The 57671-nt window shown below is 41.7% G+C and carries 48 protein-coding genes and 1 pseudogene (1 of these 49 running past the window's edge); 2 read left to right on the top strand and 47 right to left on the bottom strand.

The window, feature by feature from the left end; translation table 11 throughout:
- From C1G49_RS03220 to C1G49_RS03170, 11 genes are all read right to left on the bottom strand, one after another.
- Positions 1 to 236, bottom strand: the 5' portion of a protein-coding gene (locus C1G49_RS03220) for an SDR family NAD(P)-dependent oxidoreductase (RefSeq protein WP_105124588.1). It extends 520 nt beyond the left edge of the window; only the first 236 of its 756 coding nucleotides appear in the window; the start codon lies at positions 234 to 236; its stop codon lies beyond the left edge, outside the window.
- Positions 237 to 321: 85 nt separating this feature from the next.
- The gene (locus C1G49_RS03215; protein ID WP_105124587.1) at positions 322 to 921 is read right to left on the bottom strand and encodes a lysozyme family protein; all 600 of its coding nucleotides are present in this window, start codon (positions 919 to 921) and stop codon (positions 322 to 324) included.
- Entirely contained in the window at positions 922 to 1896 is a 975-nt protein-coding gene (locus tag C1G49_RS03210) for a nucleoid-associated protein (RefSeq protein ID WP_105124586.1), read from the bottom strand.
- On the bottom strand, positions 1896 to 3155 hold the full coding sequence (gene glyA, locus C1G49_RS03205) for a serine hydroxymethyltransferase (protein WP_105124585.1): 1260 nt from the start codon (positions 3153 to 3155) through the stop codon (positions 1896 to 1898). The genes C1G49_RS03210 and glyA overlap by 1 nt, the downstream gene beginning before the upstream one ends.
- A gap of 23 nt (positions 3156 to 3178) precedes the next feature.
- The gene (locus tag C1G49_RS03200; RefSeq protein ID WP_105124584.1) at positions 3179 to 3610 is read right to left on the bottom strand and encodes a GNAT family N-acetyltransferase; all 432 of its coding nucleotides are present in this window, start codon (positions 3608 to 3610) and stop codon (positions 3179 to 3181) included.
- The gene (locus C1G49_RS03195; protein ID WP_161942071.1) at positions 3607 to 4215 is read right to left on the bottom strand and encodes an L-threonylcarbamoyladenylate synthase; all 609 of its coding nucleotides are present in this window, start codon (positions 4213 to 4215) and stop codon (positions 3607 to 3609) included. The genes C1G49_RS03200 and C1G49_RS03195 overlap by 4 nt, the downstream gene beginning before the upstream one ends.
- Entirely contained in the window at positions 4202 to 5035 is an 834-nt protein-coding gene (gene prmC / locus C1G49_RS03190) for a peptide chain release factor N(5)-glutamine methyltransferase (RefSeq protein WP_105124583.1), read from the bottom strand. The genes C1G49_RS03195 and prmC overlap by 14 nt, the downstream gene beginning before the upstream one ends.
- Positions 5035 to 6114: a peptide chain release factor 1 gene (gene prfA, locus C1G49_RS03185; protein WP_024400561.1), complete on the bottom strand. Its 1080-nt coding sequence runs from the start codon at positions 6112 to 6114 to the stop codon at positions 5035 to 5037. Before prfA ends, prmC begins: the two co-directional genes overlap by 1 nt.
- Positions 6115 to 6483: 369 nt before the next feature.
- Positions 6484 to 7059, bottom strand: a complete 576-nt coding sequence (locus C1G49_RS03180; RefSeq protein WP_105124582.1) for a thymidine kinase — start codon at positions 7057 to 7059, stop codon at positions 6484 to 6486.
- Positions 7060 to 7157: 98 nt separating this feature from the next.
- A complete protein-coding gene (locus tag C1G49_RS03175; protein ID WP_105124581.1) occupies positions 7158 to 7382 on the bottom strand; it encodes a hypothetical protein in 225 nt (74 codons plus the stop codon).
- A 61-nt stretch (positions 7383 to 7443) separates the two neighbouring features.
- Positions 7444 to 8766 (bottom strand): excalibur calcium-binding domain-containing protein, encoded by a 1323-nt coding sequence (locus C1G49_RS03170; RefSeq protein ID WP_105124580.1) that lies wholly within the window; start codon positions 8764 to 8766, stop codon positions 7444 to 7446.
- Between the two features lie 133 nt (positions 8767 to 8899).
- Here C1G49_RS03170 and C1G49_RS03165 point away from each other — a divergent pair, with 133 nt between their 5' ends.
- Positions 8900 to 9082, top strand: coding sequence for a 4-oxalocrotonate tautomerase (locus C1G49_RS03165; RefSeq protein ID WP_024413156.1), 183 nt, complete (start codon positions 8900 to 8902; stop codon positions 9080 to 9082).
- Between the two features lie 87 nt (positions 9083 to 9169).
- On the opposite strand, the gene C1G49_RS11440 is transcribed toward C1G49_RS03165, so the two are convergent.
- From C1G49_RS11440 to nth, 30 genes and pseudogenes are all read right to left on the bottom strand, one after another.
- On the bottom strand, positions 9170 to 9313 hold the full coding sequence (locus C1G49_RS11440; RefSeq protein WP_330847369.1) for an IS3 family transposase: 144 nt from the start codon (positions 9311 to 9313) through the stop codon (positions 9170 to 9172).
- 185 nt (positions 9314 to 9498) lie between these two features.
- Complete coding sequence (locus C1G49_RS03160; RefSeq protein WP_105124579.1) at positions 9499 to 9783, bottom strand: hypothetical protein; 285 nt, start codon at positions 9781 to 9783, stop codon at positions 9499 to 9501.
- A 53-nt stretch (positions 9784 to 9836) separates the two neighbouring features.
- Positions 9837 to 11669: a translation elongation factor 4 gene (gene lepA, locus C1G49_RS03155; RefSeq protein WP_105124578.1), complete on the bottom strand. Its 1833-nt coding sequence runs from the start codon at positions 11667 to 11669 to the stop codon at positions 9837 to 9839.
- A gap of 95 nt (positions 11670 to 11764) precedes the next feature.
- Positions 11765 to 12178, bottom strand: a complete 414-nt coding sequence (gene ndk, locus C1G49_RS03150) for a nucleoside-diphosphate kinase (protein WP_100881362.1) — start codon at positions 12176 to 12178, stop codon at positions 11765 to 11767.
- 9 nt (positions 12179 to 12187) lie between these two features.
- Positions 12188 to 12775: a ribosome biogenesis GTP-binding protein YihA/YsxC gene (gene yihA, locus C1G49_RS03145; protein ID WP_105124577.1), complete on the bottom strand. Its 588-nt coding sequence runs from the start codon at positions 12773 to 12775 to the stop codon at positions 12188 to 12190.
- Between the two features lie 60 nt (positions 12776 to 12835).
- The gene (gene clpX, locus C1G49_RS03140; RefSeq protein ID WP_105117048.1) at positions 12836 to 14062 is read right to left on the bottom strand and encodes an ATP-dependent Clp protease ATP-binding subunit ClpX; all 1227 of its coding nucleotides are present in this window, start codon (positions 14060 to 14062) and stop codon (positions 12836 to 12838) included.
- 197 nt (positions 14063 to 14259) lie between these two features.
- Complete coding sequence (locus tag C1G49_RS03130) at positions 14260 to 14772, bottom strand: dihydrofolate reductase (protein WP_105124576.1); 513 nt, start codon at positions 14770 to 14772, stop codon at positions 14260 to 14262.
- Positions 14773 to 15058: 286 nt separating this feature from the next.
- Positions 15059 to 15898 carry a thymidylate synthase gene (locus C1G49_RS03125; protein ID WP_105124575.1) on the bottom strand — a complete coding sequence of 280 codons (840 nt, stop codon included), beginning with the start codon at positions 15896 to 15898 and terminating at the stop codon, positions 15059 to 15061.
- A gap of 52 nt (positions 15899 to 15950) precedes the next feature.
- Positions 15951 to 16253 carry a hypothetical protein gene (locus C1G49_RS03120; protein ID WP_105124574.1) on the bottom strand — a complete coding sequence of 101 codons (303 nt, stop codon included), beginning with the start codon at positions 16251 to 16253 and terminating at the stop codon, positions 15951 to 15953.
- A gap of 12 nt (positions 16254 to 16265) precedes the next feature.
- Positions 16266 to 16544: a hypothetical protein gene (locus tag C1G49_RS03115; RefSeq protein ID WP_105124573.1), complete on the bottom strand. Its 279-nt coding sequence runs from the start codon at positions 16542 to 16544 to the stop codon at positions 16266 to 16268.
- Positions 16545 to 16664: 120 nt separating this feature from the next.
- Positions 16665 to 18053, bottom strand: a complete 1389-nt coding sequence (locus C1G49_RS03110) for a glycosyltransferase (RefSeq protein WP_153048216.1) — start codon at positions 18051 to 18053, stop codon at positions 16665 to 16667.
- Positions 18054 to 18076: 23 nt separating this feature from the next.
- Positions 18077 to 22687: a MucBP domain-containing protein gene (locus C1G49_RS03105; RefSeq protein WP_105124571.1), complete on the bottom strand. Its 4611-nt coding sequence runs from the start codon at positions 22685 to 22687 to the stop codon at positions 18077 to 18079.
- 247 nt (positions 22688 to 22934) lie between these two features.
- Positions 22935 to 23894 carry an ROK family glucokinase gene (locus tag C1G49_RS03100; RefSeq protein ID WP_105124570.1) on the bottom strand — a complete coding sequence of 320 codons (960 nt, stop codon included), beginning with the start codon at positions 23892 to 23894 and terminating at the stop codon, positions 22935 to 22937.
- Between the two features lie 95 nt (positions 23895 to 23989).
- Positions 23990 to 24325: a hypothetical protein gene (locus C1G49_RS03095; protein WP_105124569.1), complete on the bottom strand. Its 336-nt coding sequence runs from the start codon at positions 24323 to 24325 to the stop codon at positions 23990 to 23992.
- A complete protein-coding gene (locus C1G49_RS03090; RefSeq protein ID WP_105124568.1) occupies positions 24326 to 26194 on the bottom strand; it encodes an ABC-F family ATP-binding cassette domain-containing protein in 1869 nt (622 codons plus the stop codon).
- Positions 26187 to 27398 (bottom strand): CCA tRNA nucleotidyltransferase, encoded by a 1212-nt coding sequence (locus C1G49_RS03085; protein ID WP_105124567.1) that lies wholly within the window; start codon positions 27396 to 27398, stop codon positions 26187 to 26189. Before C1G49_RS03085 ends, C1G49_RS03090 begins: the two co-directional genes overlap by 8 nt.
- Entirely contained in the window at positions 27395 to 28162 is a 768-nt protein-coding gene (gene dapB / locus C1G49_RS03080; protein ID WP_105124566.1) for a 4-hydroxy-tetrahydrodipicolinate reductase, read from the bottom strand. Before dapB ends, C1G49_RS03085 begins: the two co-directional genes overlap by 4 nt.
- Positions 28163 to 28170: 8 nt before the next feature.
- Positions 28171 to 29013, bottom strand: a complete 843-nt coding sequence (locus tag C1G49_RS03075; protein WP_105124565.1) for a DegV family protein — start codon at positions 29011 to 29013, stop codon at positions 28171 to 28173.
- Position 29014: 1 nt separating this feature from the next.
- Positions 29015 to 29389, bottom strand: coding sequence for a DUF1149 family protein (locus C1G49_RS03070; RefSeq protein ID WP_105117059.1), 375 nt, complete (start codon positions 29387 to 29389; stop codon positions 29015 to 29017).
- Between the two features lie 134 nt (positions 29390 to 29523).
- Entirely contained in the window at positions 29524 to 36552 is a 7029-nt protein-coding gene (locus C1G49_RS03065; protein WP_105124564.1) for a ZmpA/ZmpB/ZmpC family metallo-endopeptidase, read from the bottom strand.
- A gap of 188 nt (positions 36553 to 36740) precedes the next feature.
- On the bottom strand, positions 36741 to 38696 hold the full coding sequence (locus C1G49_RS03060) for a PTS fructose transporter subunit IIABC (RefSeq protein ID WP_105124563.1): 1956 nt from the start codon (positions 38694 to 38696) through the stop codon (positions 36741 to 36743).
- Positions 38693 to 39604 (bottom strand): 1-phosphofructokinase, encoded by a 912-nt coding sequence (pfkB, locus tag C1G49_RS03055; RefSeq protein ID WP_105124562.1) that lies wholly within the window; start codon positions 39602 to 39604, stop codon positions 38693 to 38695. The genes C1G49_RS03060 and pfkB overlap by 4 nt, the downstream gene beginning before the upstream one ends.
- Positions 39601 to 40350 carry a DeoR/GlpR family DNA-binding transcription regulator gene (locus C1G49_RS03050; RefSeq protein WP_105124561.1) on the bottom strand — a complete coding sequence of 250 codons (750 nt, stop codon included), beginning with the start codon at positions 40348 to 40350 and terminating at the stop codon, positions 39601 to 39603. Before C1G49_RS03050 ends, pfkB begins: the two co-directional genes overlap by 4 nt.
- A 114-nt stretch (positions 40351 to 40464) precedes the next feature.
- Positions 40465 to 41531: pseudogene (locus C1G49_RS03045) on the bottom strand (pyridoxal phosphate-dependent aminotransferase).
- A gap of 30 nt (positions 41532 to 41561) precedes the next feature.
- On the bottom strand, positions 41562 to 42287 hold the full coding sequence (gene trmD / locus C1G49_RS03040; protein WP_105124560.1) for a tRNA (guanosine(37)-N1)-methyltransferase TrmD: 726 nt from the start codon (positions 42285 to 42287) through the stop codon (positions 41562 to 41564).
- Positions 42277 to 42795, bottom strand: a complete 519-nt coding sequence (rimM, locus tag C1G49_RS03035) for a ribosome maturation factor RimM (protein ID WP_023370422.1) — start codon at positions 42793 to 42795, stop codon at positions 42277 to 42279. The genes trmD and rimM overlap by 11 nt, the downstream gene beginning before the upstream one ends.
- 91 nt (positions 42796 to 42886) lie before the next feature.
- A complete protein-coding gene (locus C1G49_RS03030; protein ID WP_105124559.1) occupies positions 42887 to 43267 on the bottom strand; it encodes a DUF5301 domain-containing protein in 381 nt (126 codons plus the stop codon).
- Between the two features lie 69 nt (positions 43268 to 43336).
- Positions 43337 to 44674, bottom strand: coding sequence for an MATE family efflux transporter (locus tag C1G49_RS03025; protein WP_105124558.1), 1338 nt, complete (start codon positions 44672 to 44674; stop codon positions 43337 to 43339).
- A gap of 69 nt (positions 44675 to 44743) precedes the next feature.
- The gene (gene guaC, locus C1G49_RS03020; protein WP_105124557.1) at positions 44744 to 45727 is read right to left on the bottom strand and encodes a GMP reductase; all 984 of its coding nucleotides are present in this window, start codon (positions 45725 to 45727) and stop codon (positions 44744 to 44746) included.
- Between the two features lie 293 nt (positions 45728 to 46020).
- Positions 46021 to 46644, bottom strand: a complete 624-nt coding sequence (gene nth / locus C1G49_RS03015; RefSeq protein WP_105124556.1) for an endonuclease III — start codon at positions 46642 to 46644, stop codon at positions 46021 to 46023.
- Between the two features lie 99 nt (positions 46645 to 46743).
- On the opposite strand from nth, the gene C1G49_RS03010 reads away from it, so the two are divergent.
- Positions 46744 to 47586: an NAD(P)H-hydrate dehydratase gene (locus tag C1G49_RS03010; RefSeq protein WP_105124555.1), complete on the top strand. Its 843-nt coding sequence runs from the start codon at positions 46744 to 46746 to the stop codon at positions 47584 to 47586.
- Between the two features lie 36 nt (positions 47587 to 47622).
- On the opposite strand, the gene C1G49_RS03005 is transcribed toward C1G49_RS03010, so the two are convergent.
- The 6 genes from C1G49_RS03005 to murB form a co-directional block, all read right to left on the bottom strand.
- Positions 47623 to 52572 (bottom strand): S8 family serine peptidase, encoded by a 4950-nt coding sequence (locus C1G49_RS03005; protein ID WP_105124554.1) that lies wholly within the window; start codon positions 52570 to 52572, stop codon positions 47623 to 47625.
- A gap of 162 nt (positions 52573 to 52734) precedes the next feature.
- Positions 52735 to 53805 (bottom strand): ABC transporter substrate-binding protein, encoded by a 1071-nt coding sequence (locus C1G49_RS03000; RefSeq protein WP_105124553.1) that lies wholly within the window; start codon positions 53803 to 53805, stop codon positions 52735 to 52737.
- Complete coding sequence (locus C1G49_RS02995) at positions 53805 to 54575, bottom strand: ABC transporter permease (protein WP_105123670.1); 771 nt, start codon at positions 54573 to 54575, stop codon at positions 53805 to 53807. Before C1G49_RS02995 ends, C1G49_RS03000 begins: the two co-directional genes overlap by 1 nt.
- Positions 54575 to 55375, bottom strand: coding sequence for an ABC transporter permease (locus C1G49_RS02990; protein ID WP_105124552.1), 801 nt, complete (start codon positions 55373 to 55375; stop codon positions 54575 to 54577). The genes C1G49_RS02995 and C1G49_RS02990 overlap by 1 nt, the downstream gene beginning before the upstream one ends.
- On the bottom strand, positions 55359 to 56513 hold the full coding sequence (locus C1G49_RS02985; protein ID WP_105117890.1) for an ABC transporter ATP-binding protein: 1155 nt from the start codon (positions 56511 to 56513) through the stop codon (positions 55359 to 55361). The genes C1G49_RS02990 and C1G49_RS02985 overlap by 17 nt, the downstream gene beginning before the upstream one ends.
- A 37-nt stretch (positions 56514 to 56550) precedes the next feature.
- Positions 56551 to 57459, bottom strand: coding sequence for a UDP-N-acetylmuramate dehydrogenase (murB, locus tag C1G49_RS02980; RefSeq protein ID WP_105124551.1), 909 nt, complete (start codon positions 57457 to 57459; stop codon positions 56551 to 56553).
- Positions 57460 to 57671 lie beyond the last annotated feature (212 nt).

Below are 57671 nucleotides of genomic sequence, written 5' to 3'. Positions count from 1 at the left end.
TGTCCCACTTCTTGCAGTATCTTTTGACAAGAAGCAATAACTTGGTCGTTTTCTCTAACATCAAAAGAGTATACGTAAACCTGCACCCCGTATTTTTCTTCAAGATCACATTTGATGTCATCTAATTTATCTTTTCTGCGACCAGTAATAATGACATTATCACCGTTCTTAGCGAAAGCGTAGGCGATGGCTTTTCCAATGCCACTGGTTGCACCAGTAACCATACAATTTCTCATATCGATCATTCCTCATTCTGTCTATACAATCATTATATCATTTTTTAGCAGGAAAATAAAAACAACCAAGAAATTTTCTCGATTGTTAAAAGATGTTCATCAAACGCATCAGGTGCATATTAAAGCGAACCTGTCTGGCGTAGTAAATATTTCCACCATTTACATAGAGTTTGCCACCGTGGAGGAGGGCAATTGGATGATAATAGGTATAGGTTTCTCCACTTGTATTTCCAAGACTAGGAGCTACTACTGTTTTTGAATATTCTTCAGCTAGAGCTAGGGTATGCTCGCCGCCGTTTTCAGCCACAAAATCAATATAAGCAGGTCCGAAATTGTAGGCTTGGACAGCAGTCCAGACCTCAACTCCTTTTTCCTCTGCTAAGCGTAAATTTTCTGATAAATAGACTATTCCTTGGCGGATACTTTCCTTACTATCTGTAATGGTATTTGTATAGCCTGTTGCAGATTCACTGGACTGCATAACATCTGCTTCTCTCCCCTTGGTTTCTGTGTAAATCATTGCCAAGACAAGTTCTTCATTGGCCCTGGTATCGTTCTCTGCTAGAACTTCTTGAACCATAGCCTGATAGGTCATAACTTGCTTGACATCCTGATAGGTCTGGAAGGTTTTTACTAGTAGAAAAACAAGGGCGATAAGGCTAATCGCTCTTATTAGTTTTTTCATTTATTTGCTCTTTATGTCTTCGATATTTTTGATTAGAATGGAATAAGTTCCATTATCATTTTGGATAAACTCTACAGATTCAGCGTCTTGATAGACGGCATTAGGAACAATCAACTCAATGCCATTTGAAAGGGATAATTTTTGATTTTCAAACTTCTTCAGTTGACGACTGTTGTCAATCTCATCGAAGGAAATCTTATCTGGAATGACTTCTTTTAATTGATCAACAAAATTCAAACGGGCAGTTAGATTGTTATCAAAAAGTTGGTCTGCCAATTTTTCAGGAGAAAGTTCATTATCTTCTTCTAAATTGTTGAAAATAGCAGACTTGACCTTGGACTGAAATTGGAAATCTCCTTGGTGAAAATTGTCCGCAATCTTTTGTGCGGTCTGCTCAACTGCCTTGATGGATTTCTTGGCAGAAATGGCTGGCGTGACCTGCAAGAGATTATCTGAAAAGTAATGAAGAAAGGCACCGTTGTGCTTAATCCTCTTTTCAATCAAATAATACTTGCGTGTCTGTAGATTGATGATTAAGGCTTCATCTGGCGTAGAACCTGCTCCTGGCAGATTGTTTTGAGTGATTTTTAGCGGGCTATCGCTTTCTGAACCAACGTGAGCAAGGTTTTCACGCAAGGCGATCCTTAGAAAGGCGAAATGCTCCACACCATTTCGTTCAAACTCGATAAAGATTAAATCATTGGTCTTGAGATTTTCAGAAATGGAAAATTCTTCTTTCCAGAGACCAGCAATTTTGACAGAATTGGTCAGTAAATCTTCTTGTAAGTAATCAAGAAAAGGATTGTCTGGCTCAAACTGTCCAGTTTTTGCTTCATCAGAAAAAACACGCTCGATTTTCTTGCGCAAGTATTCTTCTATCTTTGGGCTGACAGTCAAAAGCTGGTCGGCAAGGACCAGCTCTGTATCATCAGGACTAAATTGATGTATAATAGCTTTTTTTACAAATATATCCATTATAAACCTTCATAAAGTGGGAAGCGTTCTGTCAAAGCGCGTACTTCTTGACGAACTTCTTCTAAAACTGCTTCATTTTCTGCATTTTCAAGGGCTTTGATTGTCAATTCAGCAACCTTACGCGCTTCTTCCACTCCAAAACCGCGGGCTGTGATAGCAGCCGCACCGATACGGATACCGCTTGTTTTGAATGGTGAGAGTTTTTCGTAAGGAATGGAGTTTTTATTAAGAGTGATATTGACTTCATCCAAGAGATGCTGTGCAACCTTACCGTTCTCAACAACTTTTGTTACATCAACCAAGAAGAGATGGTTGTCTGTGCCACCTGTGATGACCTTGAAATTCGGGTTGGCAAGGAAGACTTCTGCCATAGCCTTGCTGTTGTCAATAATCTTTTGAGCGTAATCTTTAAAGGCTGGGTCCAATACTTCCTTGAAGGAAACAGCTTTCGCAGCGATAACGTGCTCAAGTGGACCACCTTGGATACCAGGGAAGATGGCTGAATTGATTTTCTTGATGAGGGCCTCATCATTGGTCAAAATCAAACCACCACGAGGCCCACGAAGGGTTTTGTGGGTTGTTGTTGTTGTGATATGAGCGTGGGGAACTGGGTTTGGATGGAGACCAGCAGCTACAAGACCAGCAATATGGGCCATGTCCACCATCAATTTAGCACCAACTGCATCTGCGATTTCACGGAATTTTGCGAAATCAATGGTACGGGCATAAGCTGAAGCACCTGCGACAATCAATTTAGGCTGCACTTCTTTGGCTTGCTCTAAAATCGCATCGTAATCTAGCAAACCGGTCTCTTCATCTACATTGTAAGCAACGAAATTGTAGGTTTGTCCAGAGAAGCTAACTGCAGCACCGTGTGTCAAGTGACCACCAGCTGACAAGTCCATCCCCATCACTGTGTCGCCTGGTTCAATCAAGGCCATGTATGCAGCACAGTTGGCTTGGCTACCTGAGTGTGGCTGAACGTTGGCATACTGAGCACCAAAGATTTCCTTTGCACGTTCAATGGCAAGGCTTTCGATGACATCGACGCATTCCGTACCGCCATAGTAACGACGACCTGGGTAACCTTCAGCATATTTGTTGGTCAAAATAGAACCTTGAGCAGCCATAACTGCTTTAGAAACAACGTTTTCAGACGCGATCAACTCGATATTATTTTGTTGGCGTTTTTCTTCAGCTTGAATAGCTTGCCAAACTTCTTTGTCGAAATCTTTGTAATCAACTTTGTCAAAAATCATGTGCGGTACTCCTTTGTATTGGGCTAAATGTGCTTGATAAAACGCTTCTGCATTTTATCGGAGTGATAGCCATTCTTTTCGTAGAAAAGATGGGCTTGGAGACGACTTTCAGCAGAATTGAGGCGAATAAAATGGTAGCCCTCTTTCTGTGCAATTTGCTCAACGGCTTTCAGCAGGCTTGCTCCAATCCCTTGTCCTTGATGACTAGGCAAAACAGCTAGTCCGAGAATATTGAGGCCTGTATCTGAATAGAGACTTTCATAGACTTGTGCGTGAATGTAACCTTGCACTGCGCCACTTATGTCATCTATATAGACCAACAAGATATACCCCAATGTGCTCGTGCATCTAAAAAACTGTCGCTCAGTTTGTTCAAATGAACAATCATACCCTAAGGATTGAGCATTGATTTCTCGGATGACTACCAAGTCACCTTTCTCAATGGGGCGAATCATAAAACTACCTCAAATTCTATTTCAGGAATAGCTTTCTGAATCTCTTCGCGACTAATCGCTCCCTGGCGCAAAATCCGCGCTTTCTGTCCAGAAAGGTCCAAAATCGTTGAATCAATGCCTGTCAGAGCTTGGTCATCCTCAATGCCAGGCAAATCAACTGAAAATTGTGCCTGGATGTCCGAAAACTTCTTGCCGCTTTCGTTTCCTGAAATATTGGCGGACGGTCCAATGAGTGGGCCAGTCTCTGAAATCAAACGTAAGGTTTGTTCGTGATTGGGAAGACGAAATCCAACAGTATCCAGTCCAGAATTAACCCAAAAAGGAACTTTTTCGTTCGCTTTCAGGATAATCGTTAGTGGTCCTGGCATAAATCTATTATACAGTTTCTCCAGAAAAAAGGGTGGATTTTGACTGAAAAAATAGATATCGTTCAGATTTGAAACATTTAAGTTCATGGCCTTGTCCCTAGGACGTTGTTTCAACTGATAAACACGATTGACTGCATCTTCATTCAAGGCTTGGGCAAAGAGGCCATAGACAGTTTCAGTCGGCAAAACAACAGCCCCACCACTTTCGAGGATTGTTCGGAGTTTATCCATTGTCATCTGCCACAACCTTTCTATCCTGACCGAATTGGTCTTTTATAACGCGAACACGCTTTTCGGGAAAATACAGGGCCAGTAAGTCTGTTAAGGCCTGCCCTTGCTTGTAGCCAATTTCAAAGTAGAGTTTTCCATTTTCCTTCAAAAATGTCCCTGCCTGTTCCGCAATTTGTCGATAGATGGCCAGCCCATTTTCTTCTGCGAACAGGGCTAAATGTGGTTCCGATGCTAAAACATTGGCTCCAACTTCGTCCTTGTCGTCTGGTGAGATATAAGGTGGATTGGAAACAATGATATCAAATTGACCTGTCACAGCTTGCAAGACATCCGACTGTATGAATTGAACAGAAACCTGATTAGTTCTTGCATTTTCCTGAGCCACTGCCAAGGCATCTTCTGAGATATCTACTGCTACCACTTCCCAATCAGGTCTAGCTTTTGCAAGAGAGATCGCAATGGCACCGCTTCCTGTACCGATATCTAAGATACGCAAACCTGCTCTGCTATTTTCCTGCAAAATCAAATCGACCAATTCTTCCGTTTCTGGTCTTGGAATTAAAACCCGCTCGTCCACCGCAAACTCTAAGTCGTGAAAATCAGCCTTGCCGACAATGTACTGGGCAGGTCGGTGCTGGGAGAGTTGCTGAAAAATATGGTTCAGTAGCTCTTGGTCAGCTGTACTAACTTCCTGTCGGAGCAAGAGGAGAAATTCCGTAAAATTCAGTCCTTTTAAGCCTCGAAAGGTGAAGGACAGGGACTCTGCCTCTTCACCTATTGCTACTAATTCTTCTTCGTATGCTGCAAATAATTGAGCGTAATTCATTATTTGTTAAGCTCTTCCAGTTTTTGCGTTTGATCGTAGAGAACAAGGGCATCAACAACTTCGTCCATCTTACCCGACAAGATGGTATCGAGCTTCTGCAAGGTCAAGCCGATACGGTGGTCTGTCACACGGTTTTGTGGGAAGTTGTAAGTACGGATACGCTCTGAACGGTCACCAGTACCGATGGTAGATTTACGCTCTGCATCCTGCTCATCTTGGGCAATTTGTGCAAAGTGGTCAGCTACACGGGCACGGATAATCTTCATAGCTTTTTCACGGTTTTTCTGCTGGGTCCGTTCTTCCTGCATTTCCACCTTGATATTTGTTGGCAAGTGAACGATACGTACGGCAGTCGCAACCTTGTTGACGTTCTGTCCACCAGCACCAGATGCGTGGTAGATATCAACACGGAGGTCTTTTGGATCGATGTCATATTCCACTTCTTCGACTTCTGGCATGATGAGGACAGTCGCTGTTGAGGTGTGGACACGACCTTGGCTTTCTGTCACAGGGACACGTTGGACACGGTGAGCTCCTGATTCATACTTGAGTTTTGAATAAACGGATTGACCAGAGACCATGGCAACCACTTCCTTGATACCGCCGACACCATTGTAAGAAGCCTCCATGACTTCAAAACGCCAGCCTTGACCTTCTGCATATTTTTGGTACATGGTCAAAAGATCACCAGCAAAGAGGGCAGCCTCGTCACCACCTGCAGCACCACGGATTTCCAAGATGATGTTTTTGTCATCATTAGGGTCTTTTGGCAAGAGAAGGATTTTCAACTTTTCTTCATATGCTTCTTTGTCAGCTTTTGCTTGTTTAAGTTCTTCCTTAGCCATTTCCTCCAAGTCAGCATCGCCAGAAGATTCTTTAATCATTTCTTCTGCATCGACAATGTTTTGAAGTACATTCTTATATTCACGGTAGGCTGTTACTGTATCACGAGTTGCCGCTTCTTCTTTGGACAACTCCATAAAACGCTTGGTATCGCTGACTACATCAGGGTCAGACAACAATTCACCAAGTTCCTCGTAGCGATCTTCCACCGCCTGTAATTGATCGTAGATGTTCATAATTTTAAGATATTAAGGGCGTTAAACGAACAAAGCAAAAATAGGAGTTTTGACGAAGGACGAAAGCGTCCTAGGAAAAACTATCTTTTTTGCACAGTTCGTAGCCCGAATTCAGTTCCTTTCTAAAAATTTGGAAAGAACACACTTCAAGTTAGCTTGTAGGGCGTGTGCAGTTCTATTAAGATACAAAGCCCGTTAAGCAAGCACAGTCAAAATAGGAATTTCGACCAAGAGTTACAAACACTTGGAGAAATTATCTTTTTGACACAGCTTGTAGGGCGTGTTCAATTCATTTCTGTAATATATAGGTCATGAAACAGGCACAGTTTCTAGCACGTGTTCATTCTTTCGATAGATGGTTTACTTGCGCTACATCTCAATTTCCGGTGAAAAGTAATGTTTGCGGCAAACTGGGATGTAGGTTTCATTTCCACCGATTTGAATTTGAGCGCCTTCATAGGTTGGCTTACCATCTTGCGTTCGCAAAACCATAGTGGCTTTCTTGGAACAATATTGGCAGATTGTTTTAATTTCATCCAACTTATCGGCCAACAGCAACAAGTGTTGGGAACCTTCAAAGAGTTCATTTCGGAAATCATTTTTAAGACCGAAAGCCATAACGGGTACATCTAATTCATCCACCACTCGTGCCAAGTCATAGACATGGTGGCGTCGAAGGAATTGAGCTTCATCAATTAGAACACAATAAGGACGAGGTTCCATTTTCTGAATGTAACCAAAGATGTCCATCTCATCATCAATTGCTACTGCTTCACGTCGCATACCAATACGACTTGAAACAACACCAAAGGCATCGCGGGTATCCAAGGCAGAAGTCATAATGACGACAGGCTTACCCTGCTCTTCATAGTTATGGGCAACTTTAAGAATTTCAATGGTTTTGCCAGAATTCATCGTCCCATATTTATAGTATAATTGAGCCACTTTTCACTTTCCAATCTTAAAATTTCACTCCTTCCATTTTATCATAATTTGACCATTTAGGAAACAGAAAAACAAGCCCGATTTGAGCTTGTTTGATATTAGGACCAAGGTAATGATAAGAAATTTCCGACACACTCAAAAATAATTTTAGCAGCTTTTGGTTTCCACTTGTATAGCATGACACATCCATAGATTAAGCTGAAGAAGGAGAATGTGATCAATAACGGGCCTTGCCATATACTTTTGGCAAAAACAGTTGCCACTAGATACAAAAACAGACCGGCAAGCAGGAATGAAAACATCATACGATAAACATAGTTCATAAGCCAGCACCTCCTATGTACGTGTAGAATAGCACGAAATGTAAGCGATGTCAATACTTTCCTATTCACAACCAATCCCATCACCATCACGATCTAAGTGTGGTGCATATCCTGGATCACCAATCCGTACAGGGGCTGCTCCAGCATTTCGAGCGTCTGTACAATTTTTGTAATACACAGTTCCAGCCGATGTTCCTGCGAATTGTTGAATTTGAGTTTGATATTGTGTTTGGGACTGAGCTTGAGCTGCTTTTTGTGCTTCAGCAGCAAGTCTAGCCTCTTCTTCTTTACGTGCTTTCTCAACGATTGCCTTTTCGGCATTCCAATACTTAATGACAATGTCACTATCTTTTCTGATAACTTTATCATTTATTTCGTTAAAGTTCTTTCCATTAATTTCCACACTCTGAATTTGGCCATTCTTACCTATTTCATTGGTTTCAATTGAGGTCTCAGATACCTGATCAAAGCCATTGTTTGTAAATAGTTGCCTGGTATCTGCTACAGTGGTTGTCGTTAGAGAGACCGGTAATTCAGCAAAGCTAGAAAAATCTGAGTAAGTAACTTCGATAGGGATTTGTTTTTTAACGACAGTTTCGATATTTGAAAGATTTTCTATATTCTCACCATTTATTGTAATTTTATTTATTTTCTCATGCTTGGTTTTATCCTTATCAGCTACTGCAGTCCATTTTACATTTGAAAAACCTGCAGTGGTTAGCTGTTTTTCCAACTCCTTCCTATTTCCAGTTGTATCAAGAGTTGTTGGAAATTCAATATTATCTGGACTGACATCAAAATAAGTAATTGTAATTGGAAGTTTTTTAGAGTAAAAGTATCCACTTGTGTAGGTCGATGAACCGATCTCAATCTTATCTACTGTGTCTTTTTTATCAATATTGCCTTTCTCTACTAAAAGTATTGGACTCTTACTCACATTCTCGAATCCTGCATCATCCAATTTCTCCTCGATTTCCGAAAGTTTCTGTGAAGAAAATGCTAATTCTACTGCATCATCAGTAGCACCATGATAGGTGATTGTAACGGGAGTCGATTTCAAAACTCTTCCTTCTTTCCAATCCTCCCCATCAACAGATACAATCTTCACAAAAGTATCATCAATATTCTCGCCATATTCAATATTGCTTATTTTAATGGTTTCAACTTTTTCAAACCCAGCTTCTTCAAACTGTTTAAGGACTACCTCAATAGATTTATCATAAATCTGATCTTTCATAGGTAACTCAGCTGTCATTAACTGACCGCCAACAACTGTTGTAATTCCTAAACCTCCAATGGCAATTGCAGTCTTGCGATTCAAAATTTTTTTAATTCTCGGAATAGATTCCAAATGATTTGAGTGATTTGACCATCTATTAAACATATTCTCTAACCTCAAATATTTTTATGTGATTATTATAACATGTAGAAAATAGTCTTACAATAATTTCTAGAAAAATTCTTGGATATTGTAAAAAACTATGGTAAAATATACAAAAATTATTCGGAGGTTAGCTATGCCATTTGTACGTATTGATTTATTTGAAGGTCGCACAGAGGAGCAAAAAATCGCTCTTGCGCGTGAAGTGACTGAGGTGGTATCACGCAATACCAATGCTCCAAAAGAAGCCATTCATGTCTTTATCAACGATATGAAAGAAGGAACTTACTTCCCACACGGCGAAATGAAACGAAAATAAGCAGAAACCCACTCTTGCACAGTGATATACTCTCCCTATAGTGGACATTGAAATAATAAAAGATTAAACAATGGCCTTGTCCCTCGTTCAAAGAGGGGCAAGGCCATTGTTGTGTTCTTGAAAATGTTCATTATTGTAAAAATAGATGTAGCCATCAATATCTGAAACCAACTCCTCAAAGGTCCCTTTATAGTTTCTAGTGAAAATTTTTGTTTTTTCACTGTCCACTATAAGGGGAGTATATCAGGATAGTCGAGAGGTTTTTTGCATAAAAATAATGTTCATTTTCGAAAACTTTTTATATAGAATAGACAAATAACAGAAGACTAAAAAGAGTGGAAAGATTTTGCAAATCAAAAAAGGAAGCTCGTCCAAAATCAGTCGGTTGGAAGTGAGCGCTCCCTTCTCAAAACAGTTTATCTTTTCTTTAGCCGTCCAAATGCCAATTCATAGCTCAAATTTGATTTAGCTTCTTGATAAAGAAAGAGAAAACACGCTTCCTCACTATCAAAAGAACTAGTATGAGGATAACTGCTACGTTCTATGGTCTCATCAACTTTCCATACGCCTTCGTCTTGGTAAACACCCTTCATAAAATATCCGCAATCTCCACCTAATGGAGTTTGATGAATACTAAATCCTGGGCCCTCATATCGACGAAAACACTTCTCATAAATCCACCAAAACTCGTCTGCTTTCATTAGTTTCTACCTCCTAAGTGCAAGCTCATGATAAAAAGGTACACTGGACCTTTTTATTTCTTATCATCTTCATCCATGCTGAGTACGCTGAGGAAGGCTTCCTGAGGGACTTCGACGGATCCAATGGCTTTCATCCGTTTTTTACCGGCTTTTTGTTTTTCTAAGAGTTTGCGTTTACGGGAAACGTCACCGCCATAACACTTGGCCAAAACGTTCTTGCGAAGAGCCTTGATGTCGCTCCGAGCCACGATTTTTTGACCGATAGCTGCCTGGATTGGCACTTCAAACTGCTGACGAGGGATAATTTTCTTGAGCTTATCCACGATAATTTTCCCACGTTCATAGGCAAATTCCTTGTGGACGATAAAGCTGAGGGCATCGACCTTGTCACCATTAAGGAGAATGTCCATTTTCACCAACTTGGATGAACGGTATTCAGAAATCTCATAGTCAAAGCTTGCGTAGCCACGAGTTGAGGACTTGAGTTTGTCAAAGAAATCAAAGACAATCTCAGCCAGCGGAATTTGGTAGATGACATTGACACGGTTATCATCAATGTAATCCATGGTTACAAAGTCCCCACGCTTGCGTTGAGCCAATTCCATGACTGCACCGACATACTCCTGCGGTACCATGATTTGTGCTTTAACGTAAGGTTCTTCGATAGTAGCAATCTTGGTTGGGTCTGGGAATTCGGACGGGTTGGCTACATCAATCATTTCACCGTCCGTCATGTTAACATGGTAAACCACCGACGGTGCTGTCATGATGAGGTCAATGTTAAATTCCCGCTCAATCCGTTCTTGGATAACATCCATGTGCAAGAGACCCAAGAAGCCACAACGGAAACCAAATCCGAGTGCTTGTGACGTTTCTGGCTCAAACTGCAAGCTAGCATCGTTGAGTTGAAGTTTTTCCAAGGCTTCACGGAGGTCATTGTACTTGTTGGAATCGATTGGATAAATACCTGCAAAGACCATTGGGTTCATCTGCTTGTAGCCTGCAAGTGGCTCGCTGGCAGGATTTTCAGCCAAGGTCACTGTATCACCGACACGGGTATCAGCAACGGTCTTGATAGAGGCTGCGATGTAACCTACATCACCAGTCGCCAAGTAATCACGACCGATTGCTTTTGGTGTGAAGATACCGACTTCCGTCACATCAAAAGTCTTACCATTGCTCATCATCTGAATGGTATCGCCAGGTTTTACCACACCGTTGACGATACGAACTTGCAGGATAACCCCACGATAAGGGTCATAGACAGAGTCAAAAATCAAGGCTTGTAGCGGAGCAGCCACATCACCAGTCGGTGCTGGAACTTTCTCCACGATTTGCTCCAAGATTTCCTCGATACCAATACCAGCCTTGGCTGATGTCGGTACTGCTTCTGAAGCATCCAAACCAATCACATCTTCAATTTCCTGACGAACACGCTCAGGATCCGCTGCTGGCAGGTCAATTTTGTTGATGATTGGCAAGATTTCCAAATCATTGTCTAGGGCAAGATAAACGTTTGCCAATGTTTGAGCTTCAATTCCTTGAGCTGCATCCACCACCAAAATCGCACCTTCACAGGCAGCCAATGAACGCGAAACCTCATAGGTAAAGTCCACGTGTCCAGGTGTGTCAATCAAGTGAAAAATGTAGGTCTCACCATCTTTGGCCTTGTAATTGAGCTGAACAGCGTTCAACTTAATGGTAATCCCACGTTCACGCTCCAGGTCCATGCTATCCAGCAACTGGGCCTGCATTTCGCGACTAGAAACTGTTTCTGTCTTCTCAAGAATACGGTCAGCCAAGGTTGATTTTCCATGGTCAATATGGGCAATAATAGAGAAGTTCCGAATCTTCTCCTGTCGTTTTTTCAAATCTTCTAAGTTCATGTTTCTTCCTCTACAAGAGTATTACTCCTCATTATATCAGATTTAGTGATAATTTTCCATAAGAAAAACACCTAGAAAACTAGGTGTCCGCTCTGCTATTTTCCCAACCATAAGGCGATTTCACGGTGAGCAGCTTCTATGCTGTCAGATCCGTGAACAACATTTGCCACAATACCATCAATTGGTGCAGTGGCGAAATCTCCTCGAATGGTTCCAGGTAAGGCATTGACTGGATTGGTAGCCCCCATCATATCTCGCCAAGATTTGACGACTTCTGGTCCTTCTAAAATCCCAGCAATGACTGGTCCGCTGGTCATGTAGTCAACCAAGAGCGGAAAGAAAGGTTTGTCTGTTAAATGCTCATAATGTTGAGCGACCAAGTCCTCCGTCGCTGTCATCATATTTAGGTCACGAATGACAAATCCACGACGTTCCACTCTGCTGAGAATTTGCCCAACCAGCCCACGTTTGATAGCGTCAGGTTTGATAATGAAAAATGTTTGTTCCATAAAAACCTCCTAAATCTCACTCAGGATAGCATCCCAAGCCTGGTCATAACCATGGCGGGTTTCGGATGAAAAGACGACAAACTGGTCATTTTTATCGAAATCCAATTTCTTTTTGATAATGGATTCATGCTTGTTCCATTTACCACGTGGAATTTTATCTGCCTTGGTCGCAACGATGATGACTGGAATTTCATAGTATTTTAAAAACTCATACATTTGGACATCGTCAGCCGATGGTTCATGGCGCATATCAACCAAGCTAACGACCACACGCAGATTTTCACGACTTGTCAGATATTCCTCAATCATCTTGCCCCATTTTGCTCGCTCAGCCTTAGAAACCTTGGCATAGCCATAACCGGGCACATCGACAAAACGGATCTTGTCATCAATATTGTAAAAGTTTAACTGCTGAGTTTTACCAGGTTTACCTGAAGTACGAGCTAAATTTTTTCTTCCCAAAAGGGTATTGATAAAGGAAGATTTTCCAACGTTTGACCGACCAGCCAGGGCGATCTCCGGAATATCATCATCTGGATATTGGGCCTTTGAAACTGCACTTAGCAGAATCTCAGCATTATGTGTATTGATTTCCATTGTTTACCTTTCATAAATAAGGGGAGAAAGCCAGTAGCTCACACCCCTCCTTGTACTTCTTTAAGCTGTTTCAAGCAAAGGCTTTTCCTTACCATCTACTGCATCTTTTGTAACACGAACCCGTTTGACATCATCTTGACTTGGTACTTCAAACATAACATCCAACATGGTTTCTTCAATAATGGAACGAAGTCCACGCGCTCCTGTTTTCCGCTCAATCGCCTTCTCAGCAATGGCCAACAAGGCATCCTCGTCAAAATCCAACTCGACATCATCGTAAGACAAGAGGGTTTGGTATTGTTTAACCAGAGCATTCTTAGGTTCTGTCAAAATACGCACCAAATCCTCGGTTGTTAACTGGTCTAAAGCTGCAAATACAGGCAAGCGACCAATCAACTCAGGAATGATACCAAACTTTTGAATATCATCAGCAATGATGTGTTGCATGTAAGAATCTTTTTCATCAATAGCACGATTGTTTTGACCGAAACCGATGATTTTCTCACCTAGACGTTGCTTGACAATTTCCTCAATCCCGTCAAAAGCACCACCTACGATGAATAAAATGTTTTTGGTATCCACATGGATCATTTCTTGGTTAGGATGCTTGCGTCCGCCTTGTGGTGGCACGCTGGCAACAGTTCCCTCAATGATTTTCAAGAGAGCCTGTTGGACACCTTCACCCGAAACATCGCGGGTAATGGACACATTTTCACCTTTTTTGGCAATTTTATCAATTTCATCCACATAGATAATCCCTCGTTCTGCGCGGTCAATGTTAAAATCTGCTGCCTGCAAGAGTTTAAGGAGTATATTTTCCACGTCCTCACCGACATAACCCGCCTCTGTCAAGGCAGTTGCATCCGCAATGGCAAATGGAACATTCAGACTTTTGGCTAAGGTTTGAGCCAAGAAGGTCTTACCAGAACCAGTTGGACCAATCATAAGGATGTTTGATTTCTGCAAATCAACATCGCTTTCATCACGGTTATCTTGGAAATTTATCCGCTTGTAGTGGTTGTAGACTGCTACTGCCAAGGCGCGTTTAGCACGGTCCTGTCCGATAACATAATTGTTTAAAATATTGAGCAATTCCTGTGGCTTTGGAGTGTCAGCCAGGTCAGTCAATACTTCTTCTGCCAATTCTTCGCGAATAATTTCCTGAGCCAGCTCCACACATTCATTACAGATGAACACATTGTTTCCAGCGATAATTTTTTTTACTTCTTCTTGATTTTTCCCGCAAAATGAGCAATAAATTAACTCATGGTTATGCTTAACAGCCATTTATCTCCTCTTTCATATCTCTTATCTAAACAAAAATCCATATACAGCATGGATGCTATTGACTAAATTGGTAAAAGCGTTCAATAGAAACAAAATCGCTAAACCAAATCTTTTCTTTTTAAAGGCTTGAATTGCACAAAGAACACAGATTCCACATAGAAATGCTGTAAACAAACCGAATAAACTTCTCTCCATGCCTATTTCTCTCTTCTTTTATAGTTTTTAATGATGAAATCAACTGGATTGGCCTCATCTTTTGGACGAAATTGTTCACTTTGTAACTGGAAATCTCCCATTGGAAAAACTTCTGGAAAGAAAATATCACCGTCAAATTGCCCCTGAATATGTGTTACAATCAATTCTTCGATGTAGGGTGCAAAGGCAGTAAAAATTTGTCCTCCACCAATTACAAATAGAGTTCCTTCTTGTTGATGATACCAGTCTAGAACAGCTTCTACATTGTGTAAGACTGTGACTCGGTCATTCTCAACTTGATAGGTTTCATCACTTGTCAGTACTAAGGAATGACGATTTGGAAGAGCACGCTTACCCATGCCATCAAAAGTCACACGCCCCATTACCATAGTATGACCAGTGGTCGTTTCTTTAAAATGAGCCCAGTCTGCAGGTAAATACCATGGAAGTCTATCCCCTTTTCCAATCAATCCATTTTCATCTTGTGCCCAAATTGCAACTATCTTCTTTGTCATTTTCTCTCACTTTCCGTCCTATCATTCTATCAAAAAAACATAAAAAATGCACTTACCAAGTAGGCCAAGCGCAAATTTTATAACTATAGAACCAAACCCTCAATTCTAGACATTGTAGGTAGGCGAAACTCTACTGATTGCTGTCCCACATCTTAAATTGCTAAATCGAATGTAAGTTGCTCAAACTGTCTGAGTGAGTGAAACAGTCTGGGAATTGACTGTTTCAGCCCGAGCCTAAAAATAAAGAAGCGAGGTAAAAGAACGAAGTTCTTCACTGCTAATCCAGTTAAATCGCCAAGTCAAATTTAAGTTGAGGTTTAACTGGATTGTAGTCCACCAACTCAAAATCTTCTGCTTTAATATCAAAAAAGTTTGTTCCGTCTGGGACGTTGAGAACTAAACGCGGTTCGACTTCCGACGGGGTACGTCGGAGCAATTCTTCAGCTTGTTCAAACTGATTGTCATAGATGTGAAGGTTGTTGATAAAATAGAAAAATTTTCCAACTTTCCAACCAAAATGCTTAGCAATCATCATCTGAAGGGCTACATACTGCATAGCGTTGATATGATGGGCTACCAACATATCATTTGACCGCTGAGTTAGAGTTGCATCCAGATAAATCTCCCCATCCACTCGCCGAACATCAAACATGGTCTGAAAGGCACATGGCAAGAGACCTGCGGATTGGTCAAAGGCTTCATAATCCCAGAGGGAAATCACATTACGACGGTTCCAAGGATTTTCCTCCAGCTGTTTGAGGATTTTTGAAATGATATCATGCTTTTTCACGATAGCCCCATAGCGTTCGCCAATGGTTCCAGTTCCATCTACTTCCCAGTCATTCCAATACTGGACACCGTATTTTTCCTGCAAGACGGATAAATCATTGGTCTGATCTTGGTAAATCCAGAGAATTTCCTTAATGGCTGACTTGATCGGTATCGGTCTTAATGTAGTAATAGGGAACTCGCCCTTGGCCAAGTCATATTCTGCAAAGGCACCTGTAATGTACTTGGAATTGGCAACATTTCCATCCTTGTAACGAGGGCGAGCATTTTCGGAAAAAACGCCCTCTTCCATAATCTTACGAATGTTTTCTTTAAAAATACTATCTGCTTTTGTCATAGTTTTAGTATAGCAAATTCTAGCAAAAAACTCCAGTTTTGAACTGGAGTTCTCATTTATAGAGCAAGGGGTAAAGGTTGAGCTGGAATAAACCAGCGAGGGCTGTTACTAGGCTGAACAGTATAAAATACAAGGCGACCAAGGTGGCACTCAACAATATCTGACGAACATTTTTAGTGTAAATAGCCGTTGGTAAGCTTGCTAGACCGAAAAAGGGAATGATAAAAAATGCTAGTTTAAAATTCACATTTACAATATCAAACCATTGACCTACTGGTAAAAATAGCAAGACGATGAGAAAAGCTGCAATGCTATACAAGACTATATTTATCCGTTTTAATAGTGTCACATTCATGAGAAACTCCTTCTAGGGACCAAAGAGAAAATAGCCCAATCCAAAGAACAAGGGGAAGGAAACAATAAACAGAATACTGATGATGCCTGTCCATAATTTTTTATAGTAAATCGACAGCATGAGAACCAGTGCCCCTAATACCGGCAAAATCATCATGGTAGCTACAGAACCCCAACTCGACGGAAAAAACCAGTCACGAATCCAGTTATCAAGGAAAAAGGCAGAGAGTAAAATCAGCAGACCAACGATCGTTAGATAATCAATCAGTTTAGATATGTTTACTTGTTTCATAAACCGACACTCCCTTCTACTTCTAGTTTAAACCATCAAACAGTTATTTTCAATATATGTATATAAAGAAAGTGTGACAGCGGAATTGAAAAAGCAGGGGAATGCCCTGCTTTCATGAACCTAGTTATAACCTAGAGCAAGCTTATACTGCTTGCGTGCCTCTGAATAGCTAAATTTGTTAGCATAGTCAAGAATCGTCTTAGACAATTCCTGTCGATCTTCTAAAGGTAAATTTGCTAGATTTTTCAAGACCTTGACAAGATCTTCTACACTATCAAAACCACATTGTTGATAGATACCTAATTCTTCTAAGACTTGATTATGGCCATAATCAACCCTGGAAAGGATAGGAATCAGTCCTTGGCCAAGGCACTCTACCATAGCATTGGCAAACATTTCGCTTAGAGAACAGGATAGATAGGCACAATAGTCTGACCGCGGAATTTGTCTACTAGGTACAAATCCTTTGAAAATCACGTTATCAGGAATATTGTGTTCTTCTTTTAAAGCTTGAATAGCTTCAACCCGTCCTCCATAGATATGAAGTTCTAATTCAGGAACTTCTTTCATAGCCTCTATTGCCATAGCCACACGTTTGTGGTCATAAATATTTCCAACTAGAAGCAACTTATTACTACTCAATCCTTTCGGAGTTTGCTGAGCAACCTGGACGGCAATCGGAGGTAGAAACTCAGCTTGAATATTATCCTTGGCTAGAGGCTCAATAATGTAAGGACTGGCCACAAAAATCTCTTTCCCGAGTTTTATATTGTAGCCATCGACCATTTTTTGAGAAAAGTAATGGTTGTAATGGAGGATATAGCGATAGAAGATCCCCTGATTTTGACAAAATTTTTCTAGTGTCTGATCAATAAACTGGTCATTTAAAACCACATCTTTTTGATAGACTAATCGATTTGACAGAAAGGCTAGAAATAAATCTACCATCGTCCATTTTTGTCCCTGGTAAAAATAGTAACAGTCCTTATTATCGATTGCTCCGCGTAGAACAATCTGACCACTTTTATCATAATAACAAAAGCTATCGTCCGAAAAACTAGTATAGAACGGCTTTTCAAAAACAGAGGTTACTGATTTTAATTCCAAATTCAAACTTCTTTCGATAATGGACAGAATATTTCCATCAGCTGTTAAGTTTAGGTCGAAGTACCCCTCATCAGTCGTGTACATGGCTGTCGTTGGAGAAAGTATCTTTTTTTCATTCCAACTGATTTGCTTTTTGGAAAGATCCTCCTCAAAGTCAGAAATTTTATAGGACCTCAGACAAGTATCAATGTCCGAATAGAGGTGAGGGATGATGATAACATTGTCCAGTCGATAGCCTTGAGCTTGAAGCTGCTCCTTCCAGAATGGTGTTGAGTATGGACTGCCAAGTACGAGATAGTTGGCAATTCCAAGGTCATTCAGTACATTTTGTCGAAAAACCTGTGTGGTTTCATATCCAAATGACTTATCTGTCATCCAACTTCTCAAAGTATATACTGTCACAGTGGTTCTCCTAATAGCTTTACTCAGGCTTTCAAGGTCGTTTCTGATAAGTAGATACCAACAGAATTCGATGTCGGAGTTACTGAGAGACTGACCCGTTTGTAATAGTAGGTCACAACTGTTACGCCTTCCTCAACTGTACCAGTTTCAGCAGTATCTACTCTAGTAAATTGATATGGTACGGGGTTTTCTTCAATAGTGACTGGTTTGGTGTAAACATAGTGCTGGACATAGTAAACCTGACCATTACTTATCTCAAACTCAGGAGTTACAACTCCGTCTTGGGTCACTACATTAGAAATATGATAGGTTTCTGGCTCATTTGGCTCTCTAGACGCAGTGACAGATGAACTTTCAACTAGCTGAGCTGTCCCTATATCAAAGCCTCTTTCTGCTGCATATCGATTGCTCAAGAATCTACCATCCAACTGAGGATTAGAAAGTGGGATATAAACATCCAGGGTTTCAGCCACAGCTGCAGCTTCACCATTTACAATCGGGCTGATTTGACCTGTCAAGGTGTTGAGAGCCTCTAATGGTGTAACCCGCATAGTGGCAATCCGTGAATTGTTTAAATCTCTATCTGCAGTGGTGTCGTATTGGAGATTGGTTGGCTCTGTCGTCACCTGGGTGTCTACTACCTTACCAGTATAGTCCTTGGTAGTTGTGGTTGTCTCGATTGCTACAACCCCTTCAGCAACCGTTGAACCAGTTAAAATTTCTTGGCCAGTACTTTCATCTACATAACGTGTGATGACTTTACCAGTAATCTCACGCTTGCTTTCCTCAACTGTATTGGCAGGCTTGACTGATTCTACAGGCAGAACCTCTGGTTCAATGTGTTGGATAATTGGTTTCACTTCTACAGCTTTTGGTTTGTAATAGTAGGTTATGGTCTTAACTTCTTGATTGCTGTTTCCGACTTCTTGCCCCTCTACACGACTAAATTCGTACTCCGCTTCAGGTATAAGGGCCTTAGAAGGTCTTGTATAGCTATAACTATAATCTGTATAATCTCTTGTCCCGTATATTGTAGTGTTGTTGCCACTGCCAATTTCTTCAATTTTTTGAGAAGCTTCATCAAATCCTTCTTTACGGACATAATCGAGAGTTTCAGCCACGTTGTCAGGATCAGCTGGGTTGGTTGGCGAGTAGATACGCACGCGGCTGGTCAAATGATCTAGTAGACCTTGGGCAGCATTATTTTCTACCTGGCCAGTTTGCTGGGTTTCAGGGTTGATCCAATCTGTCGCCTTAGTCCGTTTTTTAGCAATTTCCACTTCTTTGACAATCTTATCAGCTTCTGTGCTATATTCAAAGCTAGCTGAACTGCTCGAAGTCTGAGAATCTACTGTATTACCGAGAGCATCCTTGGTCACTGTCGTCGTCTCAAGAGCAATAACCCCTTCTTTAACGATGGATTCTGGAACAATTTCCTGACCTGTCACTTCATCAATATAGCGCGTTACTACTTTCCCCTTGATTTCGCGTGTAAACTCTTCAGTCGTATTTGGTACTTTACGATAAATGTACCTGATATTGGTTTCTCCTGGCAAGACCTTGCCTGATACCTCTCCAGTGACAGTAGCAAATTCGTACAATGCACCCTCAAATTCAATACGATCTGGTCTTAGATTAGTAGCATCATAGCTTGCATTGGTTTCACGCTTGGTTTCTACAATATTTGAAACCCCATCAGTAATAGTTTCAGTACGTTCGGTCAAGCTTACAATGGTATTGACCAGAACTTTTGCTGGTGCAAGGACCTTACCTGTCTCATCCTCAAAGTGTACATTTACTGTACCGGTTTCTAAGATTGGTTCAAGTTCTTTGCGGGTAATGACAGGTTGAACAAGCTTACGGTAAACATAAGTAACTTCTGTGTCGCCAGCTACTACTTTACCAGTTTCATTTCCTTTAACAGCGACAAACTCATAGGTCTCGCCATTGTACTCCAGAACAGCTGCCTTAACTGCCACTGCATTATAGGTTGCATCGCTGACGACTTTATTTTCTTTCATTTCTTCAACACCGTCAGTGGTTAGCTTGGTGCGGAAGGTTGTGGAAATAACGGCATTTACCAGTTCTTTAGAAGCAGCTAGTTTATTGCCAGCCTCATCGACATAATGAACAATAACCTTACCGATTTCTTGGATTGGTTCAAGCTCTTCACGAGTGACAAGAGGTTGAACAAGCTTACGGTAAACATAAGTAACTTCTGTCTCACCAGCAACAACTTTTCCGGTCTCATTTCCTTTAACAGCCACAAACTCAAAGGTCTCGCCATTGTACTCCAGAACAGCTGCCTTAACTGCCGCTGCATTATAGGTTGCATCGCTGACGACTTTATTTTCTTTCGTTTCTTCAACACCGTCAGTGATTAGCTTGGTGCGGAAGGTTGTGGAAATAACGGCATTTACCAGTTCTTTAGAAGCAGCTAGTTTATTGCCAGCCTCATCAACATAATGAACAATAACCTTACCGATTTCTTGGATTGGTTCAAGCTCTTCTCGAGTGACAAGAGGTTGAACAAGCTTACGATAAACATAGGTTACATTTGTTTCACCAGCAACAACTTTACCAGTTTCATTTCCTTCAATAGCCATAAACTCATAGGTAGCACCATTGGACTCCAAGCTGGTCGCCTTAACAGCTGCAGCGTTGTAAGTAGCATCGCTAGCTACTTTGTTTTCTTTAATTTCTTCAACACCGTCAGTGGTTACTTTAGTACGGAAAGTTGTCGAAATGATTGCATTTACCAATTCTTTCGAATCTGCAAGTTTATTGCCAGCCTCATCAACATAATGAACTGTTACCTTCCCAATTTCTTGGATTGGATCAAGCTCTTCACGAGTTACGACAGGTTGAGTTACTTTACGGTAAACATAGGTAACTTCTGTTTCACCTGCCACTACTTTGCCTGCTTCACTACCTTGAACAGCCACAAACTCGTAGGTTTCACCATTGGACTCCAAGCTGGTCGCCTTAACAGCTGCAGCGTTGTAAGTAGCATCGCTAGCTACTTTGTTTTCTTTAATTTCTTCAACACCGTCAGTGGTTACTTTAGTACGGAAAGTTGTCGAAATGATTGCATTTACCAATTCTTTCGAATCTGCAAGTTTATTGCCAGCCTCATCAACATAATGAACTGTTACCTTCCCAATTTCTTGGATTGGATCAAGCTCTTCACGAGTTACGACAGGTTGAGTTACTTTACGGTAAACATAGGTAACTTCTGTTTCACCTGCCACTACTTTGCCTGTTTCACTACCTTGAACAGTCACAAACTCGTAGGTTTCATCATTAAACAAAATAGTATCGACTTTAAGTGCAGTAGTATCATAGTCAACCTCAGTAGGTACAGTGTTTTCTATGACTTTCTCTACACCATTGATTGTCACTTTAGTACGATAAGTGGTGGAAACAACTGAATTTACTAGCTCTTTGGAATCAGCTATTGTGTTTCCGTTTTCGTCAACATAGTAAACTGTTACCTTCCCTTTGTTCTCCTGTGACTCAGCTTTCAAATCTGCTGAGGTTAGAGTATTTGGACTTGTAGGTGTTTCTGCAGGTACAGATGCGATTTCTGGGTAGTATCCAACATATTCCCAACAAGTATCTGTTGCTGGTTTATAAGTGAAGCGAGAATTAAGTTGAAGGGTTACATTTTCAACCAAGTCAAGGAAGGTAGTTGAATTGGCAAGAACCGGACTAGAAACTCCTACACCTCCTGCAACTAATAGTGCAATCGCAACATGTTTACCTGTTTTACGGTTCTTAAACAATAAGTATCCGCCTAATGTTAACAATCCTAATCCAGCAATGGCAATAGTTTTCGAGCCTACAGAACCTGTCTTTGGCAAAATAGACTGAACAGATTTTGCAGGAATTCCAGTTATCTTCGATACTGTTTGCGCAACAGTTGACGGTGTTTGAGGTTTTGGTGTGACCGTTACCTTTGGAGGAACTGGAACTTGGGTTTCAACTTGAGGTGTGATTGGAACACTCGGAACTTGTGGCTCAACTTGTGGTGTGATTGGAACACTCGGAACTTGTGGCTCAACTTGTGGTGTGTTTGGAACACTCGGAACTTGTGGCTCAACTTGTGGTGTATTTGGAACACTTGGGATTTGTGGCTCAACTTGTGGTGTATTTGGAACACTTGGGATTTGTGGCTCAACTTGTGGTGTGATTGGAACACTTGGGATTTGTGGACTAGGTGTCGGAGTATTAGGGCTAGGAAGATTAGGAACTAAGGATGGTGAAGTTGGAATAAGCGGTTGTTCCGGCTCTGGATCTACAGGAACAACTTGGCAACTACCAGAATGTTTATATACAGCAACAAAACCTGTGATCCATTCAAAGTTTCCTGTATCAGGATTGATCCAAGAAACTTGTTCATCAATCTTTCCTGATTTAATTCGCGCTTTTTGTTCTGCTGTTAAATCATTGTAATCCACTCGGCTAATCGTCGTATCTATGGTCCGATTGGTTTGAACCGCTTCAGAAATACTAGTTTCGTTTGCAGAGATCAATGATGATCCAGCAAGTACACCAACTGTACCCAATAGAGCAACACCAAGACCTTTGACAGCCTTGTGTTTACGAAAACCATACCTATGTTTCTTTTCCATGATTCTTCCTCCTATTAAGGTTTGAAATACTGATACCGTTTACATCGCCATTATATCACTTAATAATAATATATACAAACAATATATACAAATAATATTAGAATAATCTATTAAAAAATCCTATTCTCTATATCTGTATTTTCTTGATAGTATCACTGTATTTTTCAAACCGATAAGTTCGATATTATTGTTCTGGAACCGAAAAATAGCAAGGACAAAAAAAGCAGGGGAGCCCTGCTTTTAACGATTATTTCAATACTAGTGATGCGGCACCAAGGACACCAGCATCATTGCCACGAGTTGCCAAGACAATCTGCGTGCTTTCCTTGATTTGTGGGAAGCTATTTTCAGCAAAGACCTTGCGAACACCGTCTAACAAGAAGTCACCTGCTGCTGATACACCACCACCCAGGACAATGTAGGCTGGATTAAGGACTGCAGCAATGTTAGCACATGCCACACCTAAATACTCAGAGAAGTGACGGTAGACAATGAGTGCTAGGTCATCTCCTTCTTTTGCCAAGTCAAAGACATCTTTAGCCGTCACATCCTGACCGTCATCAATCATCTGTTTGAGTTTTGCCTCACCGGCGTATTGGTCTGCATAGCGACGGCTGAGGTTGACAATACCTGTCGCAGAAGCTACGGTTTCCAAACAACCTTTTTTACCACAGGTACAAGCAAACGGAGCTTCAAAATCAACTGTGATGTGTCCTAACTCACCTCCTGCTCCCTTTACACCACGAATGAGGTTTCCAGCTGCAATGACACCACCACCAACACCAGTTCCAAGGGTCATAAAGACAACATTAGGATTGTTGTTCCCGGCACCAACCCACTGCTCACCGAGGGCTGCTACGTTGGCATCATTATCGATAAAGAATGGCAAACCAAGTGCCGTTTCAAACTGTTCTTTGACCAGCTGCAAGGTCTTCCAGTTGAGGTTATAGGCACCGATAACAGTACCAGCTTCACTATCGACGACACCAGGGGAGCCCATGCCAATTCCTAGGAAATCGTCCTTGGTTAAACCATGAGTTTCAAACCGCTGCTTGATACTGTCAATAATATCAGGAACAATGTGACTTCCTTCATCCAAAATATTTGTCTTGATAGACCATTTTTCTTGAATCTCACCATCAGTCGTCAGAATTGCCAACTTAACAGATGTACCACCTAGGTCAATACCAATAATTTTTTTTGCCATATTGTTCTCCTTGCGTCTATATTTTCTTTATTATACCACAACGCAAAGGTTTGCGTAAAGCCTTTTCATATATTTGTACGAACAAAAATTTTGCCCTATCGGAAGAGATAGAGCAAAATCAAAAATTGAATATGTAAAATAAAGCGACCAATGGAAAAGAGCATAACTGTCGTAAAATTGCTACCTTCCTTGGTTCCATTATAGAGAAAAAGAGTGGAGATGAAGGTAAAGCCCATAGCAAAGCCCACCATTTGTACATCGTGATAGGCCTGACTGTAAAAATAGAGTGAAACAGCTAGCAAGAGCATGGATAAAACCGTCAAGATTAAGCGCAAAGCATTCATTTTTTTGGTCATAAAATAGCTATAGAGGGCTGCACCCAAGGTCACCAAGAGATAGATGACCATATATGACATGACAAGAACTTTCATCTAGCCCTCCAGTTCGCTCAGATACTCATACCGCTCATATTTTTCCAAGAGCAGGTCGTTCTTCTCATCCAATTCCTTCTGCAAATCGGACAATTTTGTAAAATCACTGCCACAGGTTAGCATTTCCGCCTCGATTTCCGCAATCCGCTCCTCCAAGCCAGCAATATCCTCTTCGATGGTCGCCCATTCCTGCTTCTCAAAGTAAGACATCCGCTTCTTGGTTTCTTTTACTTTCTCGGATTTCTCCTTTGGTTTTTCCAAGGAAATGGCAGAGCTGGAAGTCAGAAAGGCCTTCTCATCCAGATAGTCAGTGTAGTTGCCAAAGAAGGTCTGAATGCAGTCGTCTTCAAAGGCCAAGATTTTGTTAGCCACCTTGTCCAAGAAATAACGGTCGTGACTGACGGTAATGACCGGACCAGCAAAGCCCTGTAAGAAATGTTCCAAGACTGTCAGAGTCGCTATGTCCAAGTCGTTGGTCGGCTCATCCAGTAAGAGAACATTGGGCCGTTGCAAGAGGATTTTAAGCAAATAAAGTCGCTTCTTCTCTCCGCCGGATAACTTTTCAATCAGGGTACCATGGGTATTACGTGGAAAGAGAAATTGCTCCAAGAGTTCTGCGATAGAAACCATACCAGATGTCGTCTTAGCTTCTTCTGCCACTTCCTGTAAGAAATTGATGACCCGCTTGCTTTCGTCCAAGCCCTTGATGGTCTGAGAAAAATAACCGATACGGATGGTTTCACCAATATCTACCTTACCGCTGTCTGCTTGTAAGTCACCTGCAATCAGATTGAGCAAAGTGGATTTTCCTTTTCCGTTATCACCAACAATGCCAATACGATCCTTGTTTTGAATGAGCAAGTTAAAATTAGATAGAATTGGCTTGTTTGGATAGGAAAAGCTGACGTTTTCAAAGTTGATAACTTTTTTGCCGATACGAGAGGTTTCAAAATTGATTTCCAATTCGCTATCGTCTATCTTGTTGGCTAAATCGCCTTTGAGGTCATGGAAACGATTGATGCGGGCCTGTTGCTTGGTGGCACGGGCCTGAGGCTGTCTGCGAATCCAGGCCAACTCTTGTTTGTAGAGCTGCTCTTTCTTATGTCGAAGGGCGGCATCTCGCTCGTCCTGCTCCGCCTTCAAGCGAACATAGTCCTGGTAATTGCCCTGATATTCGGTCAAGCTAGCACTGTCTAGTTCGAAAATCCGTGTCGCCACATTGTCCAAAAAATAGCGATCGTGGGTAATAAAGAGAACAGATTTCTTGGTATTTTTCAAGAAAGTTGTCAACCATTCAATGGTATCAATGTCCAGGTGGTTAGTCGGTTCATCCAGCAAGAGCAAATCCGTATTGCCAAGGAGGACTTGAGCCAACTGCACCCGTCTGCGCAGACCGCCTGACAACTCGGTAACGGTCTTGTTAAGTTCTGTTAAGCCAAGTTTGGACAGAACGGTCTTGACCTGGCTTTCAATTTCCCAAGCGTTGAGAGCATCCATCTCAGCCATCACCTTTTCTAGTCTGGCTTGACTGCTTTCATCATAGTTTGACAAGAGCCGTTCATATTCACGGATTAACTGGGTTTCCCGTAAATCCGAAGACAGAACAGTATCTAAGACAGTTTGGCTTTCATCAAATTCAGGTTCTTGGGTCAGATAAGAAATTTTATAGGCATTCTTAGTCTGGAAAGGGGACACATCGCCATCAAAACCGATGCGACCTGACAAAACATCCAACAAAGTCGTCTTTCCAGTACCATTGACACCAATAATTCCGATACGGTCACCTTGGTGGATGATAAACGAAAGGTCTGCAAAAACCGTCTTATCACCGACAGACTTGGTCAAGTGTTCAACGATAAAATCACTCATTATCTAATCTCCCTTTTACAAATGCCATAATGACTTCGACTTCATTTGGTAATATTCCTTCTACGATTTCGTACTCGACCTGTTTGAGTAGGCTTCCCAAAACTGGACCTGGTTTGAGATCAAATGCCTGCATCAGATGTCCTCCATTGACCACAATTTCATGCTTGTCATGGATGGTCAGGGATTGATCAATGCGGTCAATTCCATCAAAATCCGTAGCCGAGCCCTGTGCCTGACGGACTTCTTCTACCAAGTACAAGAGGTCTTTGCCATACTTGAAACAGATTTGCTTGGTGACAGGTCCTGCTTGGCGAAGTTGGTAAATTTCTACCAGTTTAACCACAGTGCGTTGAAAATCATTGCTGGTTTTCCATTTTTTCAGGAAGGACTTGATGTTCTCGATACCTAGGCAGACAAAGAGCATGGCCCAAGCCTGTTCAGAAGTCGAAAATCGAAAGTCCTCTGCCAAACTGGTCAGCATGGTTTCAAGTTTTTCTCCCTTTTCTACTAGGTCAGGCAAGAAATCATAAGCCTTGGAATCAATCATAGCGCGCAAGCCTTTTCGCCAAAAATCCGCCATCAAAAGTTTATCAAACTCGATAAAACTGCGTTCTACAGAGATTTTTTCCAAGAGCGGTGCGGTTTCAACCATGGCTGTAAATGTCGTCGGCTCAATCTCAAAGTCCAAGGTCGCCGCAAAGCGAAATCCACGCATGATACGGAGGGCATCTTCGTTGAAACGCTCAGCAGGGATGCCTACAGCCCGCAGGGTGCGATTTTCCAAGTCGGTCATCCCATCAAAGAGGTCGACAATCTGTGCTTCTTCATCAAGGGCAAATGCATTGACCGTGAAGTCCCGGCGTTTGAGGTCCTCTTCCAAGGAACGCACAAAAGAAACCTGACTAGGTCTGCGGAAGTCCACATACTCCTCCTCCGTCCGAAAGGTCGTGATTTCATACTCTTTGCTGCCTTCTAAGACCAAGACAGTCCCATGCTCAATCCCCACATCAATGGTCCGCGGGAAAATCTGCTTGGTTTCTTGGGGATAGCTAGATGTCGCAATATCGACATCGTGAATAGGCCTGCCCAACATAGCATCCCGTACGGAGCCACCAACAAAATAAGCCTCGAAGCCAGCTGCTTTAATTTTCTCTAAAATCGGCAAAGCCTCCTGAAACTCAGAAGGCAGATTGTTTAATTTCATAATAAGTGTTCCAAACCATAAACGAGTTGTGAGCGTTTGACTACCTCTTTAATGCCAAGGTTGACACCGCCCATAAAGGAAATACGGTCGTAAGAGTCATGACGAATGGTCAAGCCTTCTCCTTGTGCCCCAAAAATCACTTCCTGATGGGCAACAAGGCCTGGCAAGCGTACTGAGTGGATACGGAAGCCATCAAATGCTGCCCCACGAGCTCCAGCAATCAGTTCTTCTTCATCTTCTGCACCTTGATCCTGTGACTGACGGACTTGGGAAATGAGTTCGGCCGTTTTGACAGCCGTACCACTCGGTGCATCCTTCTTCTTGTCATGGTGTAATTCGATGATTTCAAGATTTGGGAAATACTTGGCTGCTTGAGCTGCAAATTGCATAAGCAAGATTGCTCCAATCGCAAAGTTAGGAGCAATCAAGCCACCCAAGCCCTTCTCAGCAGACAAGGCAGTCAATTCTTCAATTTCATCTGGGGTAAATCCCGTTGTTCCAACCACAGGAGCAAAGCCGTTTTCCAAGGCAAAACGAGTGTTTTCATAGGCAAATTTTGGCGTTGTAAAATCCACCCAGACATGAGCGTCTAGGCCAACCACTTCTTCTTTTTTCTTGAAAACAGGAACACCATCCACTTCTGTTTCTGTCGCAAATGGGTCTACCAAGGCAGCCAGAGTCAGTTCTGCATCACCCTTGACCATCTCAACAGCGGTTGAGCCCATTTTCCCTTTAAATCCTGCGATAATTACCTTAATTGTCATGCAAACTCCTATTCAATGATGGGAGAAATACCAAAGGCCACTGCCCCTTCTCCCAAATGCGTACCAATGACTGAACCAAATGATACGATTGGCAAATCACTACCCACTCCTGCTTCTTCTAACTGTTGTTTAAAGTTTTCAGCTTTTTCAGGTGCGTTGGCATGAATGATGGCAATTTGGTAGTGACCATTTTTCGTTTGTTCTTGAAGAATTTCTAACAAGCGCTTGATAGCCTTTTTCTCAGTCCGAACTTTTTCATAAACTTCAATCTTACCTTCATCTGTGAAGTATAAAATTGGCTTGATACTCAAGAGATTACCTAACAAGGCTGCACCATTAGACAGGCGACCACCTTTTACTAGGTGATTAAGGTCATCGACCATAATAAAGGCTGTGGTCTTGCCAATTTCTTGGTTCAATTTGCCAATAATTTCTTCAAAGCTCTGACCTTCATCGGCCCATTTGAGTACATTTTCAACCATCATACCTAAAGGTGCTGAAGTTATTTTTGTATCTGGGAAGGTAACCGTCAGGCCTTCATATTCTTCTGCCAGATACTGGATATTTTGGTAAAAACCGGAAATACCTGACGATAAGAACAAGCCTAGCGCGTGCGTATAGCCTTTTTCTTTCAAACTTGTCAAAATATCGTCTAACTCCATCAAACTTGGTTGGCTGGTCTTTGGTAAATCCTTTGATGAGGCCATTTTTTGATAAAATTCCTCAACGGTCAAATTTTGACCTTCGATATAATTGACACCATCAATGTTAACTGGAATATTTAAGACAAACAAGTCCTCGCGTTCTATCCCTAAAACAGCCGATGAGTCCGTAATAACTGCTAATTTCATATTAAAACTCCAAATTTACACCTGGTGCATCAAAAGCAATTTCTGTAACATCATAGGTCATGCGTTTCAACATATCCAATAGTGGCTCAACTAATGTCCGTTTTTCTTCCTCTGTAAATTCTGTCGGTTCATTGACGTAACGACCCTGAAGATGAACGGCTTGGCTCATAGCACCAGAAATAACAAAATGGTTCAAAACAATGATGAAACGCAAAATAGTAATCATTGATGTTTTATTTTCTTCTTCATTGCGTTCAAGTAGTTGGAAATCAACATTTAATTTCGTTTCTGGAACCCCATTTTCCTTTTCCCAAGCATGATTGCGGGCATCAAAGTGATACTGATTGACAAATTCTTTTTCGCGAATGATTTCCATGTCTAATTTCTCCTATAAACAATACTATGCTTATTATATCACAGTTCAAGGGAGAATTGGGAAAAAATAAAAGGAAGAAGGCGAAAATACTATCTTTCAACTTCTTCCCAAAAGGTAATGAGAATTGACCTCGGTCAATCTGTAAATATGAAGGAGGTAAAACTATCCGTTAATCCGACATAGGCTTTCAAAATAGAATCTTTCAAACCTTGGCGATTAAATCCTGCTTGCTTATTCTTAGCGGCCTGATAATCTTTATCAACTGCCTCCGCCATCAGCCTACTCAGCGTTTCAATATTATCTATTGTTTCAGTCTGACCATTGAAGCTAATCGTGATGGCTTTCAGTCTATCCTTCTTATCCCAGCGTTCTTTATACATAGCTTTTTTGAAGCTTGCATAATCCGTAAATTGTCCAGCAAATATTTTTTCAAAAATAAACTGATCAGATAGTAGACGACCTGCCGCCTCTGCTTCCGCTTTTAGCTTGTCTGTTGCATAAGGAATAAAGCCTTCTTCCCAACCTTTTGCTGCTAATAGCTCCAAGGCCGTCTTACGGAATTGTAAACCACCAACAGTACCACTATTATTTTGCAAGCCTGCATAAATCGGATAATAGAGCGGTACGAAATAATAGTTCTTCAAATTTTCGCGTAAATAGTCTTGTTCCAGCAAAAGTGAGGATTTAGCAACTAGTGCATGGTCAATCGCATCGTTGATAGTGGTAATGTTCAAGTTAGCCAGTTCCTCATTACTCAATTTCCTAATACGATCATGAGTGTTTTGGTAGTTTAAAGACTGGCTGACAGTTGCTTCATTGGCTGGGACCAACTCTATCTTGTTAAAGAAGTAAGGATAAGCCTCTTTCCCCTTAGTGGCAATGGCTTGGATTTCGACTGCATCCAAGAGGTAGGTCACATCAAAGACTCCTTTTAGATAGGTTTGTAAATCCTCTTTTGTTTTGAAGCGACTACTTGAAACATTGTGTGGGGTATTTGGACTATGTTCATTCATGAAATTAAAGCCATAGTAATAAATACCTCCACCAGCTGATGACTGCAACAAGCCCATAGCATAGGATTCTGCATCTTGACCAGGACGACGCTTATGACCATCCAACATGATGGTTTCATCATAGTTATGGACCAATTCATGACTCATAGTTGAATCCCCTAGATCAGATAACATGTCCCGATTTGAAAATTTCACAAAGGTTACTGTATCTGAAAAGGCACTATCTCTTGATTGTCTATGCCATTCATTCAAGGCACCTGCCAACTCCTGAACATAGCGGTATTCCTGATCATATTTACCAGCCCACCGCCGTTTATCAGCATGGTCTTCAAATGCATTTGAATCCTTGATCCAGTAACCATCCCAAATTTCAGTTGAGCGTTGGATAAACTTATCTCTCAGATTAGAATCTGCCATTTGATACCACATATCCAAAAAGTCACCTAATCGTTTCCCGTGTTTCGGTATCAAACTTGTCTGTACTGTCTTAACTGCTTGGTAATATTGTTCTGGATTGGTCTTTTTCAAAGCCGTATCCACATATCTTCCATAACCACCAAAGGCTACTGTTGCCATTGAGCTCATTACGAAAATATCATCCTTCTCCTTGATATTCAGCAATGGCAAGTAGTATTTTTCATAGCGTGGAATACGTCCCAGATGACTATATAGACTGGTGTCAATGCTCGAGTTTGCATTGGATGGAATTTCATAAACAAAGGCATTGGTCGCTTCTTTAAACCACTTCCTTGAATCAGTTTCTCCCAAGAACAATTTCTTATTGTATTCCAAGAAATCACGAACTGTTCCAAATTGACTAGAGAGTGCTCCAAAACGTTCCTTATGAATGGCTGCATTATTGGCAAGTGTTAATCTGTCAAAATACATATCTTCGTAGCCTTTTTGCGAAACATAGAACTGATCATCATGCTTGGTGAGTTTATCCGTAAATGACCTCAACCAGCCTAAAGTATCTAATTGACGCTTATAGAAATCCGCATGATGGAGCACAATATTCTTGATATTGGTATCTCCATATTTAATGCCATATAGCCTATTGAGATAGGCAAGGGCGAACATAATTTTTTCTTTATCTGCCAAGAATTCTTTTTTAATGACATCCCTGACAGCCTTGCTTGTGGTATCAACCACCTGTCTATTTGCCAACAAACCTTTGATATGGCCCTCGAGATTGGCTTTGACTTCTGCAAAGGACTCATCTAAATACAAGTCTTTTAATTTGGCTTGTTTATCTGATGTTTGGATATGCAAGATGTTAGCCATCTTTTCGCTGTAAAGTTCAACCTGTGAAAATGCCGCCACTAGCTCATCGATGAGGCTAGATTCCAGAGATAGTAACTGTTCCGGTGTATAGAGGAGTTGATCACCTAAACGATATTCCACAACCTTGGTGTTGCCATACTCACCCTTAAACACTAGGGGTAGTATTTCTGAAGTTCCGTCCTCAAAATGGATCAGCAATTTATTCAAGGAAGTATGTTGATCATAGATATTTGTTACTATGCCATCCTCAGTCAAGGTAAGGACAGATCGGATAGGTTTGCTGTAGAGGTTGCTTGTTTCATCAATCAAGTTCCCATATTTAACAATCGTATTCCGATCATAGAAAGGCAACAACTTAGCAGTGTTTTCATAGGCAGTTCTTCGTTCAGCCTGAGCATGTTGAACCTGGTTATAATCGATAGTCTGCACTGAATTCGACTGACTGTCGGTAGTTTCCTGTCCTGTCGTGGTTGGTGGTGTTGGAATTCCCCATGCCTTGATTTTCACTAATACGGCTTCTTGAGAAAGGCTTGTAGACTGAATAGCAGGATTTGGTTGCCCTGCTGCATGACCTTCAACACTATAGAGATTGCTTATGGTGGACCATACTGTAGCAGATTGAGTTTGACCCGAAGCGATGATGCCGCCATTTGTAACAGATGCACCTGTTGCTATATTATTCAAGAAAGACATTCTAGCTAAGCCAACCACACCACCTGTGTCAGCAGTTTCTGTCGCATGGATATTTCCAGTGACATAGGAATTTTTTATCACAGCAGCTTGCGCGTTTGCTACAATTCCTCCAATTCCTTGTCCACGTCCACTTGCAGTTTTGGCATCAATCGTAACATTAGCCCGCACCTTATCAATGGTTGAATTATTTAAAATCCCTGTAACACCACCCATATGATAAGCTTCATGACTTGCTATATTGCTCAGGTTGACATTAACAATGGAATTACTAATGGTTGTGCCGTTTGTGGCGTTATAGACAATGCCAGCAATATTTTGTTTGGCAGTAATATTTCCTGAAATAGAAACCTTATCGATGATAGACTTGTCTGATTTTTTAGCTAGAGCAGCTACTGCTGTTTGATCATTTACAATGGCCACATCTTTTAAGGAGATATTTTCGACCCTAGCATTCTTAAGAGTGCTGAAAAGCGGTCTATCTAACTGTAAGATCGAGTAGGCCTTTTGCCCACCTAGGCTCTTCAGACTTCCAGTAAATTCTTTGGTAACGTAGGTGTCAGTCGAAACCTCCTTATCAACAACCATATCAGCAGCTAGATAATAAGTTCCACTAGGATTGTTATTGATAGCATCTACTAATTCACTAAATTTACTGTAGGCCCCCTCTTGCAAGACAAGTTTATCAATCATAAAGGTATGATTTTTATCAAAACCATTATTATTCTGGTTAAACTTAACCAATTTCGGATGAATAATATTGACCATAATCCCCTTGTCAGCATTCTCAAAGCTATCAACTGGAAGATAAATATCTTTGTTGTTTACAGTAGAAATCTTAACAAGGTAGTTTTCTGAAGAAATTGGAGCGCTAGTCAAGGCTGTAATCCTTGTTTTCTCGCCAAATTCATCAACTTGATACAGCTCAATACTATTGTAAGATCGAAATTCCAGCAACTTATTCTCTAGTTCAAATTTTTCTGTTCTGAGCTCTTCTTCCACATCATCATTACCTAAATTATAGGTAAATCGTGTTTTTACTTCATAGTCAGTGTTCAGCAGCAAGTCGGCAAATGGAACCTTGTATAGCTCTTCTTGTGTTAGAATTTCTTTTTCTGTGACTAATTCATCCCCTTTGTATAGAGATACCATAGCCTTGACAAATGTAGAATCATTGTCTATCAGAGTATAGCTTACTTCTACACTCCTATCATCTACATTTTCTTTAAGAATTGATAAAACTAACTCCGGTTTGGTTTTAATAGGTTCTTCTGGTTCTTCCGTAACTGGAGAACTTGGGACTACAGGCTCTGTTGGTGCCTCGGGTAGAACTTCGGCTTCTGTTGATGGTGGGACGGGAGCTTCTGGCTCTTCAGTAACTGGAGCAACTGGGACAACGGGATCTGTAGCTTCCTCAGGTAGAACCTCGTCCTCTGTAACTGGTGGTGCCGGAGTTTCTGGAGCTTCCGTAGCTGGAGAACTTGGGACTACAGGCTCTGTTGGTGCCTCGGGTAGAACTTCGCCCTCTGTTGATGATGGCGCCGGAGTGACGGGAGCTTCTGGATCTTCAGTAACTGGGTCACTTGGAGCGACGGGATCTGCTGGTTCCTCGGGTAGAACTTCGGATTCTATTGATGGTGGAACGGGAGCTTCTGGCTGTTCAGTAACTGGAGTAACTGGGACTACAGGCTCGGTTGGTTCCTCGGGTAGAACTTCGGATTCTGTTGATGGTGGGACGGGAGCTTCTGGCTGTTCAGTAACTGGAGTAACTGGGACTACAGAATCTGTTGGTGCCTCGAGTAGAACGTCAGCTTCTGTTGATGGTGGAACGGGAGCTTCTGGCTCTTCCGTAGCTGGAGAACTTGGGACTACAGGATCTGTTGGGTCCTCGGGTAGAACTTCGGCTTCTGTTGATGGTGGAACGGGAGCTTCTGGTTCTTCCGTAACTGGAGAACTTGGGACAACTGGATCTGTTGGTTCCTCGGGTAGAACTTCGGATTCTGTTGATGGTGGAACGGGAGTTTCTGGTTCTTCCGTTACTGGGTCACTTGGAGCGACGGGATCCGTTGGAGTTTCTGGAAGAACTTCGGCCTCTGTTGATGGTGGAACGGGAGTGACGGGGGCTACTGGTTGTTCCGTAACTGGAAAACTTGGGACAACTGGCTCTGTTGGTTCCTCAGGTAGAACTTCAGATTCTGTTGATGGTGAGACGGGAGTTTCTGGAGCTTCTGGCTGTTCAGTAACTGGGGCACTCGGAGCAATTGGGACTACGGGACCTGTTGGGTCCTCGGGTAGAACCTCGTCCTCTGTTGATGGTGGAACGGGAGCTTCTGGCTGTTCAGTAACTGGGGCAATTGGGACAACGGGATCTGTAGCTTCCTCAGGTAGAACCTCGTCCTCTGTAACTGGTGGAACGGGAGCGACGGGATCTGTTGGTTCCTCAGGTAGAACTTCGGATTCTGTTGATGGTGGAACGGGAGCTTCTGGATCTTCAGTAACTGGGGCAATTGGGACTACGGGCGCTGTTGGTTCCTCAGGTAGAACTTCGGCTTCTGTTGATGGTGGAACGGGAGCTTCTGGATCTTCAGTAACTGGAGCAACTGGGACTACAGGCTCTGTTGGTTCCTCGGGTAGAACTTCGTCCTCTGTTGATGGTGGGACGGGAGCTTCTGGCTGTTCAGTAACTGGATAACTTGGGACAACGGGCTCTGTTGGTGCCTCAGGTAGAACTTCATCTTCTGTTGATGGTGGAACGGGAGCTTCTGGATCTTCAGTAACTGGATAACTTGGGACAACGGGCTCTGTTGATTCCTCAGGTAGAACTTCGGATTCTGTTGATGGTGGAACGGGAGCAACTGGGACTACAGGCTCTGTTGGTTCCTCGGGTAGAACTTCGGATTCTGTTGATGGTGGAACGGGAGTTTCTGGTTCTTCCGTTACTGGGTCACTTGGAGCGACGGGATCAGTTGGGGATTCTGGAAGAACTTCGCCCTCTGTTGATGGTGGGACGGGAGCTTCTGGATCTTCAGTAACTGGAGTTACTGGAGCAACTGGGACTACAGGCTCTGTTGGTGCCTCAGGTAGAACTTCATCTTCTGTTGATGGTGGAACGGGAGCTTCTGGCTGTTCAGTAACTGGGGCAATTGGGACTACGGGATCTGTAGCTTCCTCAGGTAGAACCTCGTCCTCTGTAACTGGTGGTGCCGGAGTGACGGGAGCTTCTGGCTCGTCCGTAACTGGGGCAATTGGGACAACTGGATCTGTTGGTTCCTCAGGTAGAACTTCGGCTTCTGTTGATGGTGGAACGGGAGTTTCTGGCTGTTCAGTAACTGGAGCAACTGGGACTACAGGCTCTGTTGGTTCCTCAGGTAGAACTTCATCTTCTGTTGATGGTGGGACGGGAGCTTCTGGCTCTTCCGTAACTGGGGCAATTGGGACTACGGGCGCTGTTGGTTCCTCAGGTAGAACGTCGTCTTTTGTTGATGGTGGAACAGGAGCTTCTGAATGCTTAGATATTCCCTCAACCAATGTATTTGGCAATATCAATTCGCTTGACGACTTCTGTTCACCAACATTTGCTTCTGTTACTGTGATTGTTTCAGAATTTACATCCCCTTCTAAAATAAAACCTACAAATTCATGCTGATCTATAGAAATCACTGCTTGTGGCAAAGCTTCACCTATGGCAAGGGTAAATTGCTTATCGAAACCAGAGAGGCTACCTGTAGAAATTGCAGCCACTGAAAGACTACCTGTAGCAGTTAAAATAATCAGACTTCTAACAATTCGTTTTTTCCTATCTTTTGTAAGAGATAGACCGATAATCAATAGCCCTAAACCAACCAGACTACTTGTAAAAGTCGGGATATCTCCTGTTTGAGGCAAATTTGTCTTTGGACGATAGACCATATAGTAAGTATGGGTATCCCCAACCTGCCTTGCTGGAATGGTCGCTTGAATTCGTGCCTTCTCATCTGATGTCAGTTCCGAATAAAGGACATACTTATAGGAGATCTGTTCTCTTGCTACATTTGTATGAGCAAGAGCAGTCAATTCTGCTTTCATAGCCAAATTTGGTACAAAAAATAAGGCAGCAGTCATACCAATAATAACTGATGCAACGCCTCTATTAAATTTACGAATAGAAAACTTATTTTGCTTTTCCTTCCAAAACATATGAAGCTCCTTCGTTTATTTCTTCTTACTTAAAAGTATAGCATATTTCTCTAATAATATACTGTTTTAAAACAAATAAAATATCTCAATATACTATATATGATATTCTTTACATAATTATTTATATTTTAATCTAAATACAGAATTTTCCAGATAAAAAAACCTTGCCCGAAGACAAGGTTTTAATCTTATTTAGCTTGACGAAGAGCTCCGTAGAGAATACCTGAAACTACTGCACCAATCAATACATAAAGGATGTAAAGCAATGGATTTGAAGTCAAAGCGATAACGAAGATTCCACCGTGTGGAGCCATCAATTGGATACCTGACAAACCTACCAAGGCACCTGCAAGGGCAGAACCTGCGATAAAGCTTGGGATTGCACGAGCTGGGTCAGCCGCACCAAATGGAATGGCACCTTCAGTGATGAATGACAGACCCATAACAATGTTTGTCAAACCTGAGTTACGCTCTTCTTGCGTGAACTTGTTCTTGAACAAGAGAGTTGCTACAAAGACTGCCAACGGTGGAACCATACCACCTGCCATAACTGCCGCCATGGCAACAGAACCACCGTCTGCAACAGTAGCTGCAAGGGTACCCGTACCGAAGACATAGGCTGCCTTGTTAACTGGACCACCCATATCGACTGCCATCATACCACCGAGGACAAGTCCAAGGAGAATAGCAGAGCTACCTTCAAGACCAGCAAGGAAGTTGTTCATGCCAGTGTTAATTGCAGCCATTGGGATGTTGACAAAGAACATCAAGAAACCAGTGATTGCTGTTCCCAAAAGTGGCAAGAGCAAGATGGCATTCAAACCTTGGAGTGATTTTGGCATGTTACGCAAAGCATTACGAAGAACAAGAACTACACCACCAGCAAGGAAACCACCTACAAGAGCTCCCAAGAAACCAGATGATACTCCAGCAAGGGCAAGGGTTTCTTCACCACCAGCTGCATAAGGGATTTTACCGAAAGCAAGACCGCTGCTAGCGATTGCACCAGCTACGAAACCTGCAACCAAACCAGGTTTTTCAGCGATTGAGTAAGCAATGTAACCTGCAAGGAGTGGCAACATAAAGCCAAAGGCTGCTCCACCAATCTTCATGAACATAGCAGCAATTTCGTTGTATGAACCAAGATTTCCGAGTTGATCACTTGGAACACCTAGTAAATTATCAAATAAGAAGGCAAGGGCAATCAAGATACCGCCACCGATAACGAATGGCAACATTTGAGAAACACCGCTCATCAAGTGTTTGTAGAATGCTTTACCAAGGCTGAGTTTTTCTGAAGATTCCACAGTAGCTGCTCCTTCTGTTGCTGTATAAGCTGATGCTTTTCCGTCCAAGATGATGTTAATCAATTCTTCTGCTTGTTTGATACCAGCAGCAACTGGACGAGATACCAATGGTTTACCATTGAAACGAGGCATGTCAACAGCCTTATCTGCTGCGATGATAACGCCCGCTGCTTTCTTAATGTCTTCAGCAGTTAGTTTGTTTCCAACACCTGATGCACCATTTGTTTCAACCTTGATATCAACTCCCATTTCAGCGGCTTGCTTCTTAAGAGCCTCTTCTGCCATGTAGGTGTGGGCAATACCTGTTGTACATGCTGTAACTGCAACGATAAATGGACGGTCGCCACTTGGAGCGGCAACAACTTCTTCAGCCGCTTTATCTGCTACTTCTGCTGTATCGAAGACTGCAATCACTTCTTCAGGATTTGTTGCCGCACGAAGTCTATCAGCAAATCCAGCTTTCATCAAGTATTTAGACAATTCCGCAAGGGCAGCCAAGTGTGTATCGTTAGCACCTTCTGGAGCCGCAATCATGAAGAACAAGTCAGTTGGCTGACCATCAAGGCTTGCGTAGTCAACGCCCTTGTTTGATTTAGCAAAGAGAACCGTTGCCTCTTTGACAGCCGCATTCTTAGCGTGTGGCATTGCGATACCGTCACCAAGTCCTGTTGTCGTTTGTGCTTCACGGTTCATGATACCTGTTTTGAATACATCAAAATCAGTTACATAACCTTTATCTACCAAGCTAGCAATCATTTCATCGATGACTGCTTCCTTGCTTGTTGCTTGCAAATCAAGCAACATGACATCTTTTCTCAAAACGTCTTGAATTTTCATAGTGTTTCTACCTCAACTTTTTCATAAGTTTCCTTAATAAATTCGATACTTGCCAAATCATCTGAAAAGGCTGTTGCCGTACCGCAAGCAACTCCCCACTTGAGAGCTTCGATCGGGTCTTGTGAGCGAACGTATTCGCCAGTAAACCCTGCCACCATGGAATCTCCAGCTCCGACAGAATTTTTCACTGTTCCCTTGATAGGTTTGGCAAAGTAGGTTGCTGTCGGAGTAACCAACAAGGCTCCGTCCCCTGCCATAGAAATGATAACATTCTGAGCTCCCATATCTAAGATTTTCTTAGCGTAGGTTTCAATGTCAGCTATCCCCTTCAATTCAACATTGAAAATAGCTTCCAACTCGTGGTTATTTGGTTTAACCAAAAGCGGTTGGTAAGCAAGTGAATCCAGAAGAGTTTGCCCTTCGAAGTCACAAACTACTTGAGCCCCTGCTTTTTTAGCCACTGGAATTAGCTTATTATACACTTCATTTCCAAGGCTAGCTGGTGCTGAACCAGCAAAGACAACTGTATCATCTTTAGTCAAGCCAGCCAAAACCATTTCTAGTTCTGCCAACTGTGTATCTGTCACAATCGGACCTAAACCGTTGATTTCTGTTTCTTGGTCGGCTTTGATTTTCACGTTAATCCGCGTATCTTGGTCCACCTGAACAAAATCGGTATCAATGCCTTCAGCAACCAATCCATCTTTGATGAACTGACCGGTAAAACCGCCTAGAAATCCTGTCGCTGTGTTTGGATAGCCTAAACGCTTCAAAACACGACTAACGTTAATTCCCTTACCGCCGGCATACTTATCGTCGCTCTCCATACGATTGACACTGCCTGTTTCAACTCTATCAAGTCGAACAATGTAGTCAATAGCTGGATTGAGCGTAACAGTATAAATCATACCTCGATTACCCTCGTTTTCTCTTTTATGATGTCCAACAAACTGCTCTCCGAAGATTGACAGATAATATTGGCTTTTTCGATGGCTGCAACCTTGGCAAAGGAGAATTGACCAATCTTCGACGCATCCGCTAGAACATAGCTTTCTTTTGCATTGTCTATGATGGTACGTTTGATGGTCGCTTCTTCAATGTCTGGCGTTGTAAAGTAGTTTTTATCAATACCATTCATTCCCAGAAAGGCCTTATCAAAATTGAGCTGTCGAATTTGTTCCAAAGCCATGGCACCTACTGAAGCATCGGTTGATTGTTTAACAAAACCACCTATAATAATGGTCTTTATCTTGCGTTCAACCAACTTGACAGCATGGTGAATGGAATTGGTCACGACTGTTAGATTTTCCTGTTGGAGATAGTCAATCAAGACACCGGTTGTCGTCCCTGCGTCTACAAAAATCACATCGCCGTCCATGATTAACTGTGCTGCTCTTTCAGCAATCATCCGTTTTTCTTGAACGTTTTTGACAGATTTTTCCAGAATGGATTCTTCCAGTTGCAAATTAGCTGGTGCTTCCGCACCGCCATGTACTCTTCGAAGTTTTCCTTCATTTTCTAACTCGTCCAAATCCCTACGAACAGTGGATTCAGATGTTGCTAGAATGTCAACCAATTCTTCCAAGCGGACAAATTGTTGTGCTTGAATGCGTTCTAGTATGACTTGCTTGCGTTCTGATTTGAGAATGTCCAACACCTCCTGCAATCGTTTACAAAAACCATTATACACTAAAAACTATCATTGTCAATCATTTTCTGGCAAAATCTTTCAAAAAATGTCAATTTTCTTCAAAAAAAGAACAATCTCTTACGAAATTGCCCCCTTTTCTATCATTGATTTGACCATCTCTTTAAGCATTGCCATCTCTTCTGGACGTCCAACGGACAGGCGAATATATCCTGCTAATTTCCCTGTTGGATAGTACTTGAAATTCCAATCTTTTGCTAAGGCTTGTTGATGAAACACTTCTGCCCACGGCGCCTTAAAGGTCACAAAACTGGTCTGACTTGGCAGGACATGACAATCTTCTAATTGTTCTAAAAAAGCAATCATTTCTTGACGCAGTTTGACAATTGTTTCAACCGTTTCTGTTACTTTATCTTTGTAATCCAAGGCAACTGTAGCCATATGAGCCGTTAAGTTGGATAGACTAAAAGGTGGAATGACCTTGTCCAATTCATAAATAAGCTCTTCACTTCCAACCGCAAAACCAATTCTTAAGCCTGCTAGACCAAAAGCCTTGGAAAGTGTACGCAAGACCAAAACATTCTCATATCCTTCAAGGCGACTGATGAAACTTTCAACTTCCGCAAATTCAATATAGGCCTCGTCAATAACCAGCAATCCCTTGAAAGAAGTCGCAAACTTTCCAAATCTTCCATAGAATAGGCAACCGATGATGGATTATTTGGGTTGGAAATCATGAGAATTTTTGCATTGGTTTCCTGAGCACGCGCCAACAAGTTCTCAACTGGCAAAAACAAGGTCCCATCTTTCTCTTCCAAGTCAATAGCTTCAAACCGACTGCCGTGCATCTGGTTATAGGTTTCATACATGAAGAAATCAGGATTGACCGTCAAGAATGTATCATCCTTCTCCATAAAGGTGGAAACAATCATATGAATGAGGTGGTCAGAGCCAACTCCCACCGTCACCTGTTTGGGATTCACTCCAAGATAGGCCGCATATTTCTCAATCAACTCTGAGTATGTATTGTCACCGTAAAAGCTCAATTGACCAACTTCTAAGCTCTCTAAGGTCTTTTGCGGTAAAAAGGACCAATCAATAATGCGATTTTCATTATTTCCCAAGTCAAATCTAGCCTTATGTTTTATTTTATAAGGTTGGTAGTCTTCAAATACCTGACGTTTCATAATTTTCTCCTTTGAACATGAAAACACAGTCTAATCAACTGTGTCTTCTGCTTTGATTTTTTCAAAAATAGTTAACTCTTCAGCTGTAAAGTTATAATTTTCCAACAAGTCTGGACGGCGTTGATAGGTTTTTCGTAGGCTTTCTTCCAGACGCCATTTTCGAATATTTTCATGGTGGCCACTCATGAGAACATCTGGCACTACCATCCCTCGATATTCGTAGGGACGAGTGTACTGAGGATATTCCAATAGCCCTGATGAAAAACTATCATCCGTATGGCTGACTTCCTTGCCAATAACCTCTGGAATTAAACGAACAGTAGCATCAATCATAGTCATAGCTGCCAATTCGCCCCCAGTCAGAACATAATCTCCAAGAGAAATCTCGTCTGTCACCAGGGTCTTAATCCGCTCATCATAACCTTCGTAATGACCACAGATAAAAATCAACTGGTCTTCCTGAGCCAATTCTTCAGCATAGGCTTGGTTAAACGTTTTACCAGCAGGATCCAACAAGATAACACGTGGCTTGGTTTGTTCAATGCTATCCATGGTGTCAAAAATCGGCTGGGCACGGAGCAGCATTCCTTGACCACCACCGTAGGGCTCATCGTCCACATGGCGGGCTTTTTCGGCTTTCTCTCGGAAATTGTGGTAGTTGATTTCCAGTAACCCCTTGTCACGCGCCTTGCCCACAATAGAGTGCTCCAGCGGAGCAAACATCTCTGGAAACAGGGTCAAAATATCAATTCTCATCGTCCAAGCCCTCAAGCAATTCCACATCTACGCGATTGTTTGGAATATCAATGTTCAAAACTACAGGCGGAATGTAAGGCAAGAGCAGGTCTTTCTTCCCTTTGCGTTTGACCACCCAAACATCATTAGCACCAGGTTGCAAGATTTCCTTGATTTGTCCAATCAATTGGTCATTTTCATAAACATCCAATCCGATAATTTCGTGGTAATAAAACTCACCATCTTCAAGGTCAGACAAATTTTCTTCCGCAATTTTCAAACTAAAGCCCTTGTACTTCTCGATATCGTTGATATGGTACATGCCCTTGAACTTGATGATATCAAAGTTTTTAGCCTTGCGGTGACTGGCAATTTCGACTTCCATGACAAACTGATCCTTGTCATTAAACAAAGCCAATTTTGCCCCTTTTTTAAAACGTTCTTCTGCAAAATCCGTTACAGATAAAACACGCATTTCTCCTTGCAAGCCTTGGGTGTTAACAATCTTTCCTACGTTAAAATAATTCATAATTTCTCCATCTGATTTTCTATCCTTTTATTTTAACATGATGAGAGTATTTTCACAAGCAAAGAAAAAAGTCAGATTGCTCCGACTTCTTCTAGTCTATTAACTCAGACAAGGACTTTTTGGTCCTGACTGTCAACTCATAAGGAAACTCCAGATAGGTTTTGCCACTTTTCTCATAGAGATAGGCAATTTTATTATTAGGTTGAAAGATTAGTTGATAATATTCCTTTACTCCGACTGGCTGGTCATGGTTGCTAGCATTTTTGAAAAGATAGGGATGAATTTGGGAAAGCTCTGACAGAAAATCGCTCATTTCACTACCTTCCAGAGTTCTTAGCTCTCCACCATCCTGATTACTAATTACAATCTGGTCAGCTTGAGGTAAACGAATTTCAGTTTTCTTCACAACTTGATAGCCAAGTAAGATGCAGATACAAGATAAAATAACACCAATCAACCATTTCTTTTTCATAATAGAACCTACCCTTTTTTAGTAAATTATATCAAGCTCAGAAAATCTGTCAAGCGAAAACATAGAAATCTATTGAATACTAGCAATTTTCTTCAAACGCAATCTTAGGGCAATCCCGCAAACAAAAATCCCGCTAATCAGACCAATCCAATAGGCTTCTGGTCCCAGGTGGAAAAATCTTTCCAGGAAAAAGGCAACCGGAAAGGTCATGGACCAATAAGCAACCAAACCGAGTACAAATGGAACAGTCGTATCCTTGTACCCCCTCAAAATTCCTTGAATAGGAGCTGTATATGCATCGGCTAATTGAAACATAAGGGCAAAGCTTAGAAAATGTGAGGTCAGTCGGACAAAGTCTGCATCATTTCCGTAGAGATAGGCAACTTTGGAACGGAAAAAATAAAGGAAGGTGAGGGTCAGACCTGCAAAGCCTAGTGCTACTAAGCGTCCCAAATGGCTGTAGTTTTTTACATCTAGGGGTCGGTTTGCACCCACTTCATAGGCAACCACAATCGCCAAGGCTGAGGATACCGAAGATGGAAAAGCATATAACAAGGTTGCAAAGTTCATGGCTGCCTGATGAGCCGCGATAATCTGAGCAGAAAATTTTGCCATATAAAGGCCAACTACTGCAAAAATAGCCACTTCTGCAAAGACTTGCAAACCAATTGGCAAACCAATTTTCAAGCCTTCCTTCAATAAAGAATGGTCTATCGGACTCCACCGCCAAATCTCATAAGAAGAAACGGTCTTATTTTTGCACATGACAAGGACAATGACTAGCAACACAGCCCAATAAGCTAAAGCAGTGCCCAATCCAGCACCTGCTCCGCCCAGGGCCGGTAGGCCCATTTTCCCGTAAATCAAGAGATAGTTAAAGAGGCTGTTAAAGGGAACCAGAAGCAACATGAGGTACATAGATAGGCGGGTCAAACCTAGGGCGTCGAAAAAGGATCGGCAGACGCTAAAGAGTAAGAGGGGCAAGATGCCAATGGAGATATAGTAGAGGTACTGCCGACCGACCTGAAAGACAGCTTCATCCAAGTTGAAACGAGCCAGAGCCGGAACGGCAAAAAGATAGACCAAGAGTAAGAGGATTGCCGTCAGTCCAAGGGCCAAATAGACAAACTGATGAAACTCTTGTCGAATCTTTGACTTCTCTCCTTGTCCTAGATATTGAGCAATGATTGGAACAAGCGCAGATACGATCCCCGTCAAAAATGAGAACAGGGGATTCCAAAGACTTGTCGCCATGGAAACACCTGCCAAATCCATGGTACTGTACTGACCAGTCATCATGGTATCAATAAAGGAGGCCGAGTAATTAGCAAATTGATAAATTAAAATAGGAAAAAATATTTTGATAAAGAGCCAGAGCTTCTCTTTGTTATTTCTTGTTTGGTACATACTTATTCTCTTTCAATTTTATATAAATATTGTAACAAGAAAAGGACCTGCATTGCAAGTCCTCTTTGACTAGATAGAATCCCCATTCCAGATTGAATTTTTTACAATCACATAATCAACGTGCTTCAAGCTAGTGATATCACGACCGCCAGCATAAGAAATGGATGATTGCAAATCTTGCTCCATTTCAATCAGAGTATCTTTCAAATGACCTTTGGCTGGCAGGAGAATTTTTTTGCCTTCCACGTTCTTATAGGCTCCTTTTTGGTATTCAGATGCAGAGCCATAATATTCTTTAAATTGTTTACCGTCTACTTCTACTGTCTTTCCTGGGCTTTCGATGTGACCAGCAAAGAGGGAACCAATCATAACCATGCTAGCACCGAAACGGATGGATTTGGCAATATCTCCGTGGGTACGGATACCACCGTCCGCAATAATCGGCTTACGAGCAGCTTTTGAACACCAACGAAGGGCAGCCAGCTGCCAACCGCCTGTACCAAAACCAGTTTTGACCTTGGTGATGCAGACCTTACCTGGACCAATTCCAACTTTTGTTGCATCCGCACCGGCATTTTCCAACTCACGAACAGCTTCAGGAGTGCCGACATTCCCAGCAATGACAAAGGTATCAGGCAATTCTTTCTTGATATGCTTGATCATTTTAATCACGCTATCAGCATGACCATGCGCAATATCAATGGTAATAAACTCAGGCGCGTCAGCTTTTAAACTAGAAACAAAGTCGTACTCATAGTCTTTTACACCAACCGAAATGGAAGCAATCAAGCCTTGGTCATGCATGCGCTTCACGAAAGGAATACGCCCCTCCTCATCAAAACGGTGCATGATGTAAAAATAACCATCTTTGGCCAACATTTCTGCCACATCTTCATCCAAGATCGTCTGCATATTGGCAGGAACCACTGGCAGTTTAAAAGTGTATTTTCCGAGTGTTACAGATGTATCTGCCTCTGAACGACTATTGATGATACATTTGTTTGGAATGAGCTGAATATCTTCGTAGTCAAAAACTGGTGTTTCATTAAACATGAGCTTCTCCTCTGTTCGTTTTTTAATAATTTTTGTGTTAGGAAATACCGATTTGTTCGTTTTTCCTTTGTTTACAATTATTATTTTAGAACATTGTTTGGTTTTTGTCAATATACTTTGTACATCACCTGTAAACATTCGTTTATTATCGCTTTTTGGAAGTGAAACAGGATTGAATATTCGTCAAATTCCGTTTTAGAAGACATTCTATTGAATATTTCTAAAAACGTTCTGATTTTACTGGCAATTTTTGACAAGAATACGAAAAAAATCTTCAAAAACTGAAGATTTTTTTACTCAAATTCATATAATTGTGGAAATTTATCACATTCAGGATTTTTGGGATGGCAGACTTCTCGTCCAAAATAAATCATGGCCTGGTGGGCTGGCAGCCAGAGTTCTGGTGGTAAGACCTCCATGACCCGCTTTTCCGTTTCCAGAGGAGTAGCCGATTTTTTGACAATGTCGTGGTGTTTGCAGATCCGACCCACATGGGTATCGACTGCGAATGCAGGAATGCCAAAACCGACACTCAACACCACATTGGCCGTTTTTCTCCCCACTCCAGCCAAGGCCTCTAATTCTTCCCGTGTCTGTGGGACAATGCCATCATGTCGGTCCAACAACTGCTGGGCGCATTCTTTCAAAAACTTGGCCTTATTACGATACAAGCCCAAGCGAGAAATGTAGGGCTCGATGTCCTTCACCTCTGCTGCTGCCATGGCTTGAGGCGTTGGAAAGGCCGCAAATAGACCTGGGGTAGCCTTGTTAACAGCAGCATCCGTTGTCTGAGCTGACAAAAGTACTGCGCAGACCAATTCAAAATGGTTGCGGAAATCCAGACTAGGCTGAGCATCAGGATAAAGGGCGATGATTTCTTCAATAACTTTTCTTGCACGTTTCTTTGATAATACCATATGTCCATTATAGCATGAAAAAGATGATTTTTCTAAAAAGTAACTTGCGAATGTGTCCCGTTCTCATGCTATAATAATCTATGAAAGGAGTTGACAATTATGGATTTACAAGAACTTTGTAGGCAGGTCATTCAGGAACGACCTATGAACAGCCACAAGGGAACCTTCGGCCGTGCCTTACTGATTGGCGGACTTTACCCTTACGGTGGCGCCATCATCATGACTGCCCTAGCCACTGTCAATAGCGGAGCTGGCTTGGTTACTGTCGCTACTGAGAAAGAAAACATTCCAGCACTGCATAGTCACCTACCTGAAGCCATGGCCTTTTCAGTTGATGACAAAGACTTACTCCTAGCAAATATAAAACATGCTGACCTGGTATTGATTGGGCCTGGTTTAGGGGACAATAGCCGAGCAGAAAACCTAGTTGACCTTGTATTTGAAAATGTGTCAGAAAAACAAATTCTTGTCCTGGATGGCTCTGCCTTGACCTTGATAGCCAAACAGAACAGGAAAATTTTTCCCTGCAAACAGGTCATCCTAACACCCCACCAAAAAGAATGGGAAAGATTATCTGCCATCCCCATTGACCGACAAACAAGCCAGACCAACCTAACCGCCTTAAGAGAGTTTCAAGAACATACCATTTTAGTCGCCAAGAGTTCATCTAGCCATGTCCTGCAAGCCAATCCTGAGCAAATCACACCAATAACTGCAGGCGGTCCCTACCAAGCAACAGGTGGAATGGGCGATACGCTTGCTGGCATGATTGCAGGATTTGCCCTACAATTTCCTCATGTAGGACTATATGATAGAGTTGTGACTGCCACCTACCTTCATTCCTACATCGCTGACCAATTAGCCCAGCAATTCTATCTTGTAAAACCTACAGACATTTCGAAAGACATTCAAAAAACCATGCATTACTTTCAAATGAAATAAGCACCTAATCATCGGACTAGGTGCTTTTTGGTTGCTTTAGACGCTTTCGTATTTTTTCTTTTGAACGAGAAAAACAGTAGTAACTAGAGCGATTCCTAGGAAAAGATAAGCATTCTGGTCTTTTGAACCTGTGTTCGGTAATTGTCTACCGGAATAAGCAACTGTGGCACTCTCTCTTATTTCCTTGTTCTGACTCGGTGCTTTTTCCTGACTAACAGCAGATTGATATACAGGATGGTTTTCTCGTGCTACTAGAACAAAGGAGGACCTTTGCTTCTTATCCGTACTCAATTGAGGACGAGGATCTGGGAAGTTGATAGAGCTCGCATTTGCGACTGCTATGACTTTAATAGTATTTGTATTTTCTTCCACTTCCTTCTCTTCCTCTGATACAGGCAACGGTGGCTGTTCAGGATTCCCTGCTTTTTCTTCTGATGGAAGGACAGGTTCTACAGGTGGTGGAGTAGCTTTCTCATCTGGTTTAATGCTTGATTCGGCATTCTCAGAAGGCGGGTTTTCGCTAGTTGGAGCTGCTACACCATCTAATGCCACTTGAGCAGCCTGAAGCTCTGCCAATACTTGATCAACACTAGCTTGGCTAGCATGTTCATCAGCAAGGACTGCTTTAGCTTTTGCAAGAGCTTGGTCATATGTCTGTTTTACCATCTCAGAAGCATTAAGATATTTTACATCCGTTGTTCTGAGAACAGTAGAAAGTGATACGGCATTTCTTAGTGCAATGATATCTGTAGACTGACCATCTAAGTCAGATTTGCTAGCTTGCAAGTTTAATACCGCTTGATCGATTTCTTGCTGACTCACTTTATCTTTGAGAAGGGTCATTTTTGCCAAGCGGATAGCTGTATCATAAGCGATTTGAGCTGGAGATGACGCATTATAATAAACAGCTTCTTCTGTCACTTTAGAATAAGTTTCTAGCTCTTTCACCAAGCCGCTAGTGTCTGTTACCTGACCGTTTAGAGCTGACTTAGCTTTGGTCAAATCTTCTATCACTTGGTCAACATCATTTTGAAGGTGTTTATTCGCTAAAATCAACTGCGCCTCTTCTAAAACTTTATTAAATTCAACTTGAAGCGAACTGTCAGCATTGTAATAAGTTGCTGTTTCCTCAATTTTAGCTAGTTCAGTCAATAAATTGGACAGAGCTCGTTTATCAATCAGAGTCAATTTCTTACGATTGACTTGGTCGACTAATACTTCTAGGTTCAAATCTTCATAAAACTCATAACCTTCAGGTAGGTTGGTCGCAATCGTATATTGACCAACGGGAACAAACTTGCCATAGTCTGTTTTTGAATACTTTGCATTTGGCAAAGCAAGACTTAGGCCATCTGCCGTTACTAGTGTTACATTTGTACCAACAGGCAAGAGTTTATCGACATCGACCAACAAACTTGCCTTTTCCTTAGAAAGAACATAGAAATCAATCTGACCAATACTATTTTCTTCACTAATTGTTACATTTAACGTTCTTTCGCTCGCTAGGTTCGCCCACTCTGTATCATATAGGAATAGTTCAAAACTATAGGTACCAAATGGTAATTTAACAATACTGTTATTCTCTGCATAGCGAGGTAGTTCTGTGACAACTTGACCATTCTGATCTCTCACAGTGTATGAAAAATCAATTTGTGCATCTTGCTTGGTTGCCTGATCAAGCAAATTAACCGTCACCAAGCCGTTACCATTTCCAATTCCAACTAAGTTCTCAACTTTTTCAGAACTTACGTTTCCAGCAAAGTCTTCCACCAGATAGTAAAATTTTGAAATATCAGCTAAATCAAGTGGCAAAGTGAAACTGCCGTCCTCGTTTTGTGCAACAAAAACCTTATTATCAGTCACTGTGACATGACCTTTTTCGTCAGTAGCTGTCAAGGTTGTCAATCCATTCTCACCACTTACTAAATAGAATACTCGTTCGCGGAATATTCCTGCTGGTCCTTTTTCAGTGGCTGGACGTGGATCAAATGTGAAACTGCTGGCATCATAAGTAGCTGTTGTGATGTTTGGTGCTTGGCGGTCAACGATCACGTCAAATTCCAATTTTTGCAGGTCTGCTCCAGGAACCTCTGGCAGATAGGTCAAGACATACTTATAGTTTCCGTCTGCTAACGGATTGCCATTGCTATCTAAACCAGACCATTCCGTTGGATAAACAACTGTTGATTTTGGATTGAGTTCGTTTCCACTGTAATAATTTTTTTCACCAGTTTCAGCCTTGCTTGTCCATAAAGCTTGAGTCTGCTCTGCATCGTCTGCCGCATATACAGAGGCAACAAGATTTGTGTAATTGCGCAGGAAAACGCCTTTAAATAAGACTGATTCTTGAATATTATCACCATTTGGAGAAATAGCTAGTTTCAATTGCCCCGTTTCATCCATGGAGAGAACGAATTGATCCTTATCATTCTTAAAGGCTCCAAGAACTTTCATCTCCTCTTCAGTCATGCGGTCCGTAGAATACACTTTTTCAGAGTAATTTGTCAACAAACCTGTAAAATCTTGGTCTTGTTTTACTTCCAGTATTTCCTCCATATTAGGTGTGAAATAAAATCCAACTTGACCTTCTGGTAAGAGTTGATAAATCGGTGTTTCAACCACTGGCAGATTTTGGAATTCTCCTCTATAAGCAACATATGGAATACTGATTACCTCACCAGCGTCCACAGGGTCAGTAAAACGTACAAAACCTTCTAAAAAGTAACCATTAGGCATTTCTTGGAGTAGGGTTTCTGAAAACTCAGAAGCATCTACTTTGATGGTGACTTGCTGACTACTATTAGCCTTCACTGTAATTTCTTGACCTGGAATTGCCATCAATTCGCGTGATACTAAGACTGCTAGACCTTCATAGGTCTGGTCTGTATTGACATGGGTAGTATAATTCAATACCTTATCTTCTGAACTAATATTGTGCACTTCTACTGTGAATTCAAATTGGTCACCAACATTTCCTAAAGTCAAGCTAGGGTAGCTATCCAGACCTGTAACGAAGAGGTCTTTTGATACCGCGGCTGCCACATCAAGCATACCCGCTCCTTGTTGACGTGGAGAAGTATAGGCTTGGTTTAGCGTATCAAAATGGGTTTTTGCCGTTGACATGAGCAACTGTTTGACCAACGTTTCCAGTTCAGCAGCTGATTTATTAGGAAACTTATCTTTCAAATATTGTTTCACCAAGACGGCAGCTCCTGCCACGTGAGGCGCAGCCATACTAGTACCACTTTGGGAAGCGTATTGGTTGTCATTGATAGCTGAATAGATAGAACCACCCGGCGCTGCTATATCTGGTTTTAATTCTCCATCAGCAGATAGGCCCCAACTGGAGAATGCCGACATCATGCCCGCTTCTGGATTAGCAACAGCCTCAGATTCGTTGTTAAACTGGATTTTATATGAATTAACTGCGAGGGCCTCACCAAACTCTGCAGGAATAAAAACAGATGGTATGGCAATAGCTGTTTCATCCAAGGCCATTCCGATATTTTCTTCGCCTACTACATTGTTGAAGATAACAACACCTTCTGCACCAGCCTTTGTAGCATTGGAAATTTTGCTAGAGAAATTGATGCTTCCACGCTTAATAAGCGCTAGCTTACCAGTCAGGTCAAGATTTGTAAAATCTTCTTCTTTCCCCAAGCCCACGTAAACATAATCATAGGCCTTTCCAATTTCAAATTTCTTCTCACTTCTATCAGGATTATCGTAAGAACTACGGCCAAAATTCAAATCAGCATTGTCTTCAAGACCGACAATATTCAAAACACGCTGATTGATGACACTATTATTAAACGAGGCAACAGAAATAGCATCTTTGGCTGTCGAAGGATCAGCAACCAAACCATAGTCGAGATTTGTACTCCATGGAATGGAATGTCCCGCACCAAAAGCACCGTCATTGCCAGCTGCAATAACCACTGATACACCCGCTTTACGCGCCAATTCAATAGCTGCAAGGACAGTATTGTCCATATTGACAAGAGAGCCATTAGCGCCACCTAAACTCAAGTTAATGCTATCTGCCCCTAGTTTTACGGCGTCTTCAATAGCTCTCACATACAAGGCTGCACCGGTTGTGCTACTAACATCAGAGAAGACCCTCATAAACATGACCTGTGATTCTGGGGCAACACCCTGAATATAGCGACCACCATCCATGGTTGATGGATTTCCTGCAGCAATCCCGGTAACATGCATACCGTGTGACTGACTAGCCTCTTCTTTTATCACATCATTTCCATCAGCATAGTTGTAGCCAAACACAACCTTGTCACTGAACCATTTTCCGTAAGAAATACCTACTGCAGCTTTTGCTGCTTCTAATTCTTGATCAGATTGGTACTTAGCCTTACTTGTATCTGATATTTTTAATACATCATGCTCAACGTCCAATCCAGAGTCAATAATGGCTACAATGCTTCCCTCTCCCTTGTAGCCAGTTTCCCAAACGGTTGGCGCAGAAATCATAGAATTACTATCTGCATCTAAGGTTGTAGCCAAGCTTCTTAGGGCAGGGCTTACCTGGTTATTCACCTTCTGCTGATCTGCCAGCTCTATGTTTGTTTCCAATGATGGTTCGCTTGCACTTGCCTCACTTGCTGGAACTTCCACAATTTCTTCTGTTTTGACATTACTTTCACTTGACACTGTTTCATCAGTTGTAGGATTTGTGGCAGAAACTTCTTGGCTCTGATTCTCACTTACCTCATTGCTTTCTACAATCTCCACAGGTAAAATCTCTTCTGATTGAGGCTTGACTTCCTCTTGCTGAAGTTGAGAATTAACTTGAACTTCAAAGGTATCCTCAACGGGTGCAACTTGCTCCACCGTCTGATCGACAGCAGCATTCTCCAACACTTGTTCTGCAAAAACCTGAGAAGTTCCTGCAAAAGAAATAATGGAACCAACTAAAACTGAAACTAACCCAAGTTTACATTTTCTGAGTGAAAATCGTTGTCTTTTCATACTATTCTCCTATATTTTTAAATGTATTGTACTATTTAATCATAATTCAGTCTAGATTTCAAGTAGATATTGGGAATTTATGCAAAATGTTAGTATTTTATACAAAAACTACCCTGAACATTCGTTCAGAGTAGCTACTTTAGTGTACTATAAAATGATTTTCTATTTCCGATACATCTTGAACTGGAGATAAAGGTCATTGTACATTCCCAGCATCTCTTGTCCGAGGTTATCATAGACTTCCATCTTCTTCATTGTTTCTTCTGATGGATAGAAGGATTCGTCGTTCTGAGTTTCTTCATCCAGCATGGCTTTTGCTGCAGGAATTGGGGTTGAATAACCAACATATTCAGCATTGCGAAGCGCATTTTCAGGACGGAGCATGAAACTCATAAAGGCATAGGCACCGTCCAAATTCTTAGCGGTTTTAGGAATGACCATGTTATCAAACCATAGGTTAGAACCTTTTGACGGCACAACATAACGCAGGTTCTCATTGCCATCCAACATTTCACTGGCTTCACCAGAGAAGGATACTGCGATAGCTGCCGCATCCTGTATCATGTAACCCTTGATTTCATCAGCAACAATGGCCTTGACATTTGGAGTTAGATTATAGAGATGTTCCGCAGCTTTTTCGATTTCAGCTGGATTTTTGGAATTTAGACTATGCCCCAGCGATTGCAAGCCAAATCCCATGACCTCACGGACACCATCAATCAACATGATATTGTCACGGTATTCTTCAGACCATAAATCTTCCCATTCTTGAGGAGTATTTTCGACCATGGTTTCATTATAAACAATTCCTAAGGTACCCCAAAAATAAGGGATGGAATAATCATTGTTCTTATCAAAACTCAAGCCCATGAATTGGGGATCGATATTTTCCAAACCTTCGATTTTCGACTTGTCCAATTTGATGAGCATATCTTCTTCTGTCATCTTGGAAATCATATACTCAGATGGAATGGTCAAATCATAGGTTGTACCACCCTGCTTTATCTTAGTGTACATGGATTCATTGGAATCAAAAGTTTGGTAATCCACCTGAATACCTGTTTCAGCAGTAAATTCTTCCAATAACTCTGGGTCAATATAATCTCCCCAGTTATAGATAACCAACTTATCCGTTGTTCCTTGAGTTGAATCAGCTTCTAATTTACTAGAAATTCCCCAAAGAATGAGAATAATGGCAATAATTCCTAGGAAAAATGAATATAAACGTTTCATTAGTTGGCCTCCTTTTCACGTGAGATGAAATAATAACCCACTACCAATAAGATAGAGAAAAGGAAGACAAGGGTTGACAGGGCATTGATTTCCAAAGAAATCCCTTGACGAGCCCGTGAGTAAATCTCTACAGATAGGTTTGAGTAACCATTTCCCGTAACAAAGAATGTCACGGCAAAGTCATCCAAGGAATAGGTAAAAGCCATGAAATAACCTGCAATAATGGCTGGTGTCAAGTATGGCAACATGATTTCTTTCAGCATTTGTGGCTGAGTTGCACCCAAGTCATAGGCAGCTGAAATCATATCGGCATTCATTTCCTTCAAGCGTGGCAAGACCATCAAGACCACAATAGGAATGGAAAAGGCAATGTGACTGAGCAATACTGAAACAAATCCAAGCTGGAAACCAATCATGGTAAAGAGAATCAGGAAGCTCGCCCCAATCATGACATCTGGTGCCACCATCAAGATATTATTGACAGACAAGAGCGCATTTTGAAAACGAGGTTTTGCCTGATAAATGTAGATAGCTCCAAAAGTTCCGATAAGGGTCGCAATCAAAGAACTCAAGAAAGCCAAGAAAAATGTTTGCGCCAAAATCAGCATCAGACGGCTGTCACCCAACATGGACGAAAAATGCTCCAAGGTAAAGCCTGTAAAGCCGTTCATATCTCCACCTTCATTGAAGGCGTAGAAAATCAGATAGAAAATTGGCAAATAAAGAAGAAGAAAGGCAACTGTTAAGTAAATATTTGCAAATTTTTTCATTATTTCTTCCTCTCTTTCGTCATCCACATAATCAAGAGCATGGCCAAAATCAAGACCACACCAATGGTTGAACCCATTCCCCAGTTTTGTGTAGTAAGGAAATGTTGCTCGATGGCTGTACCCAAGGTAATCACTCGGTTACCACCAATCAAGCGGGTCAACATAAAGAGGCTCAGACTTGGAATGAAAACCGCCTGTACACCAGAACGCACACCATTCATAGAAAGAGGAAAAATAACTTTTGTAAAGGTCTGCCATGATGTAGCCCCTAAATCTCGACTGGCATTGATTAGGTTTTTATCCAAATCATCCAAGGCGTTAAAGATTGGCAAAATCATAAACGGAATTTCAATATAGGCTGCAACAGCAATAAAAGAGAAATCCGTGAAAAGAATTTGCTGGGCACCCAAGCCAATAAACTCTAAGAACTGGTTGATAGAGCCATGCTGTCCAAAAATACCGATAAAGGCATAGGCTTTTAGCAAGAGATTGACCCAGGTCGGCAAGATAATCAACATGAGCCAAAGCTGTCTATGCTTGAGCTTGGTCAAGAAGTAGGCCGTTGGATAAGACACCAACAAAGTGACCAGAGTAATAATACCTGCGTAAAAAATGGAGTTAAAACTCATACGCAGATAGGTCATATTTGGCGAATGAAAATAAGTTTGATAATTGGCCAGAGTGAAATTGCCATGAATATCAAAGAAGGATTTGAAGATAATCAGGGCAACGGGCGCGAGTACAAAGAGAAAGACCCATAGGGCATAGGGAATTGCAAAGAGCCTAGAGGTTTTCTTCATTGCGTTCCTCCTCGATGGCGTTAATCAAGCCATCTTCTACTTCTTCCACTTCCACATACTCTTCGATACGGGCATCAAATTCCTCTTCCGTTTCATTGAGACGCATGATATGGATATCTTCTGGCTCAAAGTCCAGACCGATGACTTCTCCCACGATAGCTTTACGAGTGGAGTGAATCATCCATTCATTTCCGAGGTCATCATAGGCAATGATTTCATAGTGAACGCCACGGAAGAGTTGGGTATCTACTTTTACCTGCAATTTCCCCTCTTCTGGAAGTGTAATCTGCAAGTCTTCTGGACGGATAACGATTTGAACTTCTTCATTTGGACGCATACCACCATCCACAGCTTCGAAGCGTTTGCCGTTAAATTCAACCAAGTAGTCTTTAATCATGCGACCAGACAGGATGTTGGACTCGCCAATAAAGGTAGCAACAAAATGGTTGATTGGCTCGTCGTAAATGTCCACTGGCGTTCCTGACTGGACAATCTCACCTTCATTCATGACGAAAATCCAGTCACTCATGGCCAGTGCTTCTTCTTGGTCATGGGTAACAAAGACAAAGGTAATCCCTAGGCGTTGTTGCAATTCACGTAGTTCGTACTGCATTTCTGTCCGCAGTTTCAAGTCAAGGGCTGATAAAGGCTCGTCTAGTAAGACAACGCGGGGCTGATTGATGATGGCACGAGCAATAGCGACACGTTGCCGTTGACCACCTGACAATTTCTGAATGGAGCGTTTCTCGTAACCAGAAAGTCGGACCATTTGAAGAGCCTCTGTCACACGGCGTTCGATTTCAGCCTTGTCAACCTTACGCAATTTAAGAGGAAAAGCCACATTCTCAAAGACAGTCATGTGCGGGAATAGGGCATAGGATTGGAAAACGGTATGGACATCCCGCTTGTTGGTCGGAACGTCGTTAATCCGTTGACCATCCAGATAAATATCACCTGAACTTGCATCCAATAAACCAGCGATAATGTTCAAAATCGTTGATTTACCTGAACCAGAAGCTCCTAATAGGGTATAAAATTTACCCTCTTCCAATTCAAAACTAATATCCTTTAATACAGTTGTTCCACTGTCTTCAAAAACTTTTGAAACGTGTTTAAATTCAATAATTGGCTTTTTCAATTCTCATAAATTCCTTCTTTTTAACAGAGCCAGATGGCTAGAGTTTATCAGCTGGGTCGCCGATAATACGCACTTCTCTCTCCAGCGTAACGCCTGAAGATTTTTCAACAACTTCAATCACATGGGCAATCAAATGTTCATAGTCCATCGCTGTACCATCAGCAACATTGACCATAAAACCAGCGTGCTTTTCAGATACTTCAACACCGCCAATACGGTAGCCTTTCAAGCCAGCCTCCATGATTAACTGACCAGCAAAATGACCTGGAGGGCGCTTAAAGACTGAGCCACATGATGGATATTCCAAAGGCTGTTTCAACTCACGCAAATGGGTCAAACGAGCCATTTCATTTTGAATAACAGGGTAGTTACCAGGTTTTAGGGCAAATTTAGCAGATAAAACAATGGCTCCATTCTCTTGTAAAATAGACGAGCGATAGCCAAAACGCAACTCACGGTTATCCAAGGTTTCTACATAACCTGCAGGGGTCAAAATCTGAGCAGAAACCAGAATATGAGCAATTTCTCCACCGTAGGCACCAGCGTTCATATAAACCGCTCCACCAACACTACCAGGAATACCACAGGCAAATTCAAATCCTGTCAAGGAATGGAAGAGGGCAACCTTAGTCGTTTCAATCAAATTAGCCCCTGCTTCTGCTTCAATCGTGTAGCCTGAAACAGTGACAGAATTGAGTTTATCCATACGGATTACAAACCCACGAATACCACCATCACGAACGATGATATTACTTGAATTGCCCAGTACCTGCCAGGGAATATTTTCTCGCTTGGCAAACTCGACAATACGGACAATTTCATAGCGGTTACGAGGAAATGCTAGGTAATCAACAGCCCCCCCAACTTTTGTGTAGGTATATTCTTTTAATGGTTCATCGAAGCGGATGTCAATTCCATCCAACTCAAGCCTAATTTTATCTTTCATCATCTTCTCATTTCAATTTAAAATATACAGGTCATATTATACCAAAAAACAGCTCAAAAAACGAATATAAATCCAGTTTCTAGGTAGAAATTTTTATAACCTAAATTCTCAAAGTAAGTTCTAGTCTAACGCCAAAACTGGAAATTAGACTGAGACAAAAAAATAAGCTAGAACTTACTATGGGACAAGTTGGTAACTAATAATGAAAAACA

The sequence above is a fragment of the Streptococcus suis genome (assembly GCF_002960625.1).
GTDB lineage: Bacteria > Bacillota > Bacilli > Lactobacillales > Streptococcaceae > Streptococcus > Streptococcus suis_T.
This window is presented reverse-complemented; position numbering and strand designations above follow the sequence as displayed.

Excerpts from the sequence above, each read along its gene's own strand:
- C1G49_RS03130 (WP_105124576.1), bottom strand. The coding sequence starts at position 14,772 with ATGACAAAGAAGATAGTTGCAATTTGGGCACAAGATGAAAATGGATTG.
- C1G49_RS03195 (WP_161942071.1), bottom strand. The coding sequence starts at position 4,215 with ATGACAATGGATAAACTCCGAACAATCCTCGAAAGTGGTGGGGCTGTT.
- C1G49_RS03165 (WP_024413156.1), top strand. The coding sequence starts at position 8,900 with ATGCCATTTGTACGTATTGATTTATTTGAAGGTCGCACAGAGGAGCAA.
- C1G49_RS03115 (WP_105124573.1), bottom strand. The coding sequence starts at position 16,544 with ATGAAACAAGTAAACATATCTAAACTGATTGATTATCTAACGATCGTT.
- C1G49_RS02995 (WP_105123670.1), bottom strand. The coding sequence starts at position 54,575 with ATGAAAAAATTTGCAAATATTTACTTAACAGTTGCCTTTCTTCTTCTT.
- C1G49_RS03125 (WP_105124575.1), bottom strand. The coding sequence starts at position 15,898 with ATGACAAAAGCAGATAGTATTTTTAAAGAAAACATTCGTAAGATTATG.
- C1G49_RS03120 (WP_105124574.1), bottom strand. The coding sequence starts at position 16,253 with ATGAATGTGACACTATTAAAACGGATAAATATAGTCTTGTATAGCATT.
- glyA (WP_105124585.1), bottom strand. The coding sequence starts at position 3,155 with ATGATTTTTGACAAAGTTGATTACAAAGATTTCGACAAAGAAGTTTGG.
- C1G49_RS03090 (WP_105124568.1), bottom strand. The coding sequence starts at position 26,194 with ATGAGTGATTTTATCGTTGAACACTTGACCAAGTCTGTCGGTGATAAG.
- C1G49_RS03160 (WP_105124579.1), bottom strand. The coding sequence starts at position 9,783 with ATGAAAGCAGACGAGTTTTGGTGGATTTATGAGAAGTGTTTTCGTCGA.
- C1G49_RS03005 (WP_105124554.1), bottom strand. The coding sequence starts at position 52,572 with ATGAAAAGACAACGATTTTCACTCAGAAAATGTAAACTTGGGTTAGTT.
- guaC (WP_105124557.1), bottom strand. The coding sequence starts at position 45,727 with ATGTTTAATGAAACACCAGTTTTTGACTACGAAGATATTCAGCTCATT.
- C1G49_RS03210 (WP_105124586.1), bottom strand. The coding sequence starts at position 1,896 with ATGGATATATTTGTAAAAAAAGCTATTATACATCAATTTAGTCCTGAT.
- clpX (WP_105117048.1), bottom strand. The coding sequence starts at position 14,062 with ATGGCTGTTAAGCATAACCATGAGTTAATTTATTGCTCATTTTGCGGG.
- ndk (WP_100881362.1), bottom strand. The coding sequence starts at position 12,178 with ATGGAACAAACATTTTTCATTATCAAACCTGACGCTATCAAACGTGGG.
- C1G49_RS03105 (WP_105124571.1), bottom strand. The coding sequence starts at position 22,687 with ATGGAAAAGAAACATAGGTATGGTTTTCGTAAACACAAGGCTGTCAAA.
- prfA (WP_024400561.1), bottom strand. The coding sequence starts at position 6,114 with ATGAACATCTACGATCAATTACAGGCGGTGGAAGATCGCTACGAGGAA.
- dapB (WP_105124566.1), bottom strand. The coding sequence starts at position 28,162 with ATGACAATTAAGGTAATTATCGCAGGATTTAAAGGGAAAATGGGCTCA.
- prmC (WP_105124583.1), bottom strand. The coding sequence starts at position 5,035 with ATGAATTACGCTCAATTATTTGCAGCATACGAAGAAGAATTAGTAGCA.
- C1G49_RS03025 (WP_105124558.1), bottom strand. The coding sequence starts at position 44,674 with ATGTACCAAACAAGAAATAACAAAGAGAAGCTCTGGCTCTTTATCAAA.
- C1G49_RS03170 (WP_105124580.1), bottom strand. The coding sequence starts at position 8,766 with ATGTTTAATAGATGGTCAAATCACTCAAATCATTTGGAATCTATTCCG.
- C1G49_RS03075 (WP_105124565.1), bottom strand. The coding sequence starts at position 29,013 with ATGAAATTAGCAGTTATTACGGACTCATCGGCTGTTTTAGGGATAGAA.
- nth (WP_105124556.1), bottom strand. The coding sequence starts at position 46,644 with ATGGTATTATCAAAGAAACGTGCAAGAAAAGTTATTGAAGAAATCATC.
- C1G49_RS02990 (WP_105124552.1), bottom strand. The coding sequence starts at position 55,375 with ATGAAGAAAACCTCTAGGCTCTTTGCAATTCCCTATGCCCTATGGGTC.
- pfkB (WP_105124562.1), bottom strand. The coding sequence starts at position 39,604 with ATGATTTATACTGTTACGCTCAATCCAGCTATTGACTACATTGTTCGA.
- trmD (WP_105124560.1), bottom strand. The coding sequence starts at position 42,287 with ATGAGAATTGATATTTTGACCCTGTTTCCAGAGATGTTTGCTCCGCTG.
- C1G49_RS03000 (WP_105124553.1), bottom strand. The coding sequence starts at position 53,805 with ATGAAACGTTTATATTCATTTTTCCTAGGAATTATTGCCATTATTCTC.
- rimM (WP_023370422.1), bottom strand. The coding sequence starts at position 42,795 with ATGAATTATTTTAACGTAGGAAAGATTGTTAACACCCAAGGCTTGCAA.
- C1G49_RS03070 (WP_105117059.1), bottom strand. The coding sequence starts at position 29,389 with ATGGAAATCATTCGCGAAAAAGAATTTGTCAATCAGTATCACTTTGAT.
- C1G49_RS03065 (WP_105124564.1), bottom strand. The coding sequence starts at position 36,552 with ATGTTTTGGAAGGAAAAGCAAAATAAGTTTTCTATTCGTAAATTTAAT.
- lepA (WP_105124578.1), bottom strand. The coding sequence starts at position 11,669 with ATGAACTTAGAAGATTTGAAAAAACGACAGGAGAAGATTCGGAACTTC.
- C1G49_RS03010 (WP_105124555.1), top strand. The coding sequence starts at position 46,744 with ATGGATTTACAAGAACTTTGTAGGCAGGTCATTCAGGAACGACCTATG.
- C1G49_RS03200 (WP_105124584.1), bottom strand. The coding sequence starts at position 3,610 with ATGATTCGCCCCATTGAGAAAGGTGACTTGGTAGTCATCCGAGAAATC.
- C1G49_RS03095 (WP_105124569.1), bottom strand. The coding sequence starts at position 24,325 with ATGAAAGTTCTTGTCATGTCATATATGGTCATCTATCTCTTGGTGACC.
- C1G49_RS03060 (WP_105124563.1), bottom strand. The coding sequence starts at position 38,696 with ATGAAAATTCAAGACGTTTTGAGAAAAGATGTCATGTTGCTTGATTTG.
- C1G49_RS03215 (WP_105124587.1), bottom strand. The coding sequence starts at position 921 with ATGAAAAAACTAATAAGAGCGATTAGCCTTATCGCCCTTGTTTTTCTA.
- yihA (WP_105124577.1), bottom strand. The coding sequence starts at position 12,775 with ATGGAAATCAATACACATAATGCTGAGATTCTGCTAAGTGCAGTTTCA.
- murB (WP_105124551.1), bottom strand. The coding sequence starts at position 57,459 with ATGAAAGATAAAATTAGGCTTGAGTTGGATGGAATTGACATCCGCTTC.
- C1G49_RS03100 (WP_105124570.1), bottom strand. The coding sequence starts at position 23,894 with ATGGCAAAAAAAATTATTGGTATTGACCTAGGTGGTACATCTGTTAAG.
- C1G49_RS03175 (WP_105124581.1), bottom strand. The coding sequence starts at position 7,382 with ATGAACTATGTTTATCGTATGATGTTTTCATTCCTGCTTGCCGGTCTG.
- C1G49_RS03085 (WP_105124567.1), bottom strand. The coding sequence starts at position 27,398 with ATGAAATTAAACAATCTGCCTTCTGAGTTTCAGGAGGCTTTGCCGATT.
- C1G49_RS03030 (WP_105124559.1), bottom strand. The coding sequence starts at position 43,267 with ATGAAAAAGAAATGGTTGATTGGTGTTATTTTATCTTGTATCTGCATC.